The sequence below is a fragment of the Aeromonas enteropelogenes genome, assembly GCF_000819845.1.
Lineage (GTDB): Bacteria > Pseudomonadota > Gammaproteobacteria > Enterobacterales > Aeromonadaceae > Aeromonas > Aeromonas enteropelogenes.
The window spans coordinates 1-56,776 of sequence record NZ_CDCG01000003.1 but is presented as its reverse complement, the minus strand read 5'-3'; the positions used below and the strand labels follow the sequence as shown (position 1 = coordinate 56,776).

Genomic DNA, 56,776 nt, shown 5'->3' with positions numbered 1-56,776 from the left:
CGAAGCCATGGCACTCGCTAAGCGGATGGCCAAGTCCAAGTCCAACCTCTTCTTCGTGGCCGACGACGTGCATCCCCAGGTGATCGACGTGGTCAAGGAGCGGGCGGTGCACTTCGGCTTCGACGTGGCAGTCGGTGCCGCCTCTGATGCGGTGAGCGAAGAGGTGTTCGGTGCCCTGTTCCAGTACCCCACTACCACGGGTGAAGTCAAAGATCTGCGCGCCCTGATCGCCGCGGTGCAGGCCCAGAAGGGCCTGGCCTGCGTCAGCGCCGACATCTTGTCGCTCTTGCTGCTCAAATCCCCGGGCGAGCTGGGCGCCGATGTGGTGCTGGGCTCTGCCCAGCGTTTTGGCGTGCCCATGGGTTACGGTGGTCCTCACGCCGCCTTCTTCGCCACCCGCGACGCCTACAAGCGCTCCATGCCGGGCCGCATCATCGGCGTCTCCAAGGATGCCCGTGGCAAGAATGCCCTGCGCATGGCGATGCAGACCCGCGAGCAGCATATCCGCCGCGAAAAGGCCAACTCCAACATCTGTACCGCCCAGGTGCTGTTGGCCAACATGGCGAGCTTCTACGCCGTCTACCACGGTCCGGTGGGGCTGAAAACCATCGCCTCCCGCGTACACCGTCTGACCAGCATCCTGGCGCTGGGGCTGAAAGCCAAGGGCGTGGCCCTCAAGCACGACAGCTGGTTCGATACCCTCACTGTGCTGACAGCGGGCAAATCAGAGCTGATCGCCAAGGCCGAGGGGCTGGGCATCAACCTGCGCGCCGATCTGGATGGCGCCGTGGGGGTGTCGCTGTCCGAGACCACCACCCGTGATGACGTGGCCGAGCTGTTTGAGTTGTTCCTGGGTGCGGGCCACGGCCTGGATCTGGAGGCGCTGGACAAGGCGGCCCAGGCCCATCACGCCATCCCGCAGGATCTGCTGCGCACCGACGCCGTGCTGACCCACGAGGTGTTCAACAAGTACCACTCCGAGACCGAGATGCTGCGTTACATCCACCGTCTCGAAGCGAAAGATCTGGCGCTCAACTACGCCATGATTTCGCTCGGCTCTTGCACCATGAAGCTCAACGCCACCGCCGAGATGATCCCGGTGACCTGGCCCGAGTTCGGCAAGCTGCACCCGTTCGCCCCGCTCGAGCAGGCCAGGGGTTACCAGCTGCTGCTGGCAGACCTTGAAGACTGGTTGGTGAAAGTGACCGGCTACGATGCGGTCTGCATGCAGCCCAACTCCGGTGCCCAGGGCGAATACGCCGGCCTGCTCGCCATCAAGAAGTACCACGAGTCTCGCGGCGAGGGGCATCGCGACATCTGCCTCATTCCGGCTTCTGCCCACGGTACCAACCCGGCGTCTGCCCAGATGGCGGGTCTCAAGGTGATCGTTACCGCCTGTGACAAGGCCGGCAACGTGGATCTCGACGACCTGCGCGCCAAGGCGGCCGAGGCGGGGGATCAGCTCTCCTGTCTGATGGTGACCTACCCCTCCACCCACGGGGTGTACGAGGAGACCATCAAGGAGGTGTGCGACATCGTTCACCAGTACGGTGGTCAGGTCTATCTGGACGGCGCCAACATGAACGCACAAGTGGGCCTCACTGCGCCTGGCTTTATCGGCGCGGACGTCTCCCACCTCAACCTGCACAAGACCTTCGCCATCCCCCACGGTGGTGGCGGTCCGGGCATGGGCCCCATCGGCGTGAAACAGCATCTGGCACCGTTCGTGGCCGGTCACGCCGTGGTCAAGACCGACAAGGAGAGCCGTGACAACGGCGCCGTATCGGCCGCACCGTTCGGCTCGGCCAGCATCCTGCCCATCAGCTGGATGTATATCGCCATGCTGGGTGACGAGGGGCTGAAGAAATCCACTCAGGTCGCCATCCTCAACGCCAACTACCTGGCCAAGAAGCTCGGCGAGGCCTTCCCGGTGCTCTACACCGGTCGCAACCATCGCGTTGCCCACGAGTGCATCCTGGATATCCGTCCGCTCAAAGAAGCCTGTGGCATCAGCGAGATGGACGTGGCCAAGCGCCTGATGGATTTTGGCTTCCACGCGCCGACCATGAGCTTCCCGGTGGCGGGTACCCTGATGGTTGAACCGACCGAATCCGAATCCAAGCGCGAGCTGGATCGCTTCGTCGAGGCGATGATCGCCATCCGCGCCGAGATCGCCAAGGTGCAGGACGGCCACTGGAGCTTGACCGACAACCCGCTGGTGCACGCGCCCCACACTCAGGATGACGTGATGGACGAGCAGTGGAACCGTGCCTACAGCCGCGCCGAGGCGGTCTTCCCGTCCGACGCCGTGCGCGCCGCTAAGCTGTGGCCGTCGGTCAACCGCATCGACGACGTCTACGGCGATCGCAACCTGTTCTGCTCCTGCGTACCCACCGAAGATTACGCCAAGTAAGAAGAGGCGTTCGCGGCTAAAGCGCCGTGACCTTGTGAACCATAAGGCCCTGCATCAGCAGGGCCTTTTTTATGTCGCTCGGCGAAAGAAAGTTAGAGAGGCATAAAAAAACGGCGCCATTGAATGGCGCCGTGAAAATAGGGGGAGCTTGTTGTTGGTATAGGTATCAGGTCAGGCTGAAACGGCCGATGCTCTGCTGCAGGTGAATGGCCAGTTTATTGAGATCCTGGCAGGCCTGGGCCGTGTGTTGCGCACCCTGGGCGTTCTCGTCGGCGACCTCGTGAATGGTGACCATGTTGCGGTTGAGCTCGCCCGTCACCGTGTTCTGCTGCTCGGTGGCGCTGGCAATCTGGGTGTTCATGTCGGTGATATGGGTCACCGCCTCGTTGATCTTGCCGATGCTATTGCCCGCCTGGCGTGCCAGCTCGACGGAAGTCACCATCTGGTCGCGATTGGCCTGCATGGCATTGCCGGCATCGATGGCGCAGTTTTGCAGTATCTCGATGATCTTGTTGATCTCGCAGGTCGAGTCCTGGGTGCGTTTGGCCAGGGTGCGTACCTCATCGGCTACCACGGCAAAGCCGCGACCCTGTTCACCGGCGCGCGCAGCCTCGATGGCGGCGTTGAGGGCCAGCAGGTTGGTCTGATCGGCGATGCCGCGGATCACGTCCAGTACCACGCCGATATTGCTGCTCTCCTGCTCCAGGTTGTGGATCACCTGGCCGGTCTGCTCCAGCTGGCTGGAGACCTCTTCGATGCTGTCGATGGCATCCAGCACGACCTGATTGCCCTGATGGGACGCTTCAAAGGCGTGCTGTGCCGCGACGGCTGCGTCGGTGGAGTTGCGGGCAACTTCATGTACCGTGGTCTGCATCTCGTTCATGGCGGTGGCGACCTGGGCAATCTCCTGCTGCTGCTGATGCATGCTCTGGGAAGCCTGAACCGAGATGGTGCTTACCTCTTCCACGGCGCAGCTCAGCTGGCTGACCGAGGCGTCGATATCGTTGACCAGGTCGGTCAGCCCCTCCTTCATGTGGCGGATGGAGTGGGCAAGTTGGCCAATCTCGTCCTTGTGGAAGCGGCCCTGATCGAACCAGTCACACAGGGTGCCGCGCCCCAGACGGCCGGACGCAATCTGCTGGGCCTGATCGGCCAGCATCAACAGGGGATCGCGGATCTGGCGAGTCAGGATGGTGGCGAACACGACCACGGCGATGACCCCCAGCAGTAGGGTGATCATGATGTTGAGGCGTGCGTTGCTATAGGCCTGTTCGGCCATGCTGCGCCCTTCGACCGCATAGTCCTGGTTGATCTTGATGAGTGCCTCGACGGCCTCGTGGAGCTTGTCGTAAAGGGGCGTGCCATCGCGCAGGAACATATAACGTGCGTTGAGGGTATCACCTTGTTCCAGAGTATTTTTTACCTTGTAGTAAAAATTCAGGTAATTGCGCCAATCGGATTTCAGATCTTCGAAAAGACGGGTCTCGTTTTGATCAAATAGCGTCTTGCGATATTCCTCGAGCAGCATGTCCATTTGTGCCGGCTTGCTGTCCATGATGACCCGATATTCATTTCGTTTTTGCTCATCATCGAAATTGACGAAATAGAGCAATTCATGGCGACGCAGATCGGTCGCGACATTGCGAATATCGTTGGCGCGATTGATGCTGGGGATCACCGCATCTGTGATATCCAGCGTCTGCGTGTTCATATTCTCGAACTGCAGCAGGGAGAAGCCGCCGATGGAGGCCAGCATCAGCCCCAATACGATGAATGCGGCGCTCAGCTTCTTGCCGATGGTCATGTTGTTGATGGACATAGAGGATCCGAACTGTGAGTGTGATTTTTCCTTCCGAAATAGCTGCACTCATCCCGCCAAAATAAATTAAGGCAAGAGAGAATCAGGGGTCCTTGATATAGCGCGGGGTATTGTTTTTTATTATTTAACTTGAGATTTCAGGTGAAACCAAAAGGTGAATTAATTTCTACTATATAACAAAAAGGCATGTTTGGTCAAATGTAATGAGTCGATTAATATCATTATGGATGGTAAATCGTTTTCTTTTTTTTATGTTCTGCTAGATGTATTCAGTCTGTTTTTTAAATGAAATTGAACGTTGCAAAATGTAACGTAATTTATTTTTGGTCAGACCAGATAATAGGGGGTGAATAAAAGGACTGGGAGTTGGAAAAATAAAAATCAGAATTGTCAGTTATTTATTGGCGTTAATACCCACATGGGGTTAGCCATAAAACATGGCGTGCCGGGCAGGGCAGGTAAAGAGGGGCAACCCACCGTGATGGCCGATGGGTTGGAGAAGGTTGGAGAAGACAAGAGGCTGACAAAGAGACTTGATACAGAGAGCGAAAAGGTGGACAAACGTTGGGCGGCCATGCCCGGTGCTCATCTACCCTGATCCTGTTCTTTCAGCACGTGGGCGATGCCTGCCAGTATGGGGGCCGCGTAGTCGAAGAAACGCTTTATCCCAGGGCAGAGGTAGTTCAGGCCAATCTCGCCATCCGGGGCCCTGACCAGACGATTCTTGGGGCATTCGCCCCAGCAGAGCGTCAGGTAGGGGCACTTTAGGCAGTAATCGGGCAGGCTGTCCCGCTTGGACATGCCAAATGCCTCCTGGCGGGTGGAGAAGGCCATGTGGCTCAAGGGGCGCTGTTTGATATCCCCCAGCCGATACTCCGGATAGACGAAGTGATCGCAGGAGAAGACGCTGCCATCGTGCTCAATGGCCAGGGCCTTGCCGCAAAACTCGGCGGTGACGCAGAGCTGGGAGGGGTATCCCATGGTTTGGGCCACGGCGGTTTCGAACAGATTGACCAGCACGCGCCCCAGGTCGTTGTTGACCCACTCCTCGAACACGGTTGCCAGAAAGGTGCCCCAATCATCGGGATCCACCGACCAGTCCGTGACGATCGACATGGGGTGGCCGGGTTTGCTCAGCTCGCTGCCAACCAGGGGCAGCATGCTGTCGTTCCAGAATTGCGGGGCCGTGCGTTTGAAATCGCTGGCCTCGACGCAGGGGGTGAACTGGATGTAGCTGGCCCCCAGCTCCCGGGTCAGAAAGCGATACACCTCGAGGGGATATTTCGCATTGTGCCGGTTGATGACGGTCAGGGCATTGAAGGGGATCTGATGTTTGCGCAGCAGATCGGCCGCCGCCATCACCAGATCGAAGGTGGGTTTGCCGCTGCGGGTCACTCGGTATTTGTCGTGCAGTGCGCGGGGCCCGTCGATGGAGAGGCCAACCAGAAAGCCGTGCTCCTTGAGAAACCGGCACCACTCGTCATTGAGCAGGATGCCGTTGGTCTGCAAGTCGTTGCGGATGCTGACCCCGGGCGGACAATACTTTTGCTGCAGCGCCACTATCTGGCGAAAGTAGTCGATGCCGAGCAGGGTCGGTTCACCGCCCTGCCAGGAGAAGACGATCTCGTCGCCATCCTGTCCCTCGATGTAGCTGCGGATGAAGGTATCCAGGGTCTCTTCATCCATCCTGGGTTGTCTGGGTTGATGGAGCAGGTCTTCCTTGTGCAGGTAGAAGCAATATTGGCAATCAATGTTGCACTTGGAGCCCCCCGGTTTGGCCATGACGTGGAAGCGGCGGGTATAGGCGCCGCTGTTGTCACGGCTGGCGGTTTTGAGCGGGGTGACGTCCAGGTGCGTCGTGTCACGGGTCCGGATTTTGTTCATCGTTACTCTTCTGATGACGACGGGCGAGGTCGATACGGGATGAAAACCTGACGAAAGGGAAAGGTGTCAGCCAGCGGGAAGAAGATGGCGGAGGGATGGCCCTCCGCCGTATCGTTTACTGCTGGGTTTTCTGCATGGCTTCCTGAATGACCTTGGCCATGTCGAAGGTGGTGCTCCCCTGAACCGGCGGATACTTGACCAGGGTGTTGACATGCTCGCCAACCATCTCGCTGACCGGTGCCAGCATCCAGGACATTTTCTGCACCAGGTGGCCGTTGGCATCGATGGAGTCGTAACTCTCGAACGGATCGGCTCTCAGGTTGTAGAGCTTGGGCTTGGAGAGGGGCTTGAGGTTGTCATAGTAGTTCTCTGCCACCGCGAAGTGGAACTTCCAGGGGCCGACCCGCACCGCCGAGAGCTTGTCCTCGAAGTAGTAGAAGATGGAGTCGCGAGCCGAGTCCTTGCTCTTGCCTTCCCAGTAGGCGAGGTTGTTGACGCCATCTATGTACTGTTTCTTCTCGTCCATCATCTTCTTGCTGACGTCAGGAACGCCAGCCGCCGCTGCCAGGGTGGTAAAAAGATCCTGGTGACCCTGGATTCCATTGAGGACGCCACCCGCCGGGATCTGTGCCGGCCAGCGTGCCATCATGGGCACCCGGACGCCCCCTTCATAGGTTGTCATCTTCTCGCCGCGGAATGGCGTGGTGGCGCCATAAGGCCAGGAGGAGTGTTCCGGACCATTGTCAGTGGTATAGATGACGATGGTGTTCTCTTTCAGACCCCGTTTTTCCAGCTCGTCGAGCAGATAGCCGATGTCGCTGTCGTGCTGCATCATGCCGCTACCATGGTAGTCGTATTCACTGGTGTACTGCTCGGCAGCATAGCGCCACTTGTCGTTGAGACGGGTATAGAGGTGCATGCGGCTGGTATTGACCCAGGTAAAGAAGGGCTTGTCTTCCTTGAGCGAGTTGTCGATGAACTTGAGGGCGGCCGGGATCATCTCGGCGCGGTCGAAGTCCTTCATCCGCTCCTGGCCCAGCGGGCCGGTATCGGTACATTTCTGTTTGCCGACTTCGCCGAAACGCGGGTCGACTGTTTTGTCTTCGGTCTCGGTGGCATAGCAGTGCAGGACGCCGCGGGTACCGAACTTCTTGCTGTACGCCTCCACCGAGCCAGAGTACTTCTTGGCAAAATTCTGGTAATCCCGTTGCTCGTGTTCTTCTTGTGTATTGAGGTGATAGAGGTTGCCGAAGAATTCGTCGAAGCCATGGACGGTCGGCAGGGCAAAGTTGTGATCCCCCAGGTGGTTCTTGCCAAACTGGCCGGTCTTGTAGCCGACGGCTTTGAGTACTTCGGCGAGGGAAGGAGACTCTTTTTTCAGACCCAGGGCACCACCAGGCATGGCAACCGTCGTCATGCCGGAGCGAATGGGGTACTGGCCGGTCAGGAAGGCGGCGCGGCCCGCCGTCGAACTTGGCTGGGCGTAGTGATCGGTGAACTTGACGCCTTCGTTGGCGATCCGGTCGATATTGGGGGTGGTGTAACCCATGGTGCCCATGCCATAGGCGCTGACGTTCTGCCAGCCGACGTCATCGCCGAAGATGACCAGAATATTCGGTTTGTCCGTTTTTGCCATGACACCGGCGGAGAGGATCATGCTCACTGCCGCAGATATTTTTCCCAATTTCATGTTGTCGCTCCATCTAGTCTCAAAAGAAACCTCATCATCAGCCGAACGGCCTGTACATCCATTACACAGCAGCACATTGAGTCCGGTACACCAAGATACTGTACCCATGTGAACAATGACACGCCACGCCCCAGCTTATTACGCAGACACTGACTAATAACCAGAGTGTCAGTTGCGAAATATGAAGAGTGTGATGGAGCTCTCATGAGGAATATTCAAACATGACTTCTGTTCAGGTCATGGTATGAACGTCTGATGAGGCCAAAGGGGAGGGAGCCTCTCTTTATGCCGGCTCAACAACAGGTCAATCTGGTCATATTGATAGGCTGGCGCCAGTGCCATGAATAAATACGCAGACTCTGGCCCGCCGCGATTCGACTCGCCAAGGCCGTGAACGTCGTTGTTGGCCTTGAAGCCTGAGCGTATGGAGGGCCTGGCTGGCAGTCGCAGGAACGTTATTGTGTGACAGCATAATGAGGAGTGATGGATGGACAATACCGAACGATTTTCAGCCCGCGTCGAAGCCTATGTGAAATACCGCCCCGGCTACCCGTCAGCCATGCTGGATTTTCTGTCCGATGAGCTGGCTATGGGGTCAGAGACTCTGGTTGCCGACATCGGGGCGGGTACCGGCATACTGACGGCGCTGCTGTCCCCCAGGGTGCGTCAGGTTTTGGCCGTTGAACCCAATCCGGATATGCGTGCGGCGGCGCAGCAGCTGCTGGCCGAGGTTCCCAATGTCGTCTGTCATGATGGTCGGGCCGAGGCAACCGGCCTGCCGGATGGGTGTGTGGATCTCGTCACGGTCGCCCAAGCGTTCCACTGGTTCAATCGCCCGGCCTTCAAGGCCGAGTGTCGCCGCCTGCTGAAGCCAGGTGGCAGAGTGGCCCTCATCTGGAACGACAGGCTGACGGACACCGAATTTCTCAAGGCCTACGAGGGCGGGCTGCGCACCTATTCCGGCGACTATGAGGAGGTCAATCATCGCAACCTGGGGGAGGATGACTTTGCCGCCTTCTTCGAGGAGGGCTATCGGCTCAGCCGGTTCGACAACTGCCAGTATTTCGATCTGGATGGGGTGCTGGGTCGGCTCAACTCCTCTTCCTATGCCCCCGCTATCGGCACGTCGGCTTATGAGCAGTTGACGGCACTGATCCGCCGCGAGTTTGCGCGCTGGGAGCAAGATGGCCGGATTGCCTTCAATTACAGCACCCTGGTCTACAGCGGCCGAGTCTGACGCTATGGGTTGGCAGGGCATTTATGTCAAGGGTGCCATTAATAGCAGAGCCCTCACCGTGGCCGGAGAGGGCTCTGTTGCCATCTGTTGCCCCGGGGAGTGGGCACGCGTCAGTGGTTCTCTATCTCCAAGAGAGCCATGGCTTTGGCCAGCGCATCGACGGATTCCTGATGCTTGCCCGCCTGGTGCAGAGACTCCCCTTCGGCGCGCAGCTTTTTCACCTGTGCCAATTGCTCGGCACTGAGGTCGGGGGCTCTGGCCAGGGCATCGTCAATCTTCTTCATGTCGGCAGGGCAGTGAAAGGCGAGCGCGCCGCCGGCAAAGAGCAGGGTGAATACAAACAGGAGTGATTTCATCTTGATTACCTCGCTGGGGGACATCTGCAAGAATAGACGTCGTCAGGGCGCAACGAAGGCCCGTGTTTTGGATAGACGGCACAGGAGCGTTGTCACAGGCGACCCGGAGCCATGCGCGGGAAGGTCAGGGTAAAGCAACTGCCCTCTCCCGGGGCCGAACGTACCGTCAGGCAGCCTCCCAGTACCGAGGTGGCGATGCGGCGGCAGATGGATAACCCCAGCCCCGAGCCACCCTTGCCCAGGGTGGTGGTAAAGAAGGGATCGAAGATGTGGGCCAGTACGTTGGGGGCCATGCCCTGACCGTTGTCCAGCACCTCCAGACAGATGGTCTCCTTGTCCTGATAGGCGCTGATCACTATTCGCCCATCCTGCCTGCTCCCTATGCCATGCACGGCGGCGTTGTGAACGAGGTTAAGCAGGACCTGGCTCAGGGGGCCCGGGTAGGTGTCACAGAGAAGTCCCTCACCGACGGTATTTTGCATGATCACACGGTCATAGCCCTGTCCGGCCTTGAGGTTGGCCAGGTTGTCGTCGATGAGGCGCTTGAGTTCGAAGCTACGCCGGCTCTCCGAAGTCTGATCGATGGCCACTTGTTTGAAGCTCTTGACCAGCTTGGCTGATTGGGTGATGGCCTGCAGCGCCAGCTCGCTCATCTCCTGGGTGGCCTGGATAAACTCTTCCAGAGTGGCGCGGCGGATCGTCTGTGCCCCCAACTGGGCGGCCAGTTGTCGCGTTCTCTCCTGCAGGGCCGTGGTGGCGATCAGGGCATTGCCGATGGGGGTGTTCAGCTCGTGAGAGATACCGGCCACCATGGCCCCCAGTGCCGCCAGGGTTTCGGTGTGGATCAGCTCTTCCTGGGTCTTTTTCAGGCTGTCGAGGGTTTGGGTCAACTGCGCCTTGTGCTGTTCGAGATCTTCCTGCGTCTCATGAAGACGAATATTGTCGTAGAGGGTATGCATGCTCTGCTGCACCGAGTCACGAAATTGCCAGAGCAGTTGCCGGTAGAGACCGCCGTAGTCGTTCTCCTCCCGGCTCAGCACGCAGATGGTGCCGAAGATCCGGCCATCTGGCCAGCAGAGCGGCAGACCGCAGTAGGAGATCATGCCGAGCTTGATGTCCGGATTGTGATCCCATTCGGGATCCTTGAGGGCATTGGGAACGAGGAGCTCCTGGCGGGTATCCATGACCCGTTCGCAATAGAGCCCGGAGTCGAGGTGCTCACGTGCGCCGGCAGGGTAGCAGTTGTCCGGCGTCTGGCTGGTGATGAAGACTTCGATCTCGTTGGGATGTACCCGCATGATGAGCCCGGCCGGCACCTGAAACAGCTCAGCCATCAGATTGATGGTTTTTTGCCAGGAGAGACGCAGGGAGTCCGGGATCTCGAACTCGGGGGCGATCGGGTACTTGGCGATGCTCGCAGACATTAAGGCGTTCCTGTTTGCTGGGACTATGGTGAGTGGACTCTATTTCCCATTCTAGTTGTCCGGTTCAGGCCGTGCGCGCCATGGCTTGGCAAATGCCGCAGGGTTGAAGCGAACCGGAAGCAAACGGTACCATGATCCTTTCGCCGAATTATTCGCCACCCTTATTCATCTTACTGGAGTGCCCATGACCCTCAGACGATTGTTGTCCCCCCTGACCAGTCTGGTGATCTTCATCCTGGGGCACGGCATGTTCAACACCCTGTTGACGGTGCGCCTGTCGGCCGAGGATGTCTCGGCCCAGGCCATCGGCCTGGTGTCGGCCGCCTATTTCGGTGGCCTGGTGCTGGGGGCTTTCGTCAACGCCCGCCTCATCATCCGGGTGGGGCATATCCGGGCCTATGCGGCCTATGCCTCCCTGCTCTGCTTTCTGTTCCTGTTGCACGGCATGGTGGTCGAACCCATCAGCTGGGCGGCGATGCGTCTGGTGGGGGGATTTGCCACCGGCGGCCTGTTCGTGGTGCTGGAGTCCTGGATGCTGGTCTCGAGTACCCCCGCCAACCGGGGGCGGTTGATGTCCCTCTACATGATCCTGCTCTACGGATCCCTTGCCATGGGGCAATTGTTGCTCAAATGGATCGATCCTATGGTGCTCACCCCCTTTGCCCTGTGCGCCATGGCCGCCACCCTGTCGGTGGTGCCGCTCGCCATCTCGCGGGTGGCCATGCCCGCCATGGTGGCGCCGCAGCCGGTCGGGGTGCGTGAGCTGGTGCGCCTCACCCCGGCAGGGATGGGCAGCAGTTTTACCTCGGGCCTTATTTTGGGGGCTATCTATGGCTTGCTGCCCCTCTATTTTGCCGATACCGGGGCCTCCCTCTCCCGGGTGGCGGACATGATGGCGCTGGTGATCCTGGGGGGCATGTGCCTGCAGTATCCCATCGGCCGCATGTCAGACCGCTTCGACCGGCGACTGGTGATCCTGCTGCTGTGCAGCGTCTTGACTCTGCTTGCTCTTCTGATGGTGGCGCTGCCCGTCGGCTGGCGTGAGCCGATCACGGGGGCCCTGGTGTTCCTGCTCGGGGGCATGGCGTTTTCCATCTATCCCCTGAGCTTGAGTCACGCCTGTGACGAACTGCATCCGGATCAGGTGCTGGGGGCCAACCAGGGGTTGCTGCTCGCCTACAGCATGGGGGCCATGATAGGCCCGCTGCTGGCGCCGCTCCTGATGCGCCCCTTCGGGCCAGAGGGGTTGTTTCTCTACTTTGCCCTGTGCGGGGCGCTGCTCGCCACTTACCTTGGCTGGCGCAAGCGGCAGCGGGCGCCCATTCCGCTGGACGAACATCAGGTGTTTATCCCTGTGCCGCCCAATACCCCCATGACCGCCGAGCTGGAGCCGAGAACCGATCTGGCGGGGGAGGCTGTGCCTACCTCCTATGCCACTCCTGATGCTCCCCTTGACACGGCTCCCGAGAACACTCCCGACCTGACTTCCGGCAACACTGGGGAGGCCAGAGAGGGGACCTAGCCACTTCCCCGTTTGGCCATTTGCCATGGTCAACGAGTCTTACCAGACAATAAAAAACGCCGATCATCCGATCGGCGTTTTTCTTGTTTTGTATTGCTTGGGGTTAGCCGAGCTCGGCGACGGCCTTGCTCTGGGCCTGGCTCTTGCGCTTGATGGCAAAACCCACCCCCAGCACCACCAGCCACACGGGGATCAGCTCGACCGAGATGCGGGTGCCCTCGTTCAAATACATGATCACCAGGATGGCGGCCATGAAGGCGAGGCAGAGGTAGTTGCCAAACGGGCTCCACAGAGCCTTGAACTTGGTGGTGACCCCTTCGGCGGCCTTGACCTTGCGGAACTTGAGGTGCGCCAGGCTGATCATGGCCCAGTTGATGACCAGGGCGGAGACCACCAGGGACATCAAGAGGCCGAAGGCCTTGCCCGGGATCAGGTAGTTGATCAGCACGCACAGCAGGGTGGCGGCGGCCGAGATGGAGATGGCGGTCAGGGGCACGCCGCTCTTGTTGGTCTTGAGCAGCGCCTTGGGACCGTTGCCCTGCTTGGCCAGTCCAAACAGCATGCGGCTGTTGCAGTAGACGCAGCTGTTGTAGACGGAGAGCGCGGCGGTCAGCACCACCAGGTTCAGCACGTTGGCCACCAGGTTGCTGTCCAGGGCGTGGAAGATCATCACGAACGGGCTGCCGCCTTCCACCACCTTGCCCCAGGGATAGAGGGAGAGCAGTACGGCCAGGGCACCGATGTAGAAGATGAGGATGCGGTAGATCACCTGGTTGGTGGCTCTGGGGATGCTCTTCTCCGGGTTGTCGGCTTCTGCCGCCGTGATGCCGACCAGCTCCAGGCCGCCGAAGGAGAACATGATGAAGGCCATGGCCATCACCAGACCGCCCACGCCATTGGGGAAGAAGCCGCCCTGGGCCCAGAGGTTGCTGACCGTGGCCTCGGGGCCGCCGCTGCCGGAGAGCAGCATCCAGCCGCCAAATCCGATCATGCCGAGGATGGCGACCACCTTGATGATGGCAAACCAGAATTCCATCTCGCCGAACGCCTTGACGTTGGAGAGGTTGATGGCGTTGATCAGCACGAAGAAGAAGGCGGCCGACATCCAGGTCGGGATCTCGGGCCACCAGTACTGGACATAGATACCCACTGCGGTCAGCTCGGCCATGCTCACCAGCACGTAGAGCACCCAGTAGTTCCAGCCGGAGGCAAAGCCGGCGAAGTCACCCCAGTACTTGTAGGCGAAGTGGCTGAACGAACCGGCAACCGGCTCTTCCACCACCATCTCGCCAAGCTGGCGCATGATGAGAAACGCAATGAAGCCGCCGATGGCATAGCCCAGCAGCACCGAAGGGCCCGCCATCTTGATGGTGTCGGCGATGCCGAGAAACAGGCCGGTGCCGATGGCGCCGCCCAATGCAATCAACTGAATGTGGCGGTTTTTAAGGCCGCGTTTCAGCTCTTCGCCGTCTTGTTTCAAATCCATGGTCTGTCCTTATCTCTCAATTGTCTCTGTCGGTGTTGGGCTCATCCTGAGCAGGCCGCTATGCGTAGCCAAAACCTGACGAAAGCTGTATTTATTTCGTTACGACATGCGTTTTGTGATTTTTCATGCTGTCTGGTAACGCAAGCAGAATAGTGATAATCCGCCATAAATGCACCTATTTTCCATGTTGAACGGTGGTGTTTTGCACGATAGCCAGCTTTTTTATGAGTTGATCAAGCTTTTAGTTGGTAATTGGGTGAAAAATAAGCAATCGAATTGAATTTTGTTGACATGGTTTTTTTGATGGTGATTTTTCATTGCTTTTACTGAGAAAGGGATGCAAACAATGCACAAGCTGGCTGAAGGGGCGGATAAAGGGGGCCTGGTACAACAGGGGGTGGCCAAGGGCGTGTTACTGGCGCTCTGGTTGGCCATGGCGGCCTGCCCACTGCTCCTGACGATGGCGATCGCCATCCTGGCCGGTTGGGGCTGGTTGGGAGATGAAGGGTTGCTGCAGCACTGGCCACGGCTTCTGCAGGTAGGGGGGCTGATCGGGGGAGTGGCCGGTTGCTGGCTGGCCGAGCGGGTACGCCAAAATGACGGCTTGCTGGCCTGCTATGCTCGCCTGATGAATAACCCTGAGCTCAATCGCAACCACTAAACGGCGCGTTTGGTCAGATGGGAAAGAGGAGGGGCAAGCGCCTTGATGTGCTTGCCCCTCGTTGTATCCGTCGCCTCAATGGTCACTGTGATGGTTAGCCATGCCTTGGTTGGCAAGGGCTGACCCCGGATTTTGTCATTATCCTCAGCGATATCTGTCAAGCTGGCTTAACAGAGGTGGCGGCGCAGGCCGGTTGCCTCCAGAATCTTGGCGCTGATCTCCTCCACCGAGTGGGAACTGGTATCGAGAAAGCGGATCGCCTCCCGGCGAAACAGTCGCTCCACGCTCGCCAGCTCCTGCTCGCACTGTTCCAGCGAAGAGTAACGGCTGTTGGCGCGGCGCTGGTTACGGATCTCGTGCAGCCGCTGGGGCGCGATGGTGAGGCCGAACAGCTTGTGGCGATTGGCCTTGAGGGCGGTGGGCAGATCCAGGGAGCCCATGTCCTGTTCGATGAAGGGGTAGTTGGCGGCGCGGATGCCAAACTGCAGCGCGAGATAGAGGCTGGTGGGGGTTTTGCCGCAACGTGACACCCCGATCAGTATGATGTCCGCCTCGTCGTACTCCCGGGTGGTGATGCCGTCATCGTTGGCCAGGGCGAAGTTCACTGCCTCGATGCGATCGTCATAGAGCTTGCGGTTCTCCATGCCGTGGGTGCGATGGAGCCTGGGCTCGGCCTTGACCCCCAGCTCTTGCTCCAGCGGGCTCACGAAGGTGTTGAGGAAATCGTGGCCGCAAGCCTCTGCCTTGAGCACCTCTTCCCGTACTTGCGGGTCGACGATGGTGTGGAACAGGATGGGGCGCACCCCGGTCTGGCGGAACTGTTCGTCGATGCGGGCCCGCACCTGCCTCGCCTTTTCCAGAGTCTCCACGAAGGGGATGGTGATCTGTTCAAACGCCAGCGGAAACTGGCTCAGCACGGCGTGGCCGAACACTTCGGCGGTGATGGCGGTGCCGTCGGAAACATAGAATACGGTGTGCACGGGGGCTCCTGTGGTGGGGATTGGCATGGTGGCGAGAAGGAAGTATCTCTCGAAACTATATCAATTTTGTCAACCGGTCTGCTGTGCCCAAGTTGTGAAGTGGCTTGCAAACCTGAGTCGTTACCTTTTTGTGTTGGCATTGTAGAATGTCTGTGTCATTCGGCCATCCCCAAATCTTGCGTGGGGATTTTTTTGACAATAAGTAGAAAACGTTTTCTTGGTCGTTGGCAACAGCACAAACAGACAATAACGCACAAAACTCACGTACATAAATCAGGGGACAGGGAGCTCTGACTCCCGAGCCCACCAACCTGGAGACATGCAAGTGCAACAGTACGTACTCTGGTACGAGCAACTCGGAATGCAAGATGTAGAACGAGTTGGCGGCAAGAACGCATCCCTTGGCGAGATGATCAGCAACCTCTCTGGCGCCGGTGTATCCGTGCCGGGGGGCTTTGCCACCACCGCCTATGCGTTTAACGAGTTTCTGGAGTCAAGCGGCCTCAACGACAAGATCCACGATCTGCTCGACGCCCTGGATGTGGATGACATCGCCGCCCTCAATCGGGCCGGCCAGCAGATCCGCGACTGGGTGATCGACGCCCCGTTCCAGCCCGATCTGGAGCAGGCGATCCGGGTTGCCTACGAGAAGTTGAGTGCAGGTGTCGAGGCCTCCTTTGCGGTGCGATCGTCCGCCACCGCCGAGGACATGCCGGATGCCTCCTTTGCCGGCCAGCAGGAGACCTTCCTCAACGTGCGCGGCATTGACGCCGTCATGACGGCCGTCAAGCATGTGTTTGCGTCACTGTTCAACGATCGCGCCATCTCCTACCGGGTGCATCAGGGCTATGACCACAAGGGCGTGGCGCTCTCGGCCGGGGTACAGCGCATGGTGCGCTCGGATCTCGCTGCCTCCGGCGTCATGTTCACCCTGGATACCGAATCCGGCTTCAACGACGTGGTCTTCATCACCGGGGCTCACGGCCTTGGCGAGATGGTGGTGCAGGGCGCCGTCAACCCTGACGAGTTCTATGTGCACAAGCCGACCTTAAAGAGCGGCCGTCCCGCCGTGGTGCGCAAGACCCTCGGCTCCAAGCTTATCAAGATGACTTACTCTGACGATGCCGGTCACGGCCGTCAGGTGAAGATCGTCGATACCGTGGATACAGAGCGCAGCCGCTTCTGCATCACCGATGAAGAGGTGATGGATCTGGCGAGACAAGCCCTCATCATCGAGCAGCACTACGGCCGCCCGATGGATATCGAGTGGGCCAAGGATGGTCAGGATGGCAAGCTCTACATCGTCCAGGCGCGCCCGGAAACCGTGCGCAGCCGCCAGGAGGCCAACACTCTGGAGCGTTTTGCCCTCAAACAATCCGGCAAGGTGCTGATCGAAGGGCGTGCCATCGGCCACAAAATCGGTGCAGGCCCGGCCCGGGTCATCTCCTCCATCAGCCAGATGGACGAGGTGCAGCCTGGCGACGTGCTGGTCACCGACATGACGGATCCGGACTGGGAGCCCATCATGAAGCGGGCCTCCGCCATCGTCACCAACCGGGGCGGGCGCACCTGTCACGCCGCCATCATCGCCCGCGAGCTGGGCATTCCGGCTGTGGTGGGTTGTGGCAACGCCACCGATCACATCAAGGATGGCCAGCTCATCACCGTCTCCTGCGCGGAGGGGGATACCGGCTTCATCTACGACGGCGAACTCGACTTTGATGTGGCGGTGACCGAGGTAGGCAACATGCCGCGCCTGCCCATCAAGATCATGATGAACGTGGGCAACCCGGACAGAGCCTTTGACTTCGCCCAGCTGCCGAACGCCGGTGTGGGGCTGGCCCGCCTCGAGTTCATCATCAACCGCATGATTGGCGTGCACCCCAAAGCCTTGCTGGAGTTTGATCAGCAAAGCCCCGAGCTTCAGGCCACCATAGCCAAGATGATCGCCGGCTACGAGAGCCCGCGCGAATTCTACGTCGCCAAGCTGACCGAAGGCATCGCCACCCTGGGCGCCGCTTTTTGGCCGGAGCGGGTGATAGTGCGGATGTCGGACTTCAAGTCCAACGAGTACGCCAACCTGGTGGGCGGTCGTGACTACGAGCCTCATGAAGAGAACCCCATGATCGGTTTCCGTGGTGCGTCCCGTTACATCGCCGACAGCTTCCGCCCCTGCTTTGCCCTCGAGTGCGAGGCCATCAAGCGGGTGCGCGACGTCATGGGGCTGACCAACGTCGAGGTGATGATCCCCTTCGTGCGCACCGTGGGTGAGGCGGAGCAGGTGATCGACATCCTGGCTGAAAATGGCCTGCGCCGCGGTGAACGGGGGCTCAAGGTCATCATGATGTGCGAGATCCCGAGCAATGCCCTGCTGGCCGACAAGTTCCTCGAGCACGTCGACGGCTTCTCCATCGGCTCCAACGACATGACCCAGCTCACCCTTGGACTGGACAGGGACTCGGGCCTGATCGCCCACCTGTTCGACGAGCGCAACGAAGCGGTCAAAGCGTTGCTGGCCATGGCCATCCAGGCTGCCCGCAAGGCCGGCAAGTATGTGGGGATCTGCGGCCAGGGGCCGTCTGATCACGCCGACTTCGCCGCCTGGCTGGTGGAGCAGGGGATCGATTCGGTGTCGCTCAACCCGGATACCGTGGTCGATACCTGGCTCTATCTGGCCGAGCAGCACGGCGGCAAGTAAGTCTGCAAGCGTGCAGCAATGACAAGGGGGCCTGATGGCCCCCTTGGTTTTTACGGGCGGCAGCCAGGCTGCCGACGTGCTTATTTGGGCTGTTGCTCTGTTCCGGACAGCTCAATCTGCACCTTCACCCCTTCTTCTTTGAGCCGGGTGGCGATGGCGTTGAGATCCGTGCTCGGCTTGGCCTCCAGCAGGGCAATGCCACCGCTGCTCTGCTTGAATTGCAGGCCGTGGCGGTTTGCGATCGCCTTGGCCTGACTGTCATCGGCTTCCACCAGCAGGGTGCCGCTGACGGTCAGCTCCGGGCTGGCAACACCCTGCAGCAGGGCATCGCCCCGGCGCAGGGTCTGCAGCGGTACCTTGCCGTCCAGACTGCGGGTGACCCGCTTCTTGCTGCCATCATCAGGGGTCAGGTAGGTCTGACCATTGACCTCTATGGTGCGATATTGCTTGCCGTCTATGGTCACTGACTCCTCGGCACTGGCATAGGTGGTGGCCGTTGCCAGCAGGCTGGCGAGGGCAAGGGTGATCATGGTCTGTTTCATGGAATGATTCCTCTGTAATCAGGCGCGGGGCGCGTCATGGCCCAGTACACGCAGTGACCAGTCGATGAGCTTGCCCGGCTGGTTGTTGTTGCGTTCGGTCAGGGTGCTGCGGGTGTTGGTTCGGCGATCAAGCAGTGAAACCTGACGAGTGCCGTTGGCGACGTCGGTCACCTCCAGTCGCCACTCCCCCTGAGCCGGCTCGCCATAGAACTTGTGGGAGAGCAGGCGCATGTCACGCAATCCCCTGGTGCGAACATAACCCAGCTGCTGCCGGTCGAGGGACTGGCCCACCAGGCTGTTGTAGGGGTTGAGCAGCACGCTGCGGGTGCCGGACGGAGAGACCAGCTCGAGCAGCAGATCAGGCAGGCGCTGGTGATCCAGGTTGACCATGACCTGTACCGCTTCCACCGTCAACGCCTGCTCGATCTGGATGGCCGAGCGGGTCGGTGCAGCACCGACGTCAGGAATGGCAGCTGCCCTGCTGTCGCTCGGAGAGACCTTCTGCCAGGGCAGTTGCACCAGTGGCGGCAGCGGGTTGTGACTGGCGGCGCGCGCCAGAGCCTTGTTGACATCGATCAGACCAAAACCGTAAGTCGGGCTGAACCACATGCCGGCGGCATTGCGTTCCCACCCTTCCAATGCGGTGACCGTGCGGGCGCTGCCTGCGCGGTTGGTGTAGCTCACCTGTACCGCCGGATGCGCGGCATCGACCCGGGTGGCGCTGCGGGCCAGCAGATCCCGCAGGTCCCGCACCGACAGATCCGGATAAGCGGACATCAGCAGCGCTACCGAACCCGAGGTGTTGGGGGTCGCCGAGGAGGTACCGTTCATCACGCCGTTGTAGTCGCAGCGCGCATCCAGTTGCTGGTTGCCGTGCAGCCGGTTGGCGCTGGGATCATCATTGCGGTTGTAACCCATGTCGCACCCGGGGAGATCCGTGGTGACCATGGCCGGCGTATCGGTGCCATATTCTCCCCCGGGGGCGCTCAGGAAGACGTTGCTGCCGACGCTGGAATAGGAGGAGCGCTTGCCATCGGCATTGAGGGCGCTGACCACCAGGTTCCAGAAGTTGCTGTTGGCGGGATCGATATTGCTGTTCTCGAAGGGCAGGAGAGGGCCATTACCAGTGCGGGAGAGGGCATAGTTGCCGGCGCCGATGCGTTTGAAGCCGTTGCCTGCCGCCTTGATATAGGCTGCGCCTTCCGCCTTGAGAGTTTGCTGCTCGAACAGGCGATCGAGCTGGGCCTGATCCAGATCGGTGGCCCCTTGTGGGTCGACCAGGCTCATGCCGTAGCTCTGGTTGAAGACCCGGTTGTCACGGCTGGCCTGGCTGTCGCCAAGGGCATAGAGCCAGTCCTTCTGCAACTGCCGGCTGTCGTTATCGAGTAGGTTGAACCCCTGCAACTGGGCCTGGGGCGCGACGCCTTTGGTGCCGACGGCGTTGTCTGCCGCAGCGATGAGACCGGCTACCGAGGTGCCGTGGGCGCTGTCGGGATCCGTCGGAGTAGGATCGCTGCCGCCGGTGACCACGTTTTTGGAGCCCGGCCGCACGTTGTCGGCCAGATCAGGGTGGGCAATGGCCAGGCCGTCATCCACTACGGCTACATTGATCCCCTGTCCCAGCACACCGGTGCGGTGTGCCCACCAGAGGTTGAGGTCGTTGCCAGCCACGCCGCCGCGAGCGCTGAAGGCATCCTGGCCGCTGTTGAGCAGGTGCCACTGCTGATCCTGCAGGGGATTGCTGCCCGGCAGGCAACGCATTGCGCTGTTGCGGGCGGTATCCACGCCGCTCTCCTTGCCGGTGAGCGGGGCACAGTTTTCATTTGCCTGAACGAGTGCGACTGGCAGGGTCGACAGCAGTGCTGTGATCGCCAGCGCTAACGATGTTTGCTTCATTATTTTTAACTCCATCTAGGATCGCACCTTCCTGGGTGCGAATGGAATCTATACACGGGATGGAGCGAGTCAAAAGACTCTCTTTTAGGAACTCTGACGAGCTTCAAAGAAATCCGATCTGGTTTGTGGTGGGTATTCCATTGGCGCTCTTTATGTGATTTATTGAGAGCATTTCTCATTTTCGTTTATTGATCTTTTTGTTTTTTAAATGCTTTGCGAGCGCCATATCGGGTGGGATGAGTAGCGGGGAGTGGACCGGTCCTGTCGCAACAGGAGCCGGTATGAGAGCCATAGGGTATGGCAAGCAGCAGGTGGTCAGATGGCGAGCTCGGTCACAGGGAAACCCGCCAATAGCCAGAACAGGGCGGTGAACAGGGCGAGGCCTATCAGGCTCCAGCACAGATAGCGGCGGGTCGCCGCCATGCCGATCACCGCCACGATGGCCGCCACCCAGCCAGCTACCAGCAGGTAGATGAAGGGGGCCATGTTATCCATCATGGTGCCTTACCTCACGAGTGCCAGCACCTGGCGAAACGCCGGATGGCGGCAATTTCCCAGCAGTTCGTAGAGGCACATCTCCACCGAGGTGAGCTCGGCCCCTCGGGCTGCAAGTTTGCCGATGGCCAGCTCCCGGTTGGCGGGAGTGCGTGAGGAGACCGCATCTACCACCAGCGAGACCTCGCTGCCGCTTGCCAGCAGCCCAAGTACCGTCTGATAGACGCAGATATGGGTCTCGATGCCGCACACCAGCCAGTGGTTGACCCCGGTCTGGGTGAGGGCTGCGGCCACGGTTGGTTCACCCAGGGCACCGAAGCTGAATTTGGTGAGCACAAGGTCGTCTGCCTGCAACCCTTGCAACTCGGGCACAGTGGCCCCCAGTTTGTCCGGATTTTGCTCCAGCCAGACAACCGGCAATCCCAGCGCTCTGGCCCCTTGCACCAGGCGCTGCGTATTGGTGATAAGGGCCTCGCTCCCCTCGACCAGGCGCGCCAGCTTGCCCTGAATATCGACGACCAGCAGGCCGGTCGTGGCCACCGTCAGCGGCTGTATTCCCATCATTTGCTCTCCTTGCAGCGGTTTTCTCGGGCCGATTGCGCCAAAGAGGCACGCCCTCAGAATGTTTGACTATACCGGAATTGCCTTCGATTTAAGCTCTCTATGAATCCTTTGTTTGTGTCATGAAGGACAGGTAACCCCCATTTTCCAGTCAGCCCTGTTTTGCCGCTTGGCGAAGGGAAGGGGCTCTGTTATTGTGGTAAAACAGCCGTTTGGATGGCTGGATGGTTATGGTCGTGTCGTTTATCGTCCCGGATCGCACCCTCTGACCACCCTCTTGATGATCATTTTGACAGGGAGTCCCTATGCAACGCCGTTCCTTCTTCAAGCTTTCCGCGCTGGCGCTGCTCGCCAGCAGCCTGCCGTTTTCCGTCCTCGCCGCCGATCCGGCCAAGAAAGAGATAGTGATCGGCACGACCGTGGGGGATTTTGCCGACATGGTGACCGATTCCATCAAGCTGCAGCTGGAGGCCAAGGGCTACCGGGTCAAACTGGTTGAGTTCACCGACTATGTGACTCCCAATATTGCTCTGGCCGATGGTTCGCTCGATGTGAACTGCTTCCAGCACAAACCCTATCTGGAGAGCTTTGCCAAGGATCGGGGGCTTTCGCTCGCACCCATCACCCAGGTGCCGACCGGCCCCATGGGCCTCTATTCCGGCAAGAAGGGGCAGCTGGCCGAGGTGGGTGAGGGGAGTTCTGTGGCCATTCCCAACGATCCCACCAACCAGGCGCGGGCGCTGCTGATGCTGCAGGACTTGGGCTGGCTCACGCTCAAGGAGGGGATCAATCCGCTCAAGGCGAGTGAGTTCGATGTAGTGGACAACCCCCACGATATCAAGCTGGTGTTGCTGGAGGCGGCCCAGCTGCCCCGCTCGCGGGAAGACGTGGATTTTTCCGTCATCAACGGCAACTTCGCCGCCTCCAGCGGCATCCCGTTCAGCGAGGGCTTGTTCCTTGAGCGCAGCTATGACTTTATCAACTGGGTAGTGGTGAAGAGTGCCGATGCGGACAAGCCGTTTGCCAAAGACGTGGCGGCAGCCTACAACTCCCCCGAATTCAAGGCCTATGCGGCCAAGCGCTTCGCGGGTTACAAGTACCCGCAGGGGTGGGGCGGTTAATACCGGGATGGCGACAGACAATAAAAAACGCCCCGCATGCGGGGCGTTTTCATGTTCGGCCATCAGGGATGGCGATAGAAGCGGTTCAGCTCGTTCATCACCTGGATCATGGCACCCATGTCCGGGTTGCCGTGCTTGATGGGGCGATAGCTCTTCTGCTCCAGCAGCTCGAAGTCACCCTGCTTGTTGAAGTGGGTGATGGTGTTGTCCTGATAGATGGCAAAGTCGTTCTGATCGCCCGCCAGCAGCCAGGGGCGCGGGCTGGTATCAAACAGGCTGCGACCTATGCTGTAGTCCCGCGCCGGGTTGCGCGCCCCCAGCATGCCCTGCATCAGGGTTGGTACCAGATCGAGATGGCTGCTGGGCTGTGACATCACCTGGCTGTCGCGACCGGGCCAGGCCAGCACGAAGGGCACCTGCACCTGATAGGGGGAATAGTTGGTGCCGGCCCCCCAGCTGTTGCTGCGGGTGTCGTTGAACTCCTGGCCATGATCCGAGGTGATGACGACTATGGTGTTGTCGCTCATCCCCTGCTGTTGCAGCTGGGTCAGCATCTGCTCCAGCAGCTGGTCGGTATAGAAGACCGAGTTCTTGTAGCGGTTTTCGAGCTTTTGCAGGTTCTCGGCCCGATAGGCGGTGGCTGGGTTGAAGTTGGTCAGCTCCGGCTGGAATGGCCCCTTCATGGTCGCCGGCAGCTGGTAGTCGCCCGGGCTCGACAGATAGACCAGCGAGAACCAGGGGCGCTCCGGTGTGCGCTTCTCGAGCCAGCCCTGCCAGTCGGACAGCAGCTTGCCGTCGTCGAGCTCTTCGGAGACGAATACCTGTTTGCGCAGGCCGGCCAGAATGCTCTGGCGATACTTCTGGGCATCTTCCATCGCGCCAAACAGGCCGAACTGGTAGTCCTGACGCAGCATCTCGTCGAACAGCACGGGGGGCCGCTTCTCGCTGCTGATGTCCTGGTAGTAGTGGCCGGGCAGACCGTAGAAGAGGCCGAACATGCCCATCAGTGCGTCGTTGCCGCTGCTTAAGTGATTGCGGAACGTCAAATTCCGGGAGGCATAACGCTGCAGGTTGGGCATGTTGATGTTGTTCAGCATGTCAAAGCGCAGGGAGTCGACCACCACCACCAGCAGGTTGTTGTGGCTGCTGGGAGCGTTGACGTTGAGCGGGCGCAGGGGATAGTGCATCCGGCTGTCGCTGCCACTGTTGTTCTCCGACGCCGCCTGCTTCTTCTCGTACTGATCCAGATCCAGCCAGCCATGCTTGGCCAAGAAGGAGCGAGCCGTCATGGGGTAGGAGAGGGGGAAGTTGGCCCGTTGCATGGTGATGGGCTGATACAGGGTGGCATCCGCCCAGCTGTTGACCAGGTGGGTCAGGATGAAGCAGACCAGCAGGGCCAATCCCACCTGATTGCCGTACTGACGGCGCTTGCGCTTGTTGATCTTGCGCCAGACGTAGGCTGACAGCAGCAACTGCAACAGGAAGATGGTGGGCACAGCGACGAAGATGATGCTCCAGATCGAGCCCTCCTCGGTCTGGGCCTGATCCAGCAGCAGTTGCCACACCTGGGCATTCAGGTGGAACTTGAACAGCCTGAATACCTGGGTGTCGATGAGCAGCAGCACCAGCGCCAGGGTGGCGACGATGGCCGAAATAAAGCGCAGGGATTTCTCTTTGGGCAAGAGGAAGGTGAGCGGAAAAATCGTCAACAAATAGGTGACGAAGCTCAGGAAAGAGAAGTGGCCAATCCAGCTCACAACAAGGTAGATCACGCCGAGCGTGGTCGATGGCCAACTGATGGCACCCAGATAGCGGGTGGCGATCAGCATGGCCAGGATGATGTTGAAGAAGGAGAACCAATGCCCCCAGGTGATCAGGCGAGAGACATTATCACGATAGGGGTTACCGGTTTCGACCATAGTGATCCATCTGCGTAGAGAAACGTCAAATCAACGGAGTCGGGGACTCAGTGTGTGTCGTGGCGATTGTCGACCGATGCGGTCAGGGCCTGGACAAACTTCTCGGTGATGGCCTGGCGCTGGGCCGGTGCCATGCCGTTGATGATATTGGTGGTCAGGTTGCCAAGCACCATGAGGCTGAGATCCACCGGCGCCTTGTGCTTTTCCAGCGCGGTGATCAGGTCGTTCATCAGGGCGTCAAACTGCTCGTTATTGTACTTTGATACGATGGGCATAATCTTCAGTTCATCTCGGTTCAAAGCGCCTTATAATACTTCACCCTTTCGGCTAACACTATGGCTTTGTGACATGAGTCTCGATATCGACAAGATCATACTTCACTCCCTGCGCCAGGGCGGCGATGGTCAACCTTACGCCGATACCCGCAGCCAGACCCTGCCCCCCGACGAGGCGGTGCAAGGGCTGATGGCGGAACTGCATCGCATCTACAACGGCAAGGGCGGCAAGGGCTTTGGCTTTTTTGCCGACCCCGAGGAGGCCGTCGCCGAACTGGCTGACGGTGAAGAAGCCCCCAAGCAACCCTCTCCCGCGTTTCGTATCGCCCTCGAACAGCTGCTCGACGAGCAGACGGAATTTGTCCCCTTCTCGGTCACCGTGACCCAGATGCTGGTCAAGCAGCTGGTGGAGCATGCCCTGGATGAACAGGGGGTACTGCTGTTTGCCAAATACAACTACGTCGGCGTCGATTATTTGCTGATCGCGCTGCTGGAAGGCAAGGAGAGCGTCACCGTCAGCGAGGCGCTGGAATTGCGTCATATCCAGTATCTGGATATCGGCAAACTCAATCTGGTGGCCCGTATCGATCTCACCGAGTGGAAAACCCAACCCGATTCGCGCCGTTATATTACCTTCAGCAAGGGACGCATAGGCCGCAAACTCGGCGACTTCTTTATGGATTTGCTGGGTGCCCGCGAAGGAATGGATGCCAAGATCCAGAATAAAGGCTTGCTGCAGGCGGTCGAAGATTATTGCGACAGTCGTCAGCTCGAACCGGCCGAGCGCAATGATTATAAAAAGCAGGTTTTCAAATATTGCACCGAGCAGGCGAGCGCCGGTGAAGAGATCGAAATCAAGGAGTTGTCCGCAGAATTGCCCGGCGACGGTGACCTCGATTTTTACAGCTTTATCGGTCAGGAGTATGAGCTGGAAGAGCGCTTCCCCGCCGATCGTTCTACCCTGCGCGGTCTGACCAAATTTGTCGGATCCGGCGGCGGCCTGACCCTGAGCTTCGAGCAGAAGCTGCTGAATAGCCGCATTTTTTACGATCCGGACACCGATACCCTCACCATCAAGGGGGTGCCGCCCAACCTCAAGGATCAGCTGCTGCGCCAGTCGTAATGTGATCCGGTCGTCATATTTGGCAAAAAGGGACCCCGCTTCGGCGGGGTCCCTTTTTTATGGCGTCCGTGGCGCAGGACGAAACCGGGGCGGTGCTTTGTTAACAGATAAAACAGAATCGATTGCCTGAAAGGGTTTTCATTCAAGTGAAAACCCTTTCAATGAAGTAATAAAGTTTCATAATGGTAATTATATTTCCGTGATGGTTGCGAAATAAGCCGATAAAATCGGTTATTACCGCGATTTAAGAAAATGTTTTCAAAACTTTCTGGAAGGAAATACGTAATTGCATTTCAAAAATGCGAGTTGCGTCATGTGAGCCGTTTGCCGCTTGGGATAATATTCATCTCGCACACAAATGCTCTTACAGCGCGGAACTAATACAAGGAAAGGCTCATGAAAAAGAAATTGCTGTCATCCCTGATCGGTCTGGCCACTCTTGGTGTCGCCTGCTCTGCCACTGCTGCCATCGACGAAGGCCAGCTGACCATCTGGATCAACGGTGACAAGGGATACAACGGCCTGGCTGAAGTGGGTAAGAAGTTTGAAGCAGAAACCGGCATCAAGGTGACTGTGGCCCACCCGGATCAGGTTGAAGTTAAATTCCAGCAAGCCGCCGCCACTGGCAACGGCCCGGACATCTTCTTCTGGGCTCACGACCGTTACGGTGAGTGGGTCAAAGCCGGTCTGCTGGTGCCCGTGACCCCCAATGCCGACACCAAGGCAAAGTTTGAACAACTGGCATGGGATGCCATGACCGTCGATGGCAAGACCTATGGTTACCCGGTTGCCATGGAAGCGGTCAGCCTGATTTATAACAAGGATCTGCTGCCCGAGCCGCCCAAGACCTTCGAAGAGATCGCCAAGATCGACGAAACCCTGAAGAAGGATGGCAAGCGCGCCATCATGTGGGCCTATGACACCCCCTACTTCAGCTATCCGCTGGTAGCCGCCAACGGTGGTTACGCCTTCAAGAAAACCGCCACCGGTTATGACGTGAAAGACACCGGCGTGAACAACGCGGGCGCCAAGATGGGCGTGGGCTACATCTCCGAGATGATCAAGTCCGGTCACCTGGAGAAGGGCATCGACTACGGCGTGATGGATGCCAAGTTCAACAAGGGCGAAGTGGCCATGATGATCAATGGTCCCTGGGCCTGGAGCAACCTGGACAAGAGCGGCATCAAGTATGGCGTCGCCCCGCTGCCGACCCTGAATGGCAAGCCGGCCAAGGCCTTCGTTGGCGTGCTGGGTGCCACCATCAACGCCGCCAGCCCGAACAAGGACCTGGCCATCGAGTTCCTCGAGAACTACTTGCTGACCGATGCCGGTCTGGCGCCGATGAACGCCGACAAGCCGCTGGGTGCCGTGGCCCTGAAATCCTTCCAGAAGACCTTGGAATCCGATCCGCACATCAAGGCGACCATGCAAAACGCCCAGGCTGGTGAGCCGATGCCGTCCGTGCCCGAGATGAGCCGTTTCTGGTCCTCCTTTGAAACCGCCCTCAAAAACGTGACCTCCGGCCGTCAAGGTGTTGATGAAGCCCTCGATACCGCTGCCAAGCGTATCGTCCAGTAAGTTCGCACTACCCGGGAGGTCTTCGGGCCTCCCACTTTCTCCTCTCTCTTGGCGTTATAAAGGTTAATTGGCATGGAAGTAGTACCTTCTGTTGAGTCCTATGCCGGTCCGAAGGATAAGCACGTCTGGCTCAAGTGGACCATAGCGGCCCTGGTTGCCATCCTCAACGGCTACGCAGCCGTGATGATGTATGCCAGTGGCGAGTGGGTATTCGCGTTGCTGGATCTGGTGGTGGTATCCGCCGGCCTGTATGTCTTCATGAACAAGAAGACCTATGCCCATCGTTACATCTTTCCGGGTGTGGCGGGCATGGTTGTATTTATCATCTTCCCTCTTGCCTACACGATTGGCATCGCCTTCACCAACTATTCAGGCTCCAATTTGCTCTCGGTGGAGCAGGCGCGGGATTATCATCTCAAGAAATCCTACAAGGTGGCGGGTGGTGAATTCGATTTTACCCTGCTGGAAGCCGACAACGGCCAGTTCCAGCTGCTGCTGAACCAGGGTGAACAGACCTTTGTCAGCCAACCTCTCTCCCTGATGAACAACAAGGCCCGCGAGCTGGCGGTGCGCGAGGGACGAGCACAGGCGGCCCCGCAACTGGTCGAGTTGCAGGTGGCAACCGCCGAGACCGGGCGCAAGTCCGCGCCCATTCGCGTCATCGTCGAGCATCGTACTCACCTGAGCGGGCTGGATCTGGTACTGCCGGACGACGGCACTCACCTGACCCTGAGCAGCCTGCGCAAGTTTGCCGCCCAGAAGCCGCAATATACCCGGCTGATGGATGGGGCCGTGCTCAAGTCCGGGGTGGTAATCAAGGACAGCAACCTGCTGCGCGACAACCAGACCGGCGAGCTGATGCTGCCTAACGGTGACACCGGCTTCTATCAATACATCGACGAGCAGGGTCAGTTCGTCGGCAAGGGTATCGCCCCCGGTTTCGTGGTGAGCGTAGGCTGGAAGAACTTTGCCCGCATCGTGACCGACCCGGGCATCCAGGCGCCGTTCCTGCAGATCTTCGTCTGGACCGTGATCTTCTCCACCTGCTCCGTCGCCTTCACCCTGGCCATCGGCATGGTGCTGGCCTGCCTGGTGCAGTGGGAAGAGCTCAAGGGCCGCGGCTTCTATCGGGTCATGCTGATCCTGCCCTATGCCATCCCGGCGTTTATCTCCATCCTGGTGTTCAAGGGCTTGTTCAACCAGAACTTCGGCGAGATCAACATGTTCCTGGAAGCGGCGTTCGGCATCAAACCGGACTGGTACACCAACCCCTTCCTGGCCAAGGTGATGATCCTCATCGTCAACACCTGGCTTGGCTACCCCTACATGATGATCCTCTGCATGGGCTTGCTCAAAGCCATTCCGGAAGATCTCTATGAAGCGTCCGCTATGGACGGAGCCGGCCCGGTACAGAACTTCTTCAAGATCACCGTACCGCTCTTGATGAAGCCGCTGACACCCCTGTTGATTGCCTCGTTCGCCTTCAACTTCAACAACTTCGTGCTTATCCAGTTGTTGACCAATGGCGCCCCGGACATCATTGGCGCCAGTACCCCGGCCGGTACCACCGACCTGCTGGTGAGCTACACCTACCGGATCGCGTTCCAGGGCTCGGGTGGTCAGGACTACGGTCTGGCCAGTGCCATCGCCACCGCCATCTTCCTCATCGTGGGTGCGCTGGCCTTGCTCAACCTGAAATTGTCCAAAGCCGACAAGCAACTGTAAGGAGGCTTCAACATGGCAATCGTACAACCCAAATCAGTCAAATACCGGGTGTGGGCAACCCACCTGGTGATGTGGGGCTTCCTGGCACTGATCATCTTCCCGCTGATCATGGTCATCGCCATCTCGTTTAGAAACGGCAACTTCGCGGTGGGGGAGATCATCCCCTCCAACCCGACCCTGGATCACTGGAAGCTGGCGCTGGGCATGTCCATTACCAACGCCGACGGCAGCATCACGCCGCCGCCGTTCCCGGTGCTGACCTGGTTGTGGAACTCCATCAAGATCGCGGGGATCACCGCCCTGATGATAGTGGTGCTCTCCACCACCTGTGCCTACGCCTTTGCCCGCCTGCGTTTTCGTGGCAAGTCCACCATCCTGCAGGGCATGCTGATCTTCCAGATGTTCCCGGCGGTGCTGGCACTGGTGGCCATCTATGCGCTGTTCAACAAGATTGGTGACTACATCCCCTGGCTGGGTCTCAACACCCACGGCGGCCTGATCCTGGCCTACATGGGGGGGATCGCCCTGCACGTCTGGACCATCAAGGGCTACTTCGAGACCATCGACTCGTCGCTCGAAGAGGCCGCGGCCATCGACGGCGCCACCCCGTGGCAGGCGTTCCGGTTGATCCTGCTGCCCCTGTCGGTGCCCATCCTGGCGGTGGTGTTCATCCTGGCCTTCATCGGTTCCATCACCGAGGTGCCCATGGCCTCCATCCTGCTGCAGGATGTGAACAACCTGACCCTGGCGGTCGGGGCCCAGCAGTACCTCTATCCGCAGAACTACCTGTGGGGTGACTTCGCCGCGGCCGCCGTGCTGTCGGGCTTCCCCATCACGGTCGTCTTCCTGCTCGCCCAGCGCTGGCTGGTGGGGGGGCTCACTGCCGGTGGCGTCAAAGGTTAAGGTTCATGGCCGGGGGAGCTGGCTCCCCCCGCCATCACGATTTGCAAAGATTCAAGAGCGGAGCTCGACATGGCTGAAGTAGTACTCAACAACGTTCGCAAAAATTACGATCCGGCTGTTCACAAGGACACCCTGCGCAATATCAACCTCTCCATCAAGGAAGGGGAGTTCATCGTCTTCGTCGGCCCCTCCGGCTGCGGCAAGTCCACCCTGCTGCGGATGATCGCGGGTCTGGAAGACATCACCAGCGGCGAGCTGACCATCGGCGGGCGCTACATGAACGACGTGCCGCCGGTGGAGCGCAACGTGGGCATGGTGTTCCAGTCCTACGCCCTCTACCCGCACATGAACATCTACGAGAACATGGCCTTCGGCCTCAAGCTCAAGAAGATGGACAAGGAGAACATCCACAAGCGGGTGATGCGCGCCGCCGAGATCCTCGGTCTCGAGCCGCTGCTGGAGCGCAAGCCCAAGGCCCTCTCCGGCGGTCAGCGCCAGCGGGTGGCCATCGGTCGTTCCATCGTGCAGCAGCCCCAGGTGTTCCTGTTTGACGAGCCGCTCTCCAACCTCGACGCCGCCCTGCGGGTCAAGATGCGCATCGAGATCGCCAAGCTGCACAAGGAACTCAACTCCACCATTATCTACGTGACCCACGATCAGGTGGAGGCCATGACCCTGGCCGACAAGATAGTGGTGCTGAGCCCGCTCAAGGGCGAGGCGGCCACCAACCTGGAACAGTTCGGTTCCCCGCTCGATCTCTACCACAACCCGGACAACAAGTTCGTGGCAGGCTTCATCGGCTCCCCCAAGATGAACTTCCTGGCGGCCGAGCTGGTGGAGATTGGCGAGCAGGAGTGTCTGGTCAAGCTGAGCTCTGGCGACAGCGTTCGGGTGCGGGTCGATGCCCGCCGTGGCGCGGTCGGCGACAAGGTGGAGCTCGGCATTCGCCCGGAACACTTGGTGCCGCTCGCTCACGCCCATGCCGACAGCCGCGTGAGCGGGGTGGTGCAGGTGGCTGAACACCTGGGGGCGGAGTCTTTCGTCTACATGGATGTGGATGGTCACGACTTCACCGTCAAGACCACCTCGGACGTGGACGTGGCGGCCGGTCAGACCTACAGCGTGGGGATCCCGGCCGAGGCCTGCTATCTGTTCGATACCAAGGAGCAGGCGTTCCCCCGTACCGCCAAATACATCCGTACCTGACGGGTACTGGTGCAGGTTTTCCTTATCTTCAATGCCTTTTTGCCGGTCGCAAGACCGGCTTTTTCATTTCTGGTCGGGTGCAAATAGAGCATCGCTTCATGACGATCCCTCCTGCTGGCGGGCCCAGCGCTGCAGAAAGTCGAGCAGAGGCTGATGGCTGTATGCCAGGTTGCAGCGCAGCCAGGGTGTGGCCGGAGCATCGACCCGAAACTGGCTGCCCGGGGCCAGCAATAACCCTTCGGCCAGCGCCGCTTCGCTCAGGGGCAGGGCATCCTGATGGGGCTCAGGGAGCCTGACCCAGGAGAAGAGACCGCCCTGGGGCGGACAGAAACTCTGCCAGCGGATCTGCTCCAGCCCCTGTTGCCAGCGCTCACCGGCCCGCAGCAGTCGATCCCGCAGCCGCTGCTGCTCTTTCGGGGTGTCGGGATCCTTGAGCATCCGCAGCACCAGACGCTCGGACAGCTCGGAGGAGGCGATGGCGTTCATCACCTTGTAGCGCAGCAGACGGTCGGTGCGCTCCTCGCTCGCCAGCAGATAACCCACTCTCAGGCCAGGGGCCAGCGCCTTGGCAAAGCTGCCGATGTAGATGATGTGCTCCAGACCCGCCAGCGCCGCCAGGGTCGGGGTGGCGCTCTGGGTCAGCGCCGCACTCACGTCGTCCTCGACGATCAGGCAGTGGTGCTGCGCCGTGAGCTGCAAGACCCGAAACGCGGTGGCGGCCGAGTAGCTGGCGCCGGTGGGATTGTGCTGGCGCGGGTTGGTGAAGAAGGCCTTGGGCCGCGCCAGGTGCAGTTGCTCGGCCAGCACGGCGCAATCGGTGCCCTGCGCTGTCCAGGGGACGCCGATCACCCTCATGCCGGCGTGTTGCAGCAGGGTGATGAGGTTGCAGTAGCCAGGGTCGTCCACCAGCACTGTGTCGCCTGAGCGGAGTTCCGACTGCACCACCAGTGCCAGGGCCTGACTGGCCCCCTGGGTCAACAGTACTCCTTGCGGCTCCACCGGAATGCCGAGCGCCTCGTGGTGTTGCCAGAGGTGCTGGCGCAGCGGCTGCCAGCCCGCCGAGTGTCCGTAGGCGATGGCGCAGTCGGCCTCTCGTCCCTGCTGGCGCAGGGCGCGTTGCAGGATCTGGGTCGGGTACCACTGGCTGGGCAGCCAGCCACAGCCGGGCTGAACCACCTCGGGGCCCGGAGTGATCCTGTGGTCGGTCAGCCAGCGGGCATCGGGTACCGGCGGCGGCGCCATGGGCGGGGCCAGCGGCGTGCGGGCCACATAGTAGCCATCCCCCCGTCTGGCGACGATCACCCCCTGTTGCACCAGTCGGCTGTAACCGTCGGCAACGGTGAAGGTGCTGATGCCAAGGATGGCGGCGAGTTGGCGCACCGAGGGCAGGCGCTGGCCCGGTGCAAGCTGGCGCGCGGCGATGGCCTGCTGGATGGCGTGTATCAGCTGCTGGATCAGGGAACCCTGGGTCGGATCGAGGGAGAGGGAGGGCATACTGTAGTGGCTCTTTGACCTGTACGGTTGGGGTGATTGTTAATGGATTGTATATGTAACGTATCGGGCAAATGCAATAGTGTCGAGCCATCCACCCAGAGGAGAGACACCATGAAACGAGCCCTGTTATTACTCACCGGCCTGCTGTTTGCCCAGTCCGTTCTGGCCGGCCCCGTCCTTCGCATCGCGACCGACGGCACCTTCCCGCCCTACAGCACGGTCAATCCGGACGGTTCGCTGGCCGGGTTCGATGTTGATATCGCCAATGCGCTGTGCGCCGAGATGAAGGTGACCTGCGAGCTGAGGCAGTACGACTTCGACGGCATGATAGCCGGGCTCAAGGCCAGAAAATTCGACATGATCGTCGCCTCCATGGCGATCACCGAGGAGCGCCTGCGCCAGATCGCCTTCAGCGACAAGTATCAGGGGGGCTACTCCCGTTTCATGGGGCCTCGCGATACATCCCTGAATGGTGAACCCGCTGCCATGGCCGGCAAGCGGATAGGCGTGCAGCTTGGTTCCATTCAGGAGAACTATGCCAAGGATGTCTATGGCAAGGCGGGGGCCGAGGTGCGCACCTACGGTTCGGCAGAGCAGGCCTGGCTGGATCTGATGGCGGGTCGGCTGGATGCCATTGTGGTGGAAATCGGCGTCGGCATGGAGTTCAAGAAGCGGGAAGGGGCGGCCGGGTTCGACTTTTTCGGCCCCAGGATGAATGACCCCGCCTACTTCGGTACCGGCTCCGGCATCGCGGTGCGCAAGCAGGACGCCCGCCTGCTGGGGGAGGTCAACAAGGCGCTCGGTACCCTGCTGGCCAACGGCACCTACAAGCAGATCAACGACAAGTACTTCGATTACGACCAGTACGAATAAGGGAACAGGATGAAGGAGATCAAACTCCCCCTGCCCGGCGGCACGCCGGGCAGTCAACGGGTGTTGCAGGCCTGGGAATTTGGCTGCAGTGGGCCCCTTGCCTATCTGCAGGCGGGTCTGCATGCCGACGAGTTGCCCGGGGTGCTGGCCCTGCATCGCCTGCGCCAGCATCTGATGGCCCTGGAGCAGCAGGGAGCCTTGTTGGGGCGTATCCGTCTGGTGCCCCAGGCCAACCCCATCGGTCTGTCCCAGTGGCATTTGGGGTTGCATCAGGGGCGCTTTCTGGCCGCCACCGGACAGAACTTCAACCGGGGATATCCCCTGCTGGTGGCGAAGGGGGAGGCAATACCCACCCACCTGACGGCGCGCGATTTGTTGCTGGCCAGGCTGGCCGAACGGCGTCCCTGCGGCGAACTGGCGTGGTTGCAGCACACCCTGTTTGGCTGGGCACTGGAGGCCGATCTGGTGCTGGACATCCATTGCGACAGCGACGCCCTGCTGCACCTCTATGGCCACGTTCGCCAGCGCAGCCAGGTGGAGCGCCTGGGTGCCTGCCTCGGGGCCGGGGTGATGCTGCTTAGCGAGCAGGCGGGGGGCATGTCTTTTGATGATGCCCTGCTGCAGAACTGGTATGCCCTGATGGAGGGGCCACAGGTGCCGGTCGCGGTGACGGTGGAGCTGAGGGGGCAGCAGGATGTGGCCGATCATCTGGCCGAGCAGGACGCCCGGCGGCTGCTGGCCTGCCTGGTGGAGTCTGGCTGGATTGATCCCGCATTCAGGATGCCAGCTGATCCGCCCGCCTGCACAGAGGGAAAGGTGACGCCACTAGCTGCGGTGGAGGTGATCTCGGCCCCGGCGGCGGGGATCCTGAGCTACGAGGTTGCACCCGGGGATCGGGTGCTGGCGGGGCAGCGGGTCGGCTGGCTGACGGATGCGCAAACCGGGGAGCGTATTGCTCTGACCGCGCACCACGAAGGCCTCTGTTACGCCAGGGTGCTCAACCGGCTGGCCTGCGCCGGGGATGAGGTGATCTTCCTGGCCGGTGAGGTTGCCCATCGGGAAGGGGACTTGCTGGGGCTGTAAATGGCTACCCGGAGTTTTGTGCGCTGCGTTGACAGGCCAGCCAGAGCGGCTGGCCGGGTCAGGCGTTATCAGTGATCGTCTTTGTCATCGAGATCGGCGGTGATGTCCGGCACGAAGTTCTGGCTGGTGAGCGGCGGGCGCTCGTAACCTTCGGTGCTGATGGGGGGCAGTTCTATGTGCTCGTAGTGGATCGTCTCGTAGGGCACCTTGCCGAGCAGGTGGGAGATGCAGTTGAGGCGGGCACGGCGTTTGTCATCCGCCTCCACCACGAACCAGGGGCTGTCCTGGGTGTCGGTGTAAGTAAACATGTCATCCTTGGCGCGGGAGTATTCGACCCAGCGCGAGCGGGATTGCAGATCCATGGGGCTGAATTTCCAGCGCTTGATGGGGGTGCTGATCCGCTCCTTGAAGCGCTTCTCCTGCTCCTCGTCGCTGACCGAGAACCAGTATTTGATGAGGGTAATGCCGGAGCGGATCAGCATCCGCTCGAACTCGGGGCAGGCGCGCAGGAATTCCCGGTACTCCTCGTCGCTGCAAAAGCCCATCACCCGCTCCACCCCGGCCCGGTTGTACCAGGAGCGGTCGAACAGTACCATTTCGCCGGCGGCGGGCAGGTGGGCCACATAACGCTGGAAGTACCACTGGGAGCGTTCCCGGTTGGAGGGGGCGGGCAGGGCGGTGACCCGGCACACCCTGGGGTTGAGCGGCTCGGTAATGGCCTTGATGACGCCCCCCTTGCCGGCGGCATCGCGTCCCTCGAACACCACCACGACTTTCAGTCCCTCCTGCTTGACCCACTCCTGCAGTTTGACCAGCTCCTCCTGCAGATGGGCGAGGTGATGCTCGTAGCGCTTCTTGTTGAGGCGCGGGCGTTTCTTGCTCTTGTCCTTTGGCATGATCTTCTCCTTGTTGATACGTTTCCAGATTGCACCACAGAAGCGTCATCGCCAAGTGGCGCGTGATACACTGCCGCTCCACTAGAGGCAACAGGAGAAAACATGAAGCAGTTTATGGAGATAGCGGGTCGCCGCATGGCCTATCTGGACGAGGGGCAGGGCCCTGTGCTGCTGTTTGGTCACAGCTATCTGTGGGACAGCGCCATGTGGGCGCCGCAAGTCGAGGCACTCAAGGGGCAGTATCGCTGCATCGTGCCCGAGCTCTGGGGCCACGGGGATTCCGACGCGCAGCCCGAAGGCCCCTGCACCCTGGCGACCCTGGCCCGCGATCACCTGGCGCTGCTCGATGCCCTCGGGGTGGAAGAGTGTGTGCTGGTGGGCCTCTCCATCGGCGGCATGTGGGGTGTCGAGCTCGCGCACATGGCGCCGGAGCGTCTCAAGGGCCTGGTGCTGATGGACAGCTTCGTTGGCCTCGAGCCCCAGATCACCTGCGAGCGCTATCTTGGCATGCTCGCCATGATTGAGCAGCTCGGCACCATTCCTGCCCCCATCGTGGAGCAGGTGGCGCCGCTCTTTTTTGCCCATCAGCCGGATGCGGCCTTGATGGATGGCTTCAAGGCGCGTCTGGCGAGTTGGCCCGCCGACAAGGTGGCCGCCATGGTGGCGGTGGGACGCAGCTTCGTGACCCGGGAGGATCGCATCGACTGGCTCGAAGAGATCTCCGTGCCCAGCCTGGTGATGACAGGCTGCGAGGACAAGGCCCGTCCCGTGCTGGAAGGCTATCTGATGGCCGAGGTGCTGGGTTGCCCCTTCAAGGAGATCCCGGGAGCGGGCCATATCTCCACCCTGGAGAACCCTGTCTTCGTCAACGGCGCGCTGGGAGCGTTTCTGGCCGGGCTGTGAGGGTGACACCTTGCCGGATAGCGAGAAAAGGAGCCATGGGCTCCTTTTCTCTTTTGTCTTGCGACTTGTGCGGCTGATGAGGGGTTACCAGATATAGCCGAGGCCGAAGCCTGCATAGAGCTCGCCCTTGTGCTGGACGATGGGGCTGTCGGCGATGTCGTCGTCATAACGTTCGTAGTTGACGCCAAAGCCGCCAATCCAGTTGGCATTGAAGCGATAGCTGCCGATGACGGAGACCATGGGGGAGAGGGTGGTGCCCGTGTTCCACGCCGGCCTGCCTGCCCGGGCTTCTTCTTGCGACACGCCGCCGAAGTAATAGTTGGCGAGGTTGTGGCTGCGCAGCATCACGCCAGCCCCCGGCATCAGCAGCAGCGGGCCGCGGATGATGGGGAAGTTGGCCCACAGCATCACCTCCTGGCCGTTGCTGTTGCCGGTCACGTCCGTGGTGGCCCGCATGGTCCACAGGGCATAGGGAGTGATGAGATCGGCCCCGAAGCCGGCCTCGAACTCCCCTTTGCGCTTGTTGAGGCCATGGAGGAAGGCATCATCATCCGGATCCAGGTTGCCAAAGCGCATCCGCCCGAAGGCGTAGGTGGAGAAGCCGCCATCCCGGGTGAGGTAGTAGCGGGCCCGATCCCCCAGATACATCAGGTTGTCGCCAAAATAGAGGGCACCCGGGATGGGCAGCAGGGTGTCGTCCTGATGCTGGTAACGGGCCTGGCCTGCGATAAATGCGCCGCCCACGACCAGTCCCTTGGGAATGGGGCTGCTTGGGCTGTCGCTGGAGAAGGCGCTGAGAGCCCCGAGGTCGAGGTCGGCCCGGACGGGGGCCGAGAGCAGCAGCGCCAGAAGGGCGCCAAGAGAGGCATGGCGCAAGGCCGGGACTGGGGGCATATGAAATATCCTTATGGGTCGGTGAGCGATGCAGTGGTGGCGCAACAGGGTGCCGGTGGCGTAGCCAGTTAAGCCGATTTGTATTGTGAATTCAAACCGATAGAGCAAAAAGAGTGGTGTGTTGCCAACGCTGACCCCAATTGACGCCCGGCCTGGGCTGTGAGAGGCATTGCCGGCAAGCAGATGAGCGCTGCCGCCAACAAAAAAGAGAGGCTTGGCCTCTCTTTTTGGTCTTTGCCTGTCGTTGCAGGGATGTTCCCATCAGGGGGCGGGGCGGGGCAGCTCTTCCCGCTTGGGCCAGACGTTGAGCACCGCCTTGACCAGGGTGGCGAGGGGGATGGCGAAGAAGACCCCCCAGAAGCCCCACAGGCCGCCAAACACCAGCACGGCGATGATGATGGCCACCGGATGCAGGTTGACTGCCTCGGAGAAGAGCACCGGCACCAGCAGGTTGCCATCGAGCGCCTGAATGACCAGATAGGCCACCATCAGCCAGGCAAACTCTGGGGTGAGCCCCCACTGGAACAGGGCCACCATGGCCACCGGCACAGTCACCACGGCGGCGCCGATATAGGGGATCAGCACGGAGAAGCCAACCGCCACCGCCAACAGCGCCGAGTAGCGCAGTCCCATCAGGGCGAAGGGGATATAGGTCGCCACCCCGACGATGAGGATCTCGATCACCTTGCCGCGGATGTAGTTGATGATCTGGTTGTTCATCTCCACCCAGACCCGGTTGACCAGGGTGCGGTTGCGCGGCAGGAAGCGACGCAGCCCCCCCATCAGCACCTGCTTGTCTTTGAGCATGAAGAAGACCATCAGGGGCACCAGGATGAGATAGACCATGATGGCCACCACGTTCACCAAGGAGCTCAGGGAGGCGCTGACCAGGTGCTCGCCCCCGCTCAGGATGCGTTGGCGCATGTTGTCGATGACGGTTTCCACCAGGCTGACATCGACAAGCTCGGGGTATCTGTCCGGCAGGGTGCGCACATAGTCCTGGGCATGGGTCAGCATGGCCGGGGCTTCTTTGGCCAGATTGATGCTCTGGTGAACCAGGGTCGGGATAAGGCCCAGCACCGCGGTCACTGCCAGGGTGATGAAGATGAGCAGCACCAGACTGGTGGCCAGGGTGCGGGAGAGCCCCGCCTGCTGCAGCCGGACCACAGGCCACTCCAGCAGATAGGCCATGACGATGGCCACCAGGATGGGGGCGAGCAGGTTGCCAAACAGCCAGAGTCCGGCAAAGCCGAACAGCAGCAACAGGAAGAGGGTGACGGCATCGGGATCGGAAAAACGGGTCTGATACCAGCGCTTTAATACTTCTAACATCTAGCGTCCTTACACGACGGGGTCTGTGAGAGTGGCCTGGCCCCGACAACCAGTAGTAAAGAGAGAGTCTGATCCGGCGCCTGTTGCTGCGTGACCTGATGGCCGAGGCGCTGCAGGTAGGCCGGAATATCCTGCCGCGAACCCGGATCGGCCAGGCGGATGGTCACGACCTGGCCTGGTTGGGCTTCTCTTAACCAGAGTTTGAGCCGGATCAGGGGCTCGGGGCAACGCCAGGGGGTCAGGTCGAGGTACTCCATGAGGGCTCCATCTCGCGAGTGGTCGCTATTATGGCCGCGATGACAGCACGAAACAACGCTTGTAGCCCTTCTGGGGCAAGGGTATTCTGCCGAAGCCCCGGTAGGGTCTGCTGACGTTTCGTCACGACCGCGACGGCGTCAGTTTTTGCGCAAGACCAGGCTGCGCCACCCCCGGGGCATGGATCGAGTCACGACGTTTTGCGCAAAAGCTGGCCTGTCCCTACGGGTTGCGCGGTAAATGACGCCATGCGTCGTTGCAGGAGTGGCCAAGGGTATGGCCATGGTCGGCGTTCCGCGCCTTGCCTGGCGCCATTTGTCGCAGCAATGCGGCTTGCGCCGCAACGTCAACAGACCCTATTGGAGATAGAGATAACGTGGCACGCTTTTCCCCCCTGATGGCATCCATTCCCCTGCTGGCCTCCCTGATGGGCGCCACGTTTCATGCCCAGGCGAACAACCAGCTTCCCGACATCGGCACCGCCGGTGTCTCGGCCCTGCCCATCGAGCAGGAGGTCCGTTACGGCAATGCCTTCATGCGCTTCGCCCGGGCGGGTCTGCCCATCATCGACGACCCCGTGCTCAACCAGTACATCGACGATCTGGGCCAGCGTCTGCTCTCCAATGCCGACGGGGTACGCTTCCCGTTTACCTTTTTCCTCATCAATGACCCCAGCATCAACGCGGCCGCCTTCCTCGGCGGGCGGGTCAAGGTGCATACCGGCCTGTTTCTCTACGCCGACAACGAGAGCGAGCTCGCCTCGGTGCTGGCTCACGAAATCACCCACGTGACCCAGCGCCATATCGCCCGCTACATGGAAGCGCAGGCGAGCAGCTCCGCCATGACCCTGGCCGGTCTGGTGGGCTCCATTGCGCTGGCGGTGATCAACCCCACCGCCGGTATCGCCGCCCTGCAGACCACCCTCGGCCTCTCCATGCAGTCCGCCATCAACTACACCCGCGACAACGAGTACGAAGCGGACCGGATTGGTATGAAGACCCTGTATGACGCCGGCTTCGATCCCATGGGGATGGCGACCTTCTTCCAGAAGCTGGCCGCCGAGTACCGCTATGCCAGCAAGCCGCCCGAGATGCTGCTGACCCACCCGCTGCCGGAGACCCGGATCAGCGAGGCGCGGTCCAGGGCGAGCAACTACAGTCGCCGCAACCTCTCACCCAGCCTCGATTTCTGGCTGGCCAAGGTGCGTATCCAGGTGCGCTACGGCACGGACACCCCCCAGGGGTTGCTGAGCTACTTCGACACCCGCATCCAGAAGGGAGATTATCCCCTCAAGGATGCCGCCATCTACGGCAAGGCGCTGGCGCTGATCCAGCTCAAGCGCACCGACGAGGCGGATGCCCTGATGAAGGAGCTGGCCTCCCGCCATCCGGAAGACTTGTTCGTGGTGGATGCCCTGACCGACATCGATCTCGCCAAGGGGCGCAGCGCCCAGGCCATCGCCCGGCTGGAAAATTTCCGCATCCGCATGCCGGACAACGAGGTGATAGTGGTGAACCTTGGCAACGCCTATCTCGAGAGCGGCAACTACAAGAAATCCATCGCCATTCTCGACCCCTATGCCCGCGAGCATGAGGAGAACAACCTGGCCTGGAACCTGCTCTCCGATGCCTATCGCAAGGCGGGACGGATGACCGAGCTGCACATGGCGCGGGCCGAGATGCTTGCGCTGCGCGGGGATTATCAGGCTGCCATCGACGAGCTCATCGTGGCTCGTGGCACCACCAAGGATCGGATGACGCTAGCCCGGCTCGAAGCCAGGATCACCGAGCTGGAGCGGGCCAAGAAGGATCTCGACAGCCTCAAGGGGTGATGACCCTGTATGCGGTTAGCCAACAAGGGCGCACTTCGGTGCGCCCTTGTCATTGCTGGTGACTGGTGGCGAGTGACAGCCCGTGTGATGACGGGGGTGAAGGGTTAGTTGCCCAAGGTGCGGGCTGCCGCCTTGAGGGCATCGATCTGCGGCTGGTCGAGCTCGCCGACCAGGGTCTGCTGCAGTCGGCCCTTGCCATCGAGCAGATAGCTGGTGGGCAGCCCGGTCGGGCGCGAGAAGGGGAGCGTCGCCGTCTCGTTGGCGATCAGCAGCGGCAATGGGATGTCATAGCGCTCGGCCAGTTGGCCCAGCTCAGCCGGCGTCGCCGGGTCATAGTTGATGGCCACCACGGCGATCTCGCCTTCCCGGGCGAGTGCCGCGAGGCGCGGCATCTCCCGAAGGCAGGGGGCGCACCAGGGGGCGAAATAGTTGACCAGGAGCGGCTTGCCGGCGAAGTGCGACAGGGAGAGAGGCTGGCCCTGCGCATCGGTGAACTCGGGGGCCGGCGTACAGGCGCTCAGCAGGCCGGCCACAATCGCCCAACAAATTCGTTTCAATTCCTTTCCACTGCCGCTTACCCTGACCATCACTTTCCCCTACAATAGCGCCGTTTCTTGTCCCATCTTGCGATTAATCAGGGAGTTACCATGAGCGAGACCCAAATCTACCACAATCCGCGCTGCTCCAAGAGCCGTGAAACCCTGGCCTTGCTGGAACAGCGCGGGATCGCCCCGGACGTGGTGCTCTATCTGGAGCAGGCCCCGAGCGTGGAGACCATCCGTACCCTGCTGGGCCAGCTTGGCTTCACCGATCCGCGCCAGCTGATGCGCACCAAGGAAGATCTCTACAAGGAGCTGGGGCTGGCCGGGCAGAGCGGTGAGGCATTGATCCAGGCGATGCACCAGCATCCCAAGCTGATCGAGCGCCCCATCGTCATCAAGAATGGCCAGGCCCGTATCGGCCGCCCGCCAGAGCAGGTACTGGAGATCCTCAAGTGACCACCCGCCTTGCCCGTCTGCTGACCCTGGTCGGCTTCTTCGGCCTGCTGATCTGGGTGCTGCTGTGGCACCTGTGGCTCTCGCCCCACCCGGACCTCAACCCCTGGCTGCTGCCGGTGATCTGGACTGTGCCCCTGCTATTTCCCCTCAAGGGGATAGTGCAGGGCAACCCCTACACCCACGCCTGGGGCAACTTCGTGCTGATGCCCTACTTCCTCCATGCCCTGACCCTGATCACCACGGATGAAGGGGAGCGGTGGCTGGCGGTGGTGGAGCTGCTGCTCACCACCCTGGCCTTTGTCGGCACCATCTACTACGCCCGCCTGCGTGGCCGCGAGCTGGGTTTAAGCATTCGCAAGAAGAAAGAGGAAGCGAAATAACGCATCCGGCTGTCAAAAACGCCCCGTTCGGGGCGTTTTTTTATGGCGTTTGGTGATGGGCAGCAGCCTCACTGCGGTACTTGGCCAGCTGTTGGCGGCTGAACGCCATCAACTCGGGGTAGAAGCGCAGAAACCCCTGCTCGCACCGGCGCCAGCGGCTCTCATCCAGGGTGAGCAGGGCATCTCCGAGGGGCAGGGGACGGCGCAGGCGACGACCGATGCCGTTGAGGGCCTGACCCAGCCCCTCCCTGTGCTGATAGGAGGCAATCCAGTTCTGCTGCGCCATCCGTGTGAGCGGGGTTGGCAAACCATCCGGCAGGATGCGGTGATCTGCCAACAGCCGGGCATAGCTTTGCTGCAAGAAACTGGGCAGGGGATGCTTGTGAAATTGCGACCAGTGCTGGCTGAGCCAGTGATCGTAGAGCATGTCCACCAGGATGCCGCCAAAGCGGCGCCAGGGAGCCTCGAAGCAGGCCACCGCCGACCTGTGTTCGGGGTGGGCGTCGGTGAAGCCATCTATCTTGCGATGCAGCCAAATGCCCTCATCAAAAGGGGCATCCAGCCCGGTCGGCAGCGGCCCCTTGATAAAATCCCCCAGCAGATTACCGGTGAGGGAGCTCTCGGTGTGGGCCGCCAGATGCAAATGTGCCAGAAAGTTCATGATGCTGGCGCTCAGATCGCCAGAAAGCCCAGGATCAGGATGGGGCCAAGCAGGCTCAGGATAAAGCCCGAGACGATGGCCACCGGGACCACCTGGATGCCCCCCGACTTCTGGATCACCGGCAGGGTGAAATCGAGGGCTGTGGCGCCGCCGTAGCCGATGGCGGCACTGGGGTGGCGGCGCATCAGCACCGGGATGATCAGGATGGCGATAAGCTCGCGGCCGAGATCGTTGATAAAGGCGGCGGAGCCCAGCACGGGGCCCAGCTTGTCAGCCACCAGGATGCCGGAGAGCGAATACCAGCCGAAGCTGGAGCTGATCGCCAGGGCGTGGCTGGCGGGCATCTCCAGCAGCTGGGCGGCCAACAGGCTGCCGAGCCAGCTGCTGAGAATGACGGTGGCGGCTATCTTCATGCCCCAGGGGTTGAGCAGGATCTGGCGCAGCCGCATACCGGAGTTGCGCATCTGCACCCCGATGAGAAACAGCAGCAGCATCAGGGCCCATTCGCTCCATTTGTCGATGGGCAGGGCGCGCAGGTCCACCAGCAGCCCCAGCAGCACGCCGCCGAGCACCACGAAGCAGAGCTGGAGCGACTCCCACAACAGGTGCAATTTGCTCGGCATCTTGCCGTCGCTGGCCTCGTGGGTCGGAGGAGATCGCCGGTCCAGCCACCAGAGCGCCAGCAGGTTGCACAGGGTAATGGCGGTGAGCATGACGCCGGCCACCTTGAAGATCACTGCCAGGTTGCTGCCGAGGTTCTCCACATAGGCAAGCCCCAGCCCCATCAGGAACAAGATAAGGTAGACCATCTTGCCGAGAGACTGGTTGACCAGCTTGATCAGCCGGGCAGAGGAGAGGGGAACCAGATAGCCGATCACCAGAGGTAACAGGATCAGCAACACATTGAGCAACATCGGGGCCTCGGTCACAAAAATTGATAAAAACACCACCTTATCATTACTTCTTGGCTCTGTGTCACATATCTGTGGGTTTACGTGGTTCATCCGACACTTTTTTATCGATTTGTTATCTTTCTGGTGCAAAACAGAGCGCTGAACCAATCTGGTTCCCCACCCGGGTGCATCGCTGTTTTTGCAGGGGAGAGTCCATTTTTCAACAAGATGCGATCAAGGGATGGCTGAATAAAGTGAATTTTGTCTGCTTATCGGTCATTGGCCTGATTTTTCTTGCCACCCTTGCTCTGCAAGTATAAAAAGGCGGTGTTGCCAGAACGGTGCGGTTAGGGTTTTATGCACACAAAGTGCTGAAAAATACCTTGCTGGCCAATAAAAATACAGACAAAACACCAAAGACACCTGTTCTGTATTGTTTTTTAACTATCCCGATGATATTTTCGCTGAAGGTTGCCATCGGTTAACTATTTGTTAAAAAGAGATGGTGTGAGTCACGCCCCAGCGGCGTCTAGGGACAGACAAGGTTGTAATGGATGAGCGACGTTGCCGCACTGGAAGTACGTGATCTGCATAAGTATTTTGGCACCCACGAAGTGCTCAAGGGCATCGACATGACCGCCCACAAGGGGGATGTGATCTCCCTTATCGGCTCCTCCGGCTCGGGGAAGTCGACCTTTCTTCGCTGTATCAATCTGCTGGAAACACCCTCTTCCGGCACGGTTTCCCTTCATGGCGAGCTTATTCGCATGAAAACCAGCCGCGCCGGCGAGCGCCTGCCGGAGGATATGCGCCAGGTGGAGCGCATTCGCAGCCGCCTGGCCATGGTATTTCAAAGTTTCAATCTCTGGTCGCACATGACCATCATGCAGAACATCATAGAGGTGCCCATCCAGGTGCTGAAGGTGCCCCGTGCCGAGGCCATCGCCAAGGCGGAGCATCTGCTCAACCGGGTCGGCCTGTGGGAGCGCCGCGACTACTATCCCGGCCACCTCTCCGGCGGCCAGCAGCAGCGGGCGGCGATAGCCCGTGCCCTGGCGGTGGAACCCGAAGTCATGCTGTTTGACGAACCCACCTCGGCACTGGATCCCGAGCTGGTGGGAGAAGTACTCGGTCTGATGCGTGAGCTGGCCGAAGAGGGGCGCACCATGCTGGTGGTGACCCACGAGATGTCGTTTGCCCGCGATGTATCGAACAAGGTGATGTTCCTGCATCAGGGCCGCGTGGAGGAGGAGGGCAACCCCAAGGAGATCTTCGCCCATCCCAAATCCGAACGGTTCAAGCAATTCATCTCCTCCATCTATTGATGGACGGGATTTCGAATCAACGATCAACTGTTTTATCAAGGAGAGATACATGAACAAGCTGATGCTGGCGACCGCCGTTGTGACTGCTCTGTCTTCCGGCAGCCTGATGGCCAAGGAGTGGAAAGAGGTGCGGATTGGGGTAGAGGGGGCTTACCCTCCCTTCTCCTGGACCGAGCCGAGCGGCGAGGTGAAAGGCTTTGACATCGATATCGCCAACGCCCTGTGCGACGAGATGAAGGTGAAGTGCACCCTGGTCAAGCAGGACTGGGACGGCATCATTCCGGCGCTGCTGTCGCGCAAGTATGACGCCATCATCGCCACCATGGACATCACCGAAGAGCGCAAGAAGAAGGTGGACTTCACCCAGAAGTACCAGCACATTCCGGCCCGTTTCGCCGCCAAGAAAGGCACTGACGTCAAGCTGGATAAGGCCTTCATGGACGGCAAAACCGTGGCGGTGCAGCGCGCCACCTCCATGGACACCTTTATTACCGACAACTTCCCCAACGCCACCATCAAGCGTTATGGCACCGCCGATGAGGCCTACCTCGACCTGAAATCCGGCCGTGTCGACTACGTGCTGGCCGACTCCGCCGCCATCAGCGACGGTCTGCTCAAGAAAGAGGGTGGCGATGCGTTTGAGTTCGTGGGCCCGAAACTGACCGATCCCAAGTGGTTTGGTGAAGGCGCCGGCATCGCGGTACGCAAGGCCGACAAGGATCTGAAAGAGAAATTCAACGCCGCCATCCTGGCCCTGCGTGCCAACGGCAAGTACAAGGAAATCAACGACAAGTACTTCGACTTCGACGTCTACGGCGAGTAACCCCCAAGGCTCCTTGCCGGGAGCAGGAGCCAGGGCGTGACACGCACAATAGCGACAGGTTGACCCTCGTCTGTAGTCATCGGGCCCGTTGTCTCTCGCAAGGGAGTGATGGGCCCGCTTAGTTGCGATGGAACTGCATATGTTTGATTTGAAAGGATACGAAACCTCCCTGCTGGAGGGGGCCTGGGTCACCCTGGAAGTGGCGCTGGCCTCCCTGCTGCTGGCGCTCCTGCTCGGCATGCTGGGGGCGTTGGCCAAGCTCTCCCCCTACAAGTGGGCCCGCGGCTTTGCCACCGCCTACACCACCATCATTCGCGGTATTCCCGATCTGGTGCTGATGATGTTGCTGTTCTTCGGCGGCCAGGTGCTCATCAACAACCTCTGTACCTGGGTCAACGAGACCTACAACAACTATCTGCTGGCGAGCAATCCCAATCAGGAGTGGGTCTCCCTGCTGCCCGATTACATTGACATCAGCCCGTTTGCGGCCGGGGTGGCCACCATCGGCTTTATCTTCGGCGCCTACATGACCGAGACCTTCCGCGGCGCCATCCTGGCGGTGGACAAGGGGGAGCTGGAAGCTGCCCGTGCCTTTGGCATGCGAGCGACCCAGGTGTTTCGTCGCATCCTGTTTCCCCAGATGATGCGCCACGCCTTGCCGGGCTTTGGCAACAACTGGCTGGTGCTGCTGAAAACCACGGCGCTGGTTTCCATCATCGGGCTCGATGACATGGTGCGCAAAGCCTCTCTGGCGGCGGGCTCGACCCAGCTGCCCTTCACCTTCTACATGGCGGTGGCGCTTATCTTCCTGATCTTCACCGCAGTCTCCACCTCGGCACTGAAGTGGGCCGAGCGCCACTACGCGATCAAGACGAGGTAAGCCATGGATTTTTCAATCATCCTCACTGAATGGCCCACCTACTGGCAGGGCCTCTACACCACGGTACTGTTGGTGGCAGCCTCCCTGGTGCTCGGCCTGCTGCTGGCAGTGCCCATGGGCATACTGCGCAACAGCCGCAACTGGCTGATCAAGGAGCCGATCTGGGCCTACATCTACTTCTTTCGCGGCACCCCGCTCTTGGTGCAGCTGTTCATCATCTACTACGGCGCCGCCCAGTGGGAGTGGCTGAAAAACAGCGCCGCCTGGTCGCTCTTTGCCGAGGCCTGGTTCTGCGCCCTGCTGGCGTTCACCCTCAATACTGGCGCCTACACCGCCGAGATAGTGCGTGGCGCCGTGCAGAACATGCCCAAGGGGCAGATTGAGGCGGCCAATGCCTTCGGCATGACCCGCTGGCAGACCCTCACCCGCATCATTTTGCCCAACTCGTTTCGCCGTGCGCTACCGGCCTACAGCAACGAGGTGATCTTCATGCTGCAGGGCTCGGCGGTGGCGGGCATCATCACCATCGTCGATCTGACCGGTGCGGCGCGGATCATCAACTCCCGCTACTACAGTCCGTTTGAGGCGTTCCTGACTGCCGGTCTGCTCTACATGGTGCTGACCTTCGTCATCGTCTGGCTGTTCAAGAAGTGGGAGGCGCGCTGGCACGCCCACTTGCGCCCGCGCAGTGTCTGACAAACGGCTTGCCATACTTGGTGACGACGGCCCCCGCCCGGCAACAGGTGGGGGCCATTTTTTATCCCGGCACATCGGGTTTGCCAAATGGCGGGGGAGCGGGGAGAATGCCTCGCCTGAGCGCGGCACCTTGACGAGCCGCGAAGGTTTTTTTGTTTATCGAGGTTTTATGTACCGGATCCTGTTTCAGCACCCCGCCTTCCTGGTTATCGACAAGCAGCCCGGCATTGGCATGCACGATGAGGGAGGGGAGCCCGGTCTGCTTAATCCGGGTCTGGTCAATCGGGTCAAGGCGGACACGGGCCTCACCCTCTATCCGGTGCACCGCCTCGACAAGATGACCTCCGGGCTGGTGCTGCTGGCGCGCACCACGGAGGCCAACCGCGCCCTCAGTATGGCCTTCGCGGCGCGGGAGGTGAGCAAGCAGTATCTGGCCCTCTCCGATCGCAAGCCGAAGAAGAAGCAGGGCTGGGTGAAGGGGGACATGCAAAAGGGGCGTGGCGGCAGCTGGATGCTGACCCGCACTCTCGACAACCCCGCCATCAGCTGGTTCGATTCGGTGTCGGTGCGCGAGGGGTTGCGCCTCTATCGCATCAAGCCCCAGACTGGCAAAACCCACCAGATCCGGGTGGCCATGAAGAGCATTGGTGCCCCCATCCTCGGGGATGAGCGCTACGGCGGCACGCTGGCCGATCGCGGCTACCTGCACGCCTGGCGCCTGCGCTTTACCCTGGCGAACGAGCCGTTCGACTTTGTCTGCCCACCAAACTTGGGGGCCGAGTTCGTGACCCCTGAACTGGCGGCGGCCATCGAAACCCTGGCGCCCTGAGTCCGGGAGTGCATGATGCAGTTGGTTGATGACACAGAGGAGGCGAAAGCGGGGAGCGCAGCGAAGACGATCGGCTGGATCCTGGCCGATTTTGACGACACCTTGGCCCCCGGTGACAGCCATGCCGGGCTGCTGCGTTACATCCTGCGTCGTCGCCGCTGGCCGCTGCTGTTGCTGCCGGTCATCGCCCTGGGCGGGCTGGTCTATCTATTGCCAAGTCTGCGTCGTCAGGGGATTTCGCTTATCTGGTGGGCCATTACCCTGGGGCTCTCCCCCCTTGGCTGGCGCAAGCTGGTGCGGGCCTATTGCCGCACCCGCCCGGGTCTCTTTCGGGAGGCGCACGCCCTGCTCGATGAGGTGGGCGCGCGCTGCTGGGTGATCTCCGCCAGCCCCCGCGCTCTGGTGCGTGGCCAGCTCTACCAGCAGCGCCCGGGCAAGCTGCCCTGTCGCATCCTTGGCTCGCGCATGCACTACCGCCTCGGCGGCCTGCTGCCGCGGTTTTATTGCCACGGGACGCACAAGCTGTTGCCCGAGGTGCGCACCCTTGAGCCTGTCCTTACCTTAAGCGACAGCCTGCACGATCTGCCGCTGCTGGCGTTAGGGCAAGAAGCCTGGCTTGTCAATCCCACCCCGGCACGGCTCGCGCGGGGGAGGGCGCAACTGCCCCGGCTAATCCCGAAAACCTGGCGACTGTAAGACAAAGCTGACAGGGGGGAGGCACTCCGGCGCTTTGATCGCAGGCCTTCGCCATGAATGTCACAATTCATTTACATTTATGACCTCCCTGGGCGAAAAAGTATCTGAGGGCTCCCTCTTCTCTTCCTGTCGCCCACTGCCTCTAATGAAACAAGTTGTTAACACTTGTCGCGGGCAGTGTGTCACCGCCCGTGCTGTTTTCCTGATGGAGCAAGGAGCGCCCGATGAATGCCACCCCCTCTACCACCCATACCATCAATCCGCTTGGCACCGACGGCTTTGAGTTCGTCGAATACACGGCCCCGGATGCCAAGGGCATTGCCGCCCTCAAGGCGCTGTTCGTCTCCCTGGGGTTTGCCGAGGTCGCCCAGCACAGGCACAAGCAGTGCTGGCTCTATCGCCAGGGGGATATCAACTTCGTGGTCAATGCCGAGCCCCACTCCCAGGCCGAGCAGTTTGCCAGCCTGCACGGGCCGAGTGTCTGCGGCATGGCGTTTCGGGTCTCTGATGCGGGCAGGGCCCAGCAGTACGCCATCGCCAAGGGGGCCAAGCCGTTTGTCGGCAAGATAGGGCCCATGGAGCTCAATATCCCCGCCATCTACGGCATCGGCGAGAGCACGCTGTCGTTTGTCGATCGCTACGGCGAGCGGGGCTCCATCTATGAGGTGGATTTTGTCTTCTATCCCGACTGGCAGGCGCGCATGGCTGAAGTGGATGCCGGGCTGCTTGATATTGATCACCTGACCCACAACGTCCATCGCGGCAACATGGATGTGTGGTCGAACTTTTACGAGCGGATCGGCAACTTTCGCGAAATTCGCTACTTCGACATCGAGGGCAAGCTGACGGGGCTTCATTCCCGTGCCATGACGGCTCCCTGCGGCAAAATTCGCATCCCCATCAACGAGTCGGCGGACGACAAGTCCCAGATCGAGGAGTACCTGCGCCAGTACAAGGGGGAGGGGATCCAGCATATCGCCCTGGCGTCCGCCGACATCTACCAGACCATTCGCACCCTGCGCAGTCGTGGCACCGGATTTATGCCCACTCCCGACACCTACTACGAGAAAGTGAACAGCCGGGTCGAGGGGCACCAGGAGGATCTGACGGCGCTGAAAGAGTTGCGCATCCTCATCGACGGCTCCCCCACCAAGGACGGCATACTGCTGCAGATCTTCACCGACACCGTCATCGGCCCCGTCTTCTTCGAGATCATCCAGCGCAAGGGCAACGAGGGCTTTGGCGAGGGCAATTTCCAGGCATTGTTTGAATCCATCGAACTGGATCAGATCCGCCGTGGCGTGCTCAGTGGCAGCGAACAGGGTGAGAGAAAAGGGGAGGAGAGTGATGCGTAACTGGATAAGTTTCCCCCATCGGGAGGGGACCCACTCCCGCCAGGCTCATGCCGACCTGCCCGAGCAGGCCATCTACGAGCGTGAACTGGGCCGCGCCGGCTTTTTCGGCCCCGCCACCCACATGCACCACAAGCATGCCCCCACCGACTGGATCAACTGGGATGGGCCGCTGCGCCCCCGGGCCTTCGATCTCAACGGCTTGCAGGAGGAGGTCAGCTCCCTCTCCCCCTGGGTGATGCCGGATATTCTGAGCAACCCTCACTGCCGCTACCGGATCTGGCGCCTGCATGAGCCCATGCCGTTTCTGGTGCGCAACGCCGACGGCGACGAGCTGTTGTTCATCCACGAGGGGGGCGGCGAGTTCTACTGCGACTACGGTCACCTGACCCTGCGGGATGGCGACTATGTGGTGATCCCCCGCGGCACCATGTGGCGCATCGAGCCCACCGCGCCCCTCTTTATCCTGATGATCGAGGCGACCAACGATAGCTACCAGCTGCCGGACAAGGGGCTGGTGGGCAATCACGCCATCTTCGATCCGGCGGCGCTCGATGTGCCCGCCATCAACGAACGTTTCTTGGCCCAGCAGGATGAAAACCCTTGGTCGCTGCAGGTCAAGCGCCACGATCAGGTCTCCGTCATCACCTGGCCGTTCAATCCGCTCGATGCCCAGGGGTGGCACGGGGACTTGTGCGTGGTGCGCCTCAACTGGCGCGACATCCGCCCGCTGATGAGCCATCGCTACCATCTGCCCCCCTCGGCCCACTCTACCTTCGTGGCGAGCCGCTTCGTGGTCTGCACCTTCGTGCCGCGCCCCATCGAGAGCGATCCCGGCGCCCTCAAGGTGCCCTTCTACCACAGCAACGACGACTACGACGAGGTGCTCTTCTATCACGCTGGGGACTTCTTCAGCAGAGACAACATAGAGCGGGGCATGGTCACCTTCCATCCCGCCGGGTTCACCCATGGCCCCCATCCCAAGGCGTTTGCGGCGGGGCAGGCCTATGCCAAGAAGTTCACCGATGAGGTGGCGGTCATGCTCGATACCCGCGATGCGCTCAACGTCGGCAGCCTGTGCGAGGGGATAGAAAACCCGGCGTATGTCACCAGCTGGCAGCGCCCCGGACTCACCAGTGGTAGCGGCAAATAAGGAGTCATCATGAAACTGGCAACATTGAACAATGGCAAGCGCGACGGCGCCCTGGTAGTGGTGAGTCGCGATCTGAGCCGCGCGGTGCGCGTGCTGCACCTTGCCGCCACCCTGCAGGCAGCCCTCGACGAGTGGGCCGAGCTTGCGCCCAAGCTTACCGCCGTCTATCAGCAGCTCAACGATGGAGAGTGCCCCGAGGCGTTTCCTTTCGACGAGACGGCCTGCCTCTCCCCCTTGCCCCGCGCCTATCAGTGGGCCGACGGCAGTGCCTACATCAATCACGTGGAGCTGGTGCGCAAGGCCCGTGGCGCCGAGATGCCTTCGAGCTTCTGGCACGATCCTCTGATGTATCAGGGGGGCTCCGACAGCTTTCTCGCCCCCCGTGGCCCCATCGTCATGGAGTCCGAGGCGTGGGGCATCGATTTTGAGTCCGAGATCGCCATCATCACCGACGATGTGCCCATGGGGGTGAGCCGTGAGGCCGCAGCCAGCCACGTCAAGCTCTTGATGCTGGTCAACGACGTGAGCCTGCGCAACCTTATTCCGGCAGAGCTTGCCAAGGGTTTTGGCTTCTTCCAGTCCAAGCCCTCCAGCGCCTTTTCGCCGGTGGCCATCACCCCGGACGAGCTGGGGGAGGATTGGCGTGAGGGCAAGGTTCACCTGCCCCTTGAAACCTACCTCAACGGCGCTCTGTTCGGCGCGCCCGATGCGGGGGTGGACATGACCTTCAACTTCTATGAGCTGATCGCCCACGCCGCCAAGACCCGGCCGCTCGGGGCGGGCTGCATCATAGGGTCGGGTACCGTCTCCAACTATGATCGCAGCGCCGGATCATCTTGTCTGGCCGAACAGCGCATGCTGGAAATTCTTGATTGTGATCAAGCTACAACCCCCTACCTGAAGTTTGGTGATAGAGTGGCCATCACCATGCAGGATCGCCATGGCAAGAGTCTGTTTGGCACCATCTCCCAGCAAGTGGTGCAAGGTGGTGGCCAAACGGGGTAATGATTCCCGAGCGTACGGGGGCCGACCCAGGGTGAGCTCGCCCCGGGTCGGCAGATAAAAAAAGGACGAAGTATGTTGCAGTTGTTTGGCTATTGGCGCTCATCGGCAAGTTTCAGGGTACGGATCGTGTTGCAGCTCAAGGGGCTCGATTACGAGCAGCATCCGATCAATTTGCGGCAGGATGAGCAGCGGGAGAAAGCCTATCGTCGGGTCAATCCGCAAGGCTTGGTGCCCTTTCTGGTGGATGGGGATGTGCGGGTCGGCCAGTCGGTCGCCATCATGGAGTACCTTGATGAAACCTATCCTGCCCACCCCCTGATGCCCTCGGCCGCAGAGGACAAGGCCCAGGTACGCCAGATCGTCAACATGATCGCCTGTGACATCCACCCCCTCAACAATCTGCGAGTCCTCAATTATCTGGGCCAGGAGTTCAGGGTCAGCAAGGCGCAGGAGGCGGCTTGGTATCGCCACTGGATCACCGAGACCTTCACCGCCCTCGAACAGCTGTTGATGAGCACGGCCGGTGTTTATTGCGTCGGGGACGAAGTGACCCTGGCTGATTGCATGCTGGTGCCCCAGGTCTACAACGCCCGCCGCTACGAGATGTCGCTGGAGGAGTACCCCACCATCAGCCGCATCGTCGCCAACTGCGAGCAGTTGCAGGCCTTTATCAAGGCCGCTCCCGCCAATCAGCCGGATGCACAGCCTTGATATCGCTCTTGGCTCGCCCAGTATTATGCATTCTTCGCTCTGACCCCTATTTCAGACTGGTTGGGGCGTGTAGTGCGCTATGTAGTGGTCAACTAATTCCTGACAGTTGGTTAGGCCCAACCTCGGCTTTTGCCGGCGGTATCCCGTCGCCGAGCGTGACCGCTTATTGATGGCTATGCTCAAACCTCTCGGCATAGAGAAAGGCAAACCCTTCAAGCCGGACGAGCGTCAGACCAAGTTGCTGACCGAAGGCTCCTTGGTCGGCGAAGCCATGGCCAAGGCCAACGATGTAGAGACGCGGCTGGCAGCAGGCCACTATGCGGAGGGCACGGGCTGGCATTTTTCCATCGTGCTCGATCCCTCGTAGCGAGCTGAGTTCTACGGCAAGCTCGATGGCGCGCCGCATGGTTCTACGAGGCTGTTACCACATCGAGTAGTATGGTGACCAAGATTCCGGTCATCGATCAGGTCTATCTCGGAGCCTACAAGGACAAGGACTGCGACTGGCTTGACGGTGCGAAGAGCTACCGGCTTCAAGTCCCGCCCAATGCTCCAGTCGCACAATTCTGGTCGGTGACCGTTTACGATGTCTCCTCGCGCTGTTTGATCGCTAATCCGACCCAACAAGTGGATTGTTCCTCGTAAATGGCGTTGCAGAAGAACGACGATGGCAGCGCCGATCTCTATGTTGGGCCGACAGCCCCGAAGGGGAAAGAAAGCAATTGGAACGAAACGGTGGTTTAGCTACTTCTGGCTCTATGGCCCGGAACAGGCCCACTTTGACCGCAGTTGGGTCATCGGGGACTTTGAGAAGGTGAAATGGTGAAAAGCGTTTGAGTGTCAAGAAAACCGCGATAGCGAACCAAGTATTGCACCGGCCGCCGATGAGCTTCGGCGTTAGGTCAAAGTCTACGGGGATATCTTGGCACTGGATGTTGCCGTACCCCTACACCAGGGAGATATTGTTGCTGCGAAAAATAGGGCGTATTGATTGTTCACTGTGAGAACGCTGGGAGAGCATGCTGTAAAGCATGGAACAGAAGCAGAAACGAAAAAGCCCAGCCATAAGGCTGGGCTTTAGAATGTGGCTCCCTCGACAGGACTTGAACCTGTGACATACGGATTAACAGTCCGCCGTTCTACCGACTGAACTACGAGGGAATTGGCTCCTCCTACTGGACTTCATTCATTTATCAACGGATTGGGATAACCGCCGAGCCGTCGCGTCCGTCGAGACTTTTTAGCCATTTATGATCCCACTTGAGCGAGCTTGATGATAAGCCCCAAACGTTTCCCATGTGATATTGATCAGATGTCTTATGGTTTGCGCTTGCCCAAATGATGAACTGCGTTAGTCTGTCGTGCATCATCTGTAAAAAGGATAATAAAATGAATGTCATACAGCAGCAGGCTGTCGCACTTCTTGAAAACGTGGCTCGCTGGGCTGAGGTCACTCGTCGAGCGAAATCTCGCTATCAGGCCGAGCTGGCACCAGATTTCAGCCTGATGGACTGGCTAAAGAATGATGAACTAGCACTTTCGCGTTATCTTTGTTTTTTACTATCCCCTAATGAAAGTCATGGGCAGTCAATATTGTTTCTAAGAGGATTTACCAATCTCATTGAAAAGATGGGACACAATAGCCCTATAGTTGATAAGGACTGCCTTTATAAGGCCAGAGTAGATTATGAAGTCATTATAGAAAATGGCAGAAAAATAGATCTTTTGTTGACAACATTAGACGGTTTTATTGCTATAGAAAATAAGCCATGGGCTGAGGACCAAGAGAATCAATTAAGAGACTATGCGCAATGGCTAAATAAGATGGAGAGACCGTGGAAATTAATATACTTATGCAATCATGAACCCGGCGAATGGACTCTTCCGAATGACACACCAGACTTTTTGAAAGAACATATTCTGACAATATCTTGGTATGATGTCATCAGATGGTTAGGCGATTGTTTATTGTACGTTCGTGCAGGCACAGTCAGAATCTTTGTTGAGTCACTAATTAAATACATAAATCAATCAATTAACGGAGAATTTATTGTGGATAACAACGATGAATTATCTGAAATCATCCAAAAAGATAGTAATACTATAGAGTCTGCATTTCTTATTTATAACCAGATAGAAAGTGTGCGTAAAAAGTTATATGAAAAATTGATTTCAGATCTGAATAAAAAACTGATTCCATATGATTTAAAAATCAACTTTACTGATGTAGATACATCTAGTCGATGGGCTGGGTTTTATATACCTTTAAGTTCTAGTGATACTTATTGTCTTTGCTGGGAGTTTGACCGCGCTAACTTTAATGGTTTGTATTTTGGTATATCAGGAGTAAGTAAAAAAGAAGGCCAAACCGCTAACATTTCAGCAGCTATGTCAGAACTTTTCCCTCATATGCAAGGTAAATCAAATAAATATTGGTCATGGTGGAGTTGGGACCTAGATCCACAGGGAAAAAATAGGATTCCTCAATACTGGGGTAATGATGGTGCGGTCTGGGCAAAGCTCGGTGAACGTGATGAAAACAGTGTCTTTGCTGCACTGTATGAAGTGATAATTACTATTCACGAAAAAATGAATATGAAGCTATTTATGTAAGGATGAATAATTGATAAGCCACCATGGACACTAGGAAAATGCGAGCTATTCCTGTGAGTCATTATAGCATCGGGAGCGCATTTCCCATCGTGGCAATCACCTATATCACTAAGGTTTTGGCCTACTAAACAATGTGAGATTGTGAGCGAGCTGAGATCTCTTTGCCGGGTCGCAAACCCTGATATCAGGAGCCATTGGTAACATCAGATAGAAAAAACGCCAGCCCCGAAGGACTGGCGTTGATATTTTACTCATTTTATCCCAATAGAGATTCTGCTACGCCATCGTTTTCCTCACAAGATTGATCTTCTCGCGACGGTTGCGTCGGGGTGACGGAAGGATCCGCCACGTCGTCGCATTCGCCACGACTTTGGTTAGCTTTTGGCTCGAACCGGCGTTGTTGCCCAAATCAGCCAGCAAACCATGACTTCCCCAGCCCTGGGTAACCGCTACACTCGGGGCTTTCTGACAGGTAGGCCCAGGGTATTCAGCTTGTTTATGGCGCTGACATACGCCATGACTTCTCCCACTTGGCCGTTGTAGTTGCGCAGACTGATTTTCCCCGCCAGCAACTGCTTGAACCGATACATCGCCGTCTCTGCCAGCGAGCGACGGTGATACCCCGATATCTTCTTCCAGTGCGCCAGCCCTTCCTTGCGCATCACTAGCACAGCGTCATTTCTTGG

General features: G+C 59.7%; 51 protein-coding genes, 1 tRNA gene and 1 pseudogene (1 of these 53 cut by a window edge). 30 read left to right on the top strand and 23 right to left on the bottom strand.

The window, feature by feature from the left end:
* Nucleotides 1-2,413 carry the 3' portion of an aminomethyl-transferring glycine dehydrogenase gene (gene gcvP / locus BN1123_RS01135; RefSeq protein ID WP_042024939.1) on the top strand. The gene continues 464 nt to the left of window position 1, outside the view, so the window shows 2,413 of its 2,877 coding nt (coding positions 465-2,877); the start codon falls outside the window, past its left edge; the stop codon is at nt 2,411-2,413.
* A 166-nt stretch (nt 2,414-2,579) separates the two neighbouring features.
* Here the strand turns inward: gcvP and BN1123_RS01130 are convergent, their stop codons facing one another.
* From BN1123_RS01130 to BN1123_RS01120, 3 genes are all read right to left on the bottom strand, one after another.
* A complete protein-coding gene (locus BN1123_RS01130; RefSeq protein ID WP_042024938.1) occupies nt 2,580-4,232 on the bottom strand; it encodes a methyl-accepting chemotaxis protein in 1,653 nt (550 codons plus the stop codon).
* Nucleotides 4,233-4,817: 585 nt separating this feature from the next.
* Complete coding sequence (locus tag BN1123_RS01125; protein WP_042024937.1) at nt 4,818-6,116, bottom strand: anaerobic sulfatase maturase; 1,299 nt, start codon at nt 6,114-6,116, stop codon at nt 4,818-4,820.
* 115 nt (nt 6,117-6,231) lie between these two features.
* A complete protein-coding gene (locus tag BN1123_RS01120) occupies nt 6,232-7,773 on the bottom strand; it encodes an arylsulfatase (RefSeq protein WP_082037439.1) in 1,542 nt (513 codons plus the stop codon).
* Nucleotides 7,774-8,293: 520 nt separating this feature from the next.
* Here BN1123_RS01120 and BN1123_RS01115 point away from each other — a divergent pair.
* Nucleotides 8,294-9,043: a class I SAM-dependent methyltransferase gene (locus BN1123_RS01115; RefSeq protein ID WP_042024935.1), complete on the top strand. Its 750-nt coding sequence runs from the start codon at nt 8,294-8,296 to the stop codon at nt 9,041-9,043.
* A gap of 110 nt (nt 9,044-9,153) precedes the next feature.
* Here the strand turns inward: BN1123_RS01115 and BN1123_RS01110 are convergent, their stop codons facing one another.
* Entirely contained in the window at nt 9,154-9,399 is a 246-nt protein-coding gene (locus BN1123_RS01110; RefSeq protein ID WP_042024934.1) for a hypothetical protein, read from the bottom strand.
* Between the two features lie 92 nt (nt 9,400-9,491).
* Entirely contained in the window at nt 9,492-10,823 is a 1,332-nt protein-coding gene (locus BN1123_RS01105; RefSeq protein ID WP_042024933.1) for a GAF domain-containing sensor histidine kinase, read from the bottom strand.
* Nucleotides 10,824-11,007: 184 nt separating this feature from the next.
* Here BN1123_RS01105 and BN1123_RS01100 point away from each other — a divergent pair, with 184 nt between their 5' ends.
* Nucleotides 11,008-12,345: an MFS transporter gene (locus BN1123_RS01100; protein WP_224212389.1), complete on the top strand. Its 1,338-nt coding sequence runs from the start codon at nt 11,008-11,010 to the stop codon at nt 12,343-12,345.
* A 103-nt stretch (nt 12,346-12,448) separates the two neighbouring features.
* Here BN1123_RS01100 and BN1123_RS01095 read toward each other — a convergent pair whose 3' ends face one another.
* A complete protein-coding gene (locus tag BN1123_RS01095; protein WP_026456096.1) occupies nt 12,449-13,831 on the bottom strand; it encodes an amino acid permease in 1,383 nt (460 codons plus the stop codon).
* A gap of 346 nt (nt 13,832-14,177) precedes the next feature.
* Between BN1123_RS01095 and BN1123_RS01090 the strand changes: the two genes are divergently transcribed.
* Nucleotides 14,178-14,492 (top strand): hypothetical protein, encoded by a 315-nt coding sequence (locus tag BN1123_RS01090; RefSeq protein WP_042024932.1) that lies wholly within the window; start codon nt 14,178-14,180, stop codon nt 14,490-14,492.
* Between the two features lie 167 nt (nt 14,493-14,659).
* On the opposite strand, the gene ppsR is transcribed toward BN1123_RS01090, so the two are convergent.
* On the bottom strand, nt 14,660-15,472 hold the full coding sequence (gene ppsR / locus BN1123_RS01085) for a posphoenolpyruvate synthetase regulatory kinase/phosphorylase PpsR (protein WP_026456094.1): 813 nt from the start codon (nt 15,470-15,472) through the stop codon (nt 14,660-14,662).
* 319 nt (nt 15,473-15,791) lie between these two features.
* On the opposite strand from ppsR, the gene ppsA reads away from it, so the two are divergent.
* On the top strand, nt 15,792-18,170 hold the full coding sequence (gene ppsA, locus BN1123_RS01080) for a phosphoenolpyruvate synthase (protein ID WP_042024930.1): 2,379 nt from the start codon (nt 15,792-15,794) through the stop codon (nt 18,168-18,170).
* A gap of 80 nt (nt 18,171-18,250) precedes the next feature.
* On the opposite strand, the gene BN1123_RS01075 is transcribed toward ppsA, so the two are convergent.
* The 4 genes from BN1123_RS01075 to BN1123_RS01060 all read right to left on the bottom strand — a co-directional run bounded on the left by BN1123_RS01075 (nt 18,251) and on the right by BN1123_RS01060 (nt 21,664).
* Entirely contained in the window at nt 18,251-18,712 is a 462-nt protein-coding gene (locus BN1123_RS01075) for a serine protease chaperone (protein ID WP_042024929.1), read from the bottom strand.
* Nucleotides 18,713-18,730: 18 nt separating this feature from the next.
* Complete coding sequence (gene asp / locus BN1123_RS01070; protein ID WP_042024928.1) at nt 18,731-20,608, bottom strand: serine protease Asp; 1,878 nt, start codon at nt 20,606-20,608, stop codon at nt 18,731-18,733.
* A 315-nt stretch (nt 20,609-20,923) separates the two neighbouring features.
* Nucleotides 20,924-21,106 carry a hypothetical protein gene (locus tag BN1123_RS01065; protein ID WP_042024927.1) on the bottom strand — a complete coding sequence of 61 codons (183 nt, stop codon included), beginning with the start codon at nt 21,104-21,106 and terminating at the stop codon, nt 20,924-20,926.
* Between the two features lie 6 nt (nt 21,107-21,112).
* Nucleotides 21,113-21,664, bottom strand: coding sequence for a hydrolase (locus BN1123_RS01060; RefSeq protein ID WP_042024961.1), 552 nt, complete (start codon nt 21,662-21,664; stop codon nt 21,113-21,115).
* 305 nt (nt 21,665-21,969) lie between these two features.
* Between BN1123_RS01060 and BN1123_RS01055 the strand changes: the two genes are divergently transcribed.
* Nucleotides 21,970-22,785: a MetQ/NlpA family ABC transporter substrate-binding protein gene (locus BN1123_RS01055; RefSeq protein WP_042024926.1), complete on the top strand. Its 816-nt coding sequence runs from the start codon at nt 21,970-21,972 to the stop codon at nt 22,783-22,785.
* 62 nt (nt 22,786-22,847) lie between these two features.
* Here BN1123_RS01055 and BN1123_RS01050 read toward each other — a convergent pair whose 3' ends face one another.
* Both BN1123_RS01050 and BN1123_RS01045 read right to left on the bottom strand, forming a co-directional pair.
* Nucleotides 22,848-24,704, bottom strand: coding sequence for a DUF3413 domain-containing protein (locus tag BN1123_RS01050; RefSeq protein ID WP_042024925.1), 1,857 nt, complete (start codon nt 24,702-24,704; stop codon nt 22,848-22,850).
* 47 nt (nt 24,705-24,751) lie between these two features.
* Entirely contained in the window at nt 24,752-24,979 is a 228-nt protein-coding gene (locus BN1123_RS01045) for a YejL family protein (RefSeq protein WP_005344699.1), read from the bottom strand.
* Between the two features lie 73 nt (nt 24,980-25,052).
* Between BN1123_RS01045 and yejK the strand changes: the two genes are divergently transcribed.
* The 5 genes from yejK to BN1123_RS01020 all read left to right on the top strand — a co-directional run bounded on the left by yejK (nt 25,053) and on the right by BN1123_RS01020 (nt 31,514).
* Entirely contained in the window at nt 25,053-26,102 is a 1,050-nt protein-coding gene (yejK, locus tag BN1123_RS01040) for a nucleoid-associated protein YejK (protein WP_042024924.1), read from the top strand.
* A 396-nt stretch (nt 26,103-26,498) separates the two neighbouring features.
* A complete protein-coding gene (gene malE / locus BN1123_RS01035) occupies nt 26,499-27,680 on the top strand; it encodes a maltose/maltodextrin ABC transporter substrate-binding protein MalE (RefSeq protein ID WP_042024923.1) in 1,182 nt (393 codons plus the stop codon).
* Nucleotides 27,681-27,752: 72 nt separating this feature from the next.
* Nucleotides 27,753-29,405, top strand: coding sequence for a maltose ABC transporter permease MalF (malF, locus tag BN1123_RS01030; RefSeq protein ID WP_042024922.1), 1,653 nt, complete (start codon nt 27,753-27,755; stop codon nt 29,403-29,405).
* Nucleotides 29,406-29,417: 12 nt separating this feature from the next.
* Nucleotides 29,418-30,308, top strand: coding sequence for a maltose ABC transporter permease MalG (malG, locus tag BN1123_RS01025; protein WP_005299600.1), 891 nt, complete (start codon nt 29,418-29,420; stop codon nt 30,306-30,308).
* 69 nt (nt 30,309-30,377) lie between these two features.
* Nucleotides 30,378-31,514, top strand: a complete 1,137-nt coding sequence (locus BN1123_RS01020; protein WP_042024921.1) for an ABC transporter ATP-binding protein — start codon at nt 30,378-30,380, stop codon at nt 31,512-31,514.
* A 96-nt stretch (nt 31,515-31,610) separates the two neighbouring features.
* On the opposite strand, the gene BN1123_RS01015 is transcribed toward BN1123_RS01020, so the two are convergent.
* The gene (locus tag BN1123_RS01015; protein WP_042024920.1) at nt 31,611-33,008 is read right to left on the bottom strand and encodes an aminotransferase-like domain-containing protein; all 1,398 of its coding nucleotides are present in this window, start codon (nt 33,006-33,008) and stop codon (nt 31,611-31,613) included.
* Nucleotides 33,009-33,119: 111 nt separating this feature from the next.
* Between BN1123_RS01015 and BN1123_RS01010 the strand changes: the two genes are divergently transcribed.
* Nucleotides 33,120-33,881, top strand: coding sequence for a transporter substrate-binding domain-containing protein (locus BN1123_RS01010; protein ID WP_042024919.1), 762 nt, complete (start codon nt 33,120-33,122; stop codon nt 33,879-33,881).
* A 9-nt stretch (nt 33,882-33,890) separates the two neighbouring features.
* A complete protein-coding gene (locus tag BN1123_RS01005) occupies nt 33,891-34,964 on the top strand; it encodes a M14 family metallopeptidase (protein WP_042024918.1) in 1,074 nt (357 codons plus the stop codon).
* 68 nt (nt 34,965-35,032) lie between these two features.
* On the opposite strand, the gene ppk2 is transcribed toward BN1123_RS01005, so the two are convergent.
* On the bottom strand, nt 35,033-35,860 hold the full coding sequence (ppk2, locus tag BN1123_RS01000; protein ID WP_042024917.1) for a polyphosphate kinase 2: 828 nt from the start codon (nt 35,858-35,860) through the stop codon (nt 35,033-35,035).
* Nucleotides 35,861-35,962: 102 nt separating this feature from the next.
* Between ppk2 and BN1123_RS00995 the strand changes: the two genes are divergently transcribed.
* On the top strand, nt 35,963-36,763 hold the full coding sequence (locus BN1123_RS00995) for an alpha/beta fold hydrolase (RefSeq protein WP_042024916.1): 801 nt from the start codon (nt 35,963-35,965) through the stop codon (nt 36,761-36,763).
* An 84-nt stretch (nt 36,764-36,847) separates the two neighbouring features.
* Here the strand turns inward: BN1123_RS00995 and BN1123_RS00990 are convergent, their stop codons facing one another.
* The 3 genes from BN1123_RS00990 to BN1123_RS00980 form a co-directional block, all read right to left on the bottom strand.
* Nucleotides 36,848-37,657, bottom strand: coding sequence for a MipA/OmpV family protein (locus tag BN1123_RS00990; protein WP_042024915.1), 810 nt, complete (start codon nt 37,655-37,657; stop codon nt 36,848-36,850).
* 261 nt (nt 37,658-37,918) lie between these two features.
* Complete coding sequence (locus BN1123_RS00985) at nt 37,919-38,989, bottom strand: AI-2E family transporter (RefSeq protein ID WP_026457030.1); 1,071 nt, start codon at nt 38,987-38,989, stop codon at nt 37,919-37,921.
* On the bottom strand, nt 38,983-39,246 hold the full coding sequence (locus BN1123_RS00980) for a sulfurtransferase TusA family protein (protein WP_026457029.1): 264 nt from the start codon (nt 39,244-39,246) through the stop codon (nt 38,983-38,985). Before BN1123_RS00980 ends, BN1123_RS00985 begins: the two co-directional genes overlap by 7 nt.
* 374 nt (nt 39,247-39,620) lie before the next feature.
* Between BN1123_RS00980 and bepA the strand changes: the two genes are divergently transcribed.
* Complete coding sequence (bepA, locus tag BN1123_RS00975; RefSeq protein WP_412149433.1) at nt 39,621-41,075, top strand: beta-barrel assembly-enhancing protease; 1,455 nt, start codon at nt 39,621-39,623, stop codon at nt 41,073-41,075.
* A 104-nt stretch (nt 41,076-41,179) separates the two neighbouring features.
* Here the strand turns inward: bepA and BN1123_RS00970 are convergent, their stop codons facing one another.
* Nucleotides 41,180-41,662, bottom strand: coding sequence for a TlpA disulfide reductase family protein (locus BN1123_RS00970; protein WP_042024914.1), 483 nt, complete (start codon nt 41,660-41,662; stop codon nt 41,180-41,182).
* Between the two features lie 60 nt (nt 41,663-41,722).
* Here BN1123_RS00970 and arsC point away from each other — a divergent pair, with 60 nt between their 5' ends.
* The gene (gene arsC, locus BN1123_RS00965; RefSeq protein ID WP_042024913.1) at nt 41,723-42,073 is read left to right on the top strand and encodes an arsenate reductase (glutaredoxin); all 351 of its coding nucleotides are present in this window, start codon (nt 41,723-41,725) and stop codon (nt 42,071-42,073) included.
* The gene (locus BN1123_RS00960; protein WP_026457653.1) at nt 42,070-42,453 is read left to right on the top strand and encodes a DUF2069 domain-containing protein; all 384 of its coding nucleotides are present in this window, start codon (nt 42,070-42,072) and stop codon (nt 42,451-42,453) included. Before arsC ends, BN1123_RS00960 begins: the two co-directional genes overlap by 4 nt.
* A 40-nt stretch (nt 42,454-42,493) precedes the next feature.
* On the opposite strand, the gene BN1123_RS00955 is transcribed toward BN1123_RS00960, so the two are convergent.
* Both BN1123_RS00955 and BN1123_RS00950 read right to left on the bottom strand, forming a co-directional pair.
* Nucleotides 42,494-43,114 (bottom strand): acyl carrier protein phosphodiesterase, encoded by a 621-nt coding sequence (locus BN1123_RS00955; RefSeq protein ID WP_042024912.1) that lies wholly within the window; start codon nt 43,112-43,114, stop codon nt 42,494-42,496.
* Nucleotides 43,115-43,125: 11 nt separating this feature from the next.
* On the bottom strand, nt 43,126-44,028 hold the full coding sequence (locus BN1123_RS00950; protein ID WP_042024911.1) for a LysO family transporter: 903 nt from the start codon (nt 44,026-44,028) through the stop codon (nt 43,126-43,128).
* Nucleotides 44,029-44,561: 533 nt separating this feature from the next.
* Here BN1123_RS00950 and BN1123_RS00945 point away from each other — a divergent pair.
* The 12 genes from BN1123_RS00945 (at nt 44,562) to BN1123_RS20420 (ending at nt 54,122) form a co-directional block, all read left to right on the top strand.
* On the top strand, nt 44,562-45,332 hold the full coding sequence (locus BN1123_RS00945; protein WP_026457651.1) for an ABC transporter ATP-binding protein: 771 nt from the start codon (nt 44,562-44,564) through the stop codon (nt 45,330-45,332).
* Between the two features lie 49 nt (nt 45,333-45,381).
* Complete coding sequence (locus tag BN1123_RS00940; RefSeq protein WP_042024910.1) at nt 45,382-46,155, top strand: ABC transporter substrate-binding protein; 774 nt, start codon at nt 45,382-45,384, stop codon at nt 46,153-46,155.
* A 139-nt stretch (nt 46,156-46,294) separates the two neighbouring features.
* Nucleotides 46,295-47,035, top strand: coding sequence for an ABC transporter permease (locus BN1123_RS00935; protein WP_042024909.1), 741 nt, complete (start codon nt 46,295-46,297; stop codon nt 47,033-47,035).
* A 3-nt stretch (nt 47,036-47,038) separates the two neighbouring features.
* Entirely contained in the window at nt 47,039-47,731 is a 693-nt protein-coding gene (locus tag BN1123_RS00930; protein WP_042024908.1) for an ABC transporter permease, read from the top strand.
* Between the two features lie 169 nt (nt 47,732-47,900).
* The gene (locus BN1123_RS00925) at nt 47,901-48,560 is read left to right on the top strand and encodes a TIGR01621 family pseudouridine synthase (RefSeq protein ID WP_042024907.1); all 660 of its coding nucleotides are present in this window, start codon (nt 47,901-47,903) and stop codon (nt 48,558-48,560) included.
* A gap of 15 nt (nt 48,561-48,575) precedes the next feature.
* Complete coding sequence (locus BN1123_RS00920) at nt 48,576-49,256, top strand: HAD family hydrolase (RefSeq protein ID WP_042024906.1); 681 nt, start codon at nt 48,576-48,578, stop codon at nt 49,254-49,256.
* A gap of 224 nt (nt 49,257-49,480) precedes the next feature.
* Entirely contained in the window at nt 49,481-50,611 is a 1,131-nt protein-coding gene (gene hppD, locus BN1123_RS00915; RefSeq protein WP_042024905.1) for a 4-hydroxyphenylpyruvate dioxygenase, read from the top strand.
* Complete coding sequence (locus BN1123_RS00910; protein ID WP_042024904.1) at nt 50,604-51,761, top strand: homogentisate 1,2-dioxygenase; 1,158 nt, start codon at nt 50,604-50,606, stop codon at nt 51,759-51,761. The genes hppD and BN1123_RS00910 overlap by 8 nt, the downstream gene beginning before the upstream one ends.
* A 9-nt stretch (nt 51,762-51,770) precedes the next feature.
* Entirely contained in the window at nt 51,771-52,766 is a 996-nt protein-coding gene (locus tag BN1123_RS00905; protein WP_042024903.1) for a fumarylacetoacetate hydrolase family protein, read from the top strand.
* A gap of 72 nt (nt 52,767-52,838) precedes the next feature.
* Nucleotides 52,839-53,477 (top strand): maleylacetoacetate isomerase, encoded by a 639-nt coding sequence (gene maiA / locus BN1123_RS00900; RefSeq protein ID WP_042024902.1) that lies wholly within the window; start codon nt 52,839-52,841, stop codon nt 53,475-53,477.
* Nucleotides 53,478-53,652: 175 nt separating this feature from the next.
* Nucleotides 53,653-53,844: a hypothetical protein gene (locus BN1123_RS20425; protein WP_052449230.1), complete on the top strand. Its 192-nt coding sequence runs from the start codon at nt 53,653-53,655 to the stop codon at nt 53,842-53,844.
* A 71-nt stretch (nt 53,845-53,915) separates the two neighbouring features.
* Nucleotides 53,916-54,122: a DUF1214 domain-containing protein gene (locus BN1123_RS20420; protein WP_052449229.1), complete on the top strand. Its 207-nt coding sequence runs from the start codon at nt 53,916-53,918 to the stop codon at nt 54,120-54,122.
* A 440-nt stretch (nt 54,123-54,562) separates the two neighbouring features.
* On the opposite strand, the gene BN1123_RS00890 is transcribed toward BN1123_RS20420, so the two are convergent.
* A tRNA-Asn gene (locus BN1123_RS00890) sits at nt 54,563-54,638 on the bottom strand.
* Nucleotides 54,639-54,866: 228 nt separating this feature from the next.
* Between BN1123_RS00890 and BN1123_RS00885 the strand changes: the two genes are divergently transcribed.
* Nucleotides 54,867-56,090 (top strand): PDDEXK-like family protein, encoded by a 1,224-nt coding sequence (locus BN1123_RS00885; protein ID WP_042024901.1) that lies wholly within the window; start codon nt 54,867-54,869, stop codon nt 56,088-56,090.
* Nucleotides 56,091-56,539: 449 nt separating this feature from the next.
* Here the strand turns inward: BN1123_RS00885 and BN1123_RS00880 are convergent.
* Nucleotides 56,540-56,776 (bottom strand): annotated as a pseudogene (locus BN1123_RS00880) (IS5/IS1182 family transposase); the annotation flags it as partial.

Coding starts and splice junctions, on each gene's coding strand:
- BN1123_RS01125 (WP_042024937.1), bottom strand. CDS start 6,116: ATGAACAAAATCCGGACCCGTGACACGACGCACCTGGACGTCACCCCG.
- BN1123_RS00955 (WP_042024912.1), bottom strand. CDS start 43,114: ATGAACTTTCTGGCACATTTGCATCTGGCGGCCCACACCGAGAGCTCC.
- BN1123_RS01115 (WP_042024935.1), top strand. CDS start 8,294: ATGGACAATACCGAACGATTTTCAGCCCGCGTCGAAGCCTATGTGAAA.
- BN1123_RS20425 (WP_052449230.1), top strand. CDS start 53,653: ATGCTCAAACCTCTCGGCATAGAGAAAGGCAAACCCTTCAAGCCGGAC.
- BN1123_RS01010 (WP_042024919.1), top strand. CDS start 33,120: ATGAAACGAGCCCTGTTATTACTCACCGGCCTGCTGTTTGCCCAGTCC.
- BN1123_RS01095 (WP_026456096.1), bottom strand. CDS start 13,831: ATGGATTTGAAACAAGACGGCGAAGAGCTGAAACGCGGCCTTAAAAAC.
- asp (WP_042024928.1), bottom strand. CDS start 20,608: ATGAAGCAAACATCGTTAGCGCTGGCGATCACAGCACTGCTGTCGACC.
- BN1123_RS01130 (WP_042024938.1), bottom strand. CDS start 4,232: ATGTCCATCAACAACATGACCATCGGCAAGAAGCTGAGCGCCGCATTC.
- malF (WP_042024922.1), top strand. CDS start 27,753: ATGGAAGTAGTACCTTCTGTTGAGTCCTATGCCGGTCCGAAGGATAAG.
- BN1123_RS00910 (WP_042024904.1), top strand. CDS start 50,604: ATGCGTAACTGGATAAGTTTCCCCCATCGGGAGGGGACCCACTCCCGC.
- malG (WP_005299600.1), top strand. CDS start 29,418: ATGGCAATCGTACAACCCAAATCAGTCAAATACCGGGTGTGGGCAACC.
- malE (WP_042024923.1), top strand. CDS start 26,499: ATGAAAAAGAAATTGCTGTCATCCCTGATCGGTCTGGCCACTCTTGGT.
- BN1123_RS00980 (WP_026457029.1), bottom strand. CDS start 39,246: ATGGAGTACCTCGACCTGACCCCCTGGCGTTGCCCCGAGCCCCTGATC.
- BN1123_RS01005 (WP_042024918.1), top strand. CDS start 33,891: ATGAAGGAGATCAAACTCCCCCTGCCCGGCGGCACGCCGGGCAGTCAA.
- BN1123_RS01050 (WP_042024925.1), bottom strand. CDS start 24,704: ATGGTCGAAACCGGTAACCCCTATCGTGATAATGTCTCTCGCCTGATC.
- ppk2 (WP_042024917.1), bottom strand. CDS start 35,860: ATGCCAAAGGACAAGAGCAAGAAACGCCCGCGCCTCAACAAGAAGCGC.
- BN1123_RS01110 (WP_042024934.1), bottom strand. CDS start 9,399: ATGAAATCACTCCTGTTTGTATTCACCCTGCTCTTTGCCGGCGGCGCG.
- BN1123_RS00985 (WP_026457030.1), bottom strand. CDS start 38,989: ATGTTAGAAGTATTAAAGCGCTGGTATCAGACCCGTTTTTCCGATCCC.
- BN1123_RS00950 (WP_042024911.1), bottom strand. CDS start 44,028: ATGTTGCTCAATGTGTTGCTGATCCTGTTACCTCTGGTGATCGGCTAT.
- BN1123_RS01105 (WP_042024933.1), bottom strand. CDS start 10,823: ATGTCTGCGAGCATCGCCAAGTACCCGATCGCCCCCGAGTTCGAGATC.
- BN1123_RS00925 (WP_042024907.1), top strand. CDS start 47,901: ATGTACCGGATCCTGTTTCAGCACCCCGCCTTCCTGGTTATCGACAAG.
- BN1123_RS00905 (WP_042024903.1), top strand. CDS start 51,771: ATGAAACTGGCAACATTGAACAATGGCAAGCGCGACGGCGCCCTGGTA.
- BN1123_RS00930 (WP_042024908.1), top strand. CDS start 47,039: ATGGATTTTTCAATCATCCTCACTGAATGGCCCACCTACTGGCAGGGC.
- BN1123_RS01120 (WP_082037439.1), bottom strand. CDS start 7,773: ATGATCCTCTCCGCCGGTGTCATGGCAAAAACGGACAAACCGAATATT.
- BN1123_RS01055 (WP_042024926.1), top strand. CDS start 21,970: ATGCAACGCCGTTCCTTCTTCAAGCTTTCCGCGCTGGCGCTGCTCGCC.
- BN1123_RS01015 (WP_042024920.1), bottom strand. CDS start 33,008: ATGCCCTCCCTCTCCCTCGATCCGACCCAGGGTTCCCTGATCCAGCAG.
- yejK (WP_042024924.1), top strand. CDS start 25,053: ATGAGTCTCGATATCGACAAGATCATACTTCACTCCCTGCGCCAGGGC.
- BN1123_RS00990 (WP_042024915.1), bottom strand. CDS start 37,657: ATGCCCCCAGTCCCGGCCTTGCGCCATGCCTCTCTTGGCGCCCTTCTG.
- hppD (WP_042024905.1), top strand. CDS start 49,481: ATGAATGCCACCCCCTCTACCACCCATACCATCAATCCGCTTGGCACC.
- arsC (WP_042024913.1), top strand. CDS start 41,723: ATGAGCGAGACCCAAATCTACCACAATCCGCGCTGCTCCAAGAGCCGT.
- BN1123_RS00970 (WP_042024914.1), bottom strand. CDS start 41,662: ATGGTCAGGGTAAGCGGCAGTGGAAAGGAATTGAAACGAATTTGTTGG.
- ppsA (WP_042024930.1), top strand. CDS start 15,792: ATGCAAGTGCAACAGTACGTACTCTGGTACGAGCAACTCGGAATGCAA.
- BN1123_RS00940 (WP_042024910.1), top strand. CDS start 45,382: ATGAACAAGCTGATGCTGGCGACCGCCGTTGTGACTGCTCTGTCTTCC.
- BN1123_RS01020 (WP_042024921.1), top strand. CDS start 30,378: ATGGCTGAAGTAGTACTCAACAACGTTCGCAAAAATTACGATCCGGCT.
- maiA (WP_042024902.1), top strand. CDS start 52,839: ATGTTGCAGTTGTTTGGCTATTGGCGCTCATCGGCAAGTTTCAGGGTA.
- BN1123_RS01090 (WP_042024932.1), top strand. CDS start 14,178: ATGCACAAGCTGGCTGAAGGGGCGGATAAAGGGGGCCTGGTACAACAG.
- BN1123_RS00945 (WP_026457651.1), top strand. CDS start 44,562: ATGAGCGACGTTGCCGCACTGGAAGTACGTGATCTGCATAAGTATTTT.
- BN1123_RS01075 (WP_042024929.1), bottom strand. CDS start 18,712: ATGAAACAGACCATGATCACCCTTGCCCTCGCCAGCCTGCTGGCAACG.
- BN1123_RS01065 (WP_042024927.1), bottom strand. CDS start 21,106: ATGATGGATAACATGGCCCCCTTCATCTACCTGCTGGTAGCTGGCTGG.
- BN1123_RS20420 (WP_052449229.1), top strand. CDS start 53,916: ATGGTGACCAAGATTCCGGTCATCGATCAGGTCTATCTCGGAGCCTAC.
- BN1123_RS00920 (WP_042024906.1), top strand. CDS start 48,576: ATGCAGTTGGTTGATGACACAGAGGAGGCGAAAGCGGGGAGCGCAGCG.
- BN1123_RS00885 (WP_042024901.1), top strand. CDS start 54,867: ATGAATGTCATACAGCAGCAGGCTGTCGCACTTCTTGAAAACGTGGCT.
- BN1123_RS01100 (WP_224212389.1), top strand. CDS start 11,008: ATGACCCTCAGACGATTGTTGTCCCCCCTGACCAGTCTGGTGATCTTC.
- BN1123_RS00995 (WP_042024916.1), top strand. CDS start 35,963: ATGAAGCAGTTTATGGAGATAGCGGGTCGCCGCATGGCCTATCTGGAC.
- BN1123_RS01060 (WP_042024961.1), bottom strand. CDS start 21,664: ATGGGAATACAGCCGCTGACGGTGGCCACGACCGGCCTGCTGGTCGTC.
- BN1123_RS01045 (WP_005344699.1), bottom strand. CDS start 24,979: ATGCCCATCGTATCAAAGTACAATAACGAGCAGTTTGACGCCCTGATG.
- BN1123_RS00935 (WP_042024909.1), top strand. CDS start 46,295: ATGTTTGATTTGAAAGGATACGAAACCTCCCTGCTGGAGGGGGCCTGG.